General features: G+C 66.2%; 50 protein-coding genes and 1 pseudogene (1 of these 51 running past the window's edge). 18 read left to right on the plus strand and 33 right to left on the minus strand.

Annotated elements, in window-relative coordinates; all coding sequences use genetic code 11:
• Positions 1-255 (plus strand): annotated as a pseudogene (locus K9B35_RS18725) (mannose-1-phosphate guanyltransferase); the annotation flags it as partial.
• Here K9B35_RS18725 and K9B35_RS18730 read toward each other — a convergent pair.
• From K9B35_RS18730 to K9B35_RS18745, 4 genes are read right to left on the minus strand one after another with little or no spacing between them, the layout of a single operon-like run.
• A complete protein-coding gene (locus K9B35_RS18730) occupies positions 252-1,856 on the minus strand; it encodes a DUF6311 domain-containing protein (protein ID WP_224923525.1) in 1,605 nt (534 codons plus the stop codon). The pseudogene K9B35_RS18725 and the gene K9B35_RS18730 overlap by 4 nt on opposite strands.
• A 38-nt stretch (positions 1,857-1,894) precedes the next feature.
• A complete protein-coding gene (locus K9B35_RS18735) occupies positions 1,895-2,953 on the minus strand; it encodes a GNAT family N-acetyltransferase (protein WP_224923526.1) in 1,059 nt (352 codons plus the stop codon).
• Positions 2,950-3,807: a cupin-like domain-containing protein gene (locus tag K9B35_RS18740; protein ID WP_224923527.1), complete on the minus strand. Its 858-nt coding sequence runs from the start codon at positions 3,805-3,807 to the stop codon at positions 2,950-2,952. Before K9B35_RS18740 ends, K9B35_RS18735 begins: the two co-directional genes overlap by 4 nt.
• Positions 3,804-5,009, minus strand: a complete 1,206-nt coding sequence (locus K9B35_RS18745) for a GNAT family N-acetyltransferase (protein WP_224923528.1) — start codon at positions 5,007-5,009, stop codon at positions 3,804-3,806. Before K9B35_RS18745 ends, K9B35_RS18740 begins: the two co-directional genes overlap by 4 nt.
• Positions 5,010-5,571: 562 nt before the next feature.
• Here K9B35_RS18745 and K9B35_RS18750 point away from each other — a divergent pair.
• The gene (locus tag K9B35_RS18750) at positions 5,572-6,201 is read left to right on the plus strand and encodes a hypothetical protein (RefSeq protein WP_224923529.1); all 630 of its coding nucleotides are present in this window, start codon (positions 5,572-5,574) and stop codon (positions 6,199-6,201) included.
• A gap of 13 nt (positions 6,202-6,214) precedes the next feature.
• Positions 6,215-6,577, plus strand: a complete 363-nt coding sequence (locus tag K9B35_RS18755; RefSeq protein ID WP_224923530.1) for a hypothetical protein — start codon at positions 6,215-6,217, stop codon at positions 6,575-6,577.
• Between the two features lie 201 nt (positions 6,578-6,778).
• Here the strand turns inward: K9B35_RS18755 and groL are convergent, their stop codons facing one another.
• Positions 6,779-8,422 carry a chaperonin GroEL gene (gene groL, locus K9B35_RS18760; RefSeq protein WP_224923531.1) on the minus strand — a complete coding sequence of 548 codons (1,644 nt, stop codon included), beginning with the start codon at positions 8,420-8,422 and terminating at the stop codon, positions 6,779-6,781.
• A gap of 63 nt (positions 8,423-8,485) precedes the next feature.
• Entirely contained in the window at positions 8,486-8,773 is a 288-nt protein-coding gene (groES, locus tag K9B35_RS18765; RefSeq protein WP_066660780.1) for a co-chaperone GroES, read from the minus strand.
• A 248-nt stretch (positions 8,774-9,021) separates the two neighbouring features.
• Here groES and sppA point away from each other — a divergent pair, with 248 nt between their 5' ends.
• From sppA to K9B35_RS18780, 3 genes are all read left to right on the plus strand, one after another.
• Positions 9,022-10,920 (plus strand): signal peptide peptidase SppA, encoded by a 1,899-nt coding sequence (gene sppA, locus K9B35_RS18770; RefSeq protein WP_224923532.1) that lies wholly within the window; start codon positions 9,022-9,024, stop codon positions 10,918-10,920.
• A gap of 13 nt (positions 10,921-10,933) precedes the next feature.
• Positions 10,934-11,497 carry a GNAT family N-acetyltransferase gene (locus K9B35_RS18775; protein ID WP_224923533.1) on the plus strand — a complete coding sequence of 188 codons (564 nt, stop codon included), beginning with the start codon at positions 10,934-10,936 and terminating at the stop codon, positions 11,495-11,497.
• A gap of 64 nt (positions 11,498-11,561) precedes the next feature.
• The gene (locus tag K9B35_RS18780; protein WP_224923534.1) at positions 11,562-11,948 is read left to right on the plus strand and encodes a hypothetical protein; all 387 of its coding nucleotides are present in this window, start codon (positions 11,562-11,564) and stop codon (positions 11,946-11,948) included.
• A 1-nt stretch (position 11,949) separates the two neighbouring features.
• On the opposite strand, the gene K9B35_RS18785 is transcribed toward K9B35_RS18780, so the two are convergent.
• The 3 genes from K9B35_RS18785 to K9B35_RS18795 are packed head-to-tail and all read right to left on the minus strand — an operon-like array spanning position 11,950 to position 13,514.
• Positions 11,950-12,579, minus strand: coding sequence for a trimeric intracellular cation channel family protein (locus tag K9B35_RS18785; RefSeq protein WP_224923535.1), 630 nt, complete (start codon positions 12,577-12,579; stop codon positions 11,950-11,952).
• A gap of 31 nt (positions 12,580-12,610) precedes the next feature.
• Complete coding sequence (locus tag K9B35_RS18790) at positions 12,611-12,961, minus strand: DUF6768 family protein (RefSeq protein WP_224923536.1); 351 nt, start codon at positions 12,959-12,961, stop codon at positions 12,611-12,613.
• Positions 12,954-13,514: an RNA polymerase sigma factor gene (locus tag K9B35_RS18795; protein WP_224923537.1), complete on the minus strand. Its 561-nt coding sequence runs from the start codon at positions 13,512-13,514 to the stop codon at positions 12,954-12,956. Before K9B35_RS18795 ends, K9B35_RS18790 begins: the two co-directional genes overlap by 8 nt.
• Positions 13,515-13,605: 91 nt before the next feature.
• Between K9B35_RS18795 and K9B35_RS18800 the strand changes: the two genes are divergently transcribed.
• Together K9B35_RS18800 and mgrA are read left to right on the plus strand one after the other, a co-directional pair.
• Entirely contained in the window at positions 13,606-14,253 is a 648-nt protein-coding gene (locus K9B35_RS18800) for a YoaK family protein (RefSeq protein WP_224923538.1), read from the plus strand.
• On the plus strand, positions 14,250-15,257 hold the full coding sequence (gene mgrA / locus K9B35_RS18805; RefSeq protein WP_224923539.1) for an L-glyceraldehyde 3-phosphate reductase: 1,008 nt from the start codon (positions 14,250-14,252) through the stop codon (positions 15,255-15,257). The genes K9B35_RS18800 and mgrA overlap by 4 nt, the downstream gene beginning before the upstream one ends.
• 50 nt (positions 15,258-15,307) lie before the next feature.
• Here the strand turns inward: mgrA and K9B35_RS18810 are convergent, their stop codons facing one another.
• The 9 genes from K9B35_RS18810 to K9B35_RS18850 form a co-directional block, all read right to left on the minus strand.
• Entirely contained in the window at positions 15,308-16,645 is a 1,338-nt protein-coding gene (locus K9B35_RS18810) for a serine hydrolase (RefSeq protein WP_224923540.1), read from the minus strand.
• A gap of 70 nt (positions 16,646-16,715) precedes the next feature.
• Positions 16,716-18,623, minus strand: a complete 1,908-nt coding sequence (locus K9B35_RS18815) for a diguanylate cyclase domain-containing protein (RefSeq protein ID WP_224923541.1) — start codon at positions 18,621-18,623, stop codon at positions 16,716-16,718.
• 114 nt (positions 18,624-18,737) lie between these two features.
• The gene (gene lpdA, locus K9B35_RS18820) at positions 18,738-20,147 is read right to left on the minus strand and encodes a dihydrolipoyl dehydrogenase (protein ID WP_224923542.1); all 1,410 of its coding nucleotides are present in this window, start codon (positions 20,145-20,147) and stop codon (positions 18,738-18,740) included.
• Between the two features lie 211 nt (positions 20,148-20,358).
• Positions 20,359-21,597, minus strand: a complete 1,239-nt coding sequence (gene odhB / locus K9B35_RS18825) for a 2-oxoglutarate dehydrogenase complex dihydrolipoyllysine-residue succinyltransferase (RefSeq protein ID WP_224923543.1) — start codon at positions 21,595-21,597, stop codon at positions 20,359-20,361.
• Between the two features lie 26 nt (positions 21,598-21,623).
• A complete protein-coding gene (locus tag K9B35_RS18830; protein WP_224923544.1) occupies positions 21,624-24,593 on the minus strand; it encodes a 2-oxoglutarate dehydrogenase E1 component in 2,970 nt (989 codons plus the stop codon).
• Positions 24,594-24,663: 70 nt separating this feature from the next.
• The gene (gene sucD, locus K9B35_RS18835; protein WP_066659385.1) at positions 24,664-25,548 is read right to left on the minus strand and encodes a succinate--CoA ligase subunit alpha; all 885 of its coding nucleotides are present in this window, start codon (positions 25,546-25,548) and stop codon (positions 24,664-24,666) included.
• Positions 25,549-26,142 (minus strand): hypothetical protein, encoded by a 594-nt coding sequence (locus K9B35_RS18840; RefSeq protein ID WP_224923545.1) that lies wholly within the window; start codon positions 26,140-26,142, stop codon positions 25,549-25,551. It lies immediately after the preceding gene.
• Positions 26,142-27,104 carry a malate dehydrogenase gene (gene mdh, locus K9B35_RS18845; protein ID WP_224923546.1) on the minus strand — a complete coding sequence of 321 codons (963 nt, stop codon included), beginning with the start codon at positions 27,102-27,104 and terminating at the stop codon, positions 26,142-26,144. Before mdh ends, K9B35_RS18840 begins: the two co-directional genes overlap by 1 nt.
• Before the next feature lie 152 nt (positions 27,105-27,256).
• Positions 27,257-28,870 carry an NAD(P)/FAD-dependent oxidoreductase gene (locus K9B35_RS18850; protein WP_224923547.1) on the minus strand — a complete coding sequence of 538 codons (1,614 nt, stop codon included), beginning with the start codon at positions 28,868-28,870 and terminating at the stop codon, positions 27,257-27,259.
• A gap of 130 nt (positions 28,871-29,000) precedes the next feature.
• Between K9B35_RS18850 and K9B35_RS18855 the strand changes: the two genes are divergently transcribed.
• The 3 genes from K9B35_RS18855 (at position 29,001) to K9B35_RS18865 (ending at position 32,148) form a co-directional block, all read left to right on the plus strand.
• Positions 29,001-30,599, plus strand: coding sequence for an MFS transporter (locus tag K9B35_RS18855; protein WP_224923548.1), 1,599 nt, complete (start codon positions 29,001-29,003; stop codon positions 30,597-30,599).
• A gap of 35 nt (positions 30,600-30,634) precedes the next feature.
• Positions 30,635-31,669, plus strand: coding sequence for an alanine racemase (gene alr, locus K9B35_RS18860; RefSeq protein ID WP_224923549.1), 1,035 nt, complete (start codon positions 30,635-30,637; stop codon positions 31,667-31,669).
• Positions 31,670-31,740: 71 nt separating this feature from the next.
• Positions 31,741-32,148 carry a hypothetical protein gene (locus tag K9B35_RS18865; RefSeq protein ID WP_224923550.1) on the plus strand — a complete coding sequence of 136 codons (408 nt, stop codon included), beginning with the start codon at positions 31,741-31,743 and terminating at the stop codon, positions 32,146-32,148.
• 126 nt (positions 32,149-32,274) lie between these two features.
• Here K9B35_RS18865 and K9B35_RS18870 read toward each other — a convergent pair whose 3' ends face one another.
• The 3 genes from K9B35_RS18870 to K9B35_RS18880 form a co-directional block, all read right to left on the minus strand.
• Positions 32,275-35,478 carry a TonB-dependent receptor domain-containing protein gene (locus K9B35_RS18870; protein ID WP_224923551.1) on the minus strand — a complete coding sequence of 1,068 codons (3,204 nt, stop codon included), beginning with the start codon at positions 35,476-35,478 and terminating at the stop codon, positions 32,275-32,277.
• A gap of 204 nt (positions 35,479-35,682) precedes the next feature.
• On the minus strand, positions 35,683-36,861 hold the full coding sequence (locus K9B35_RS18875; RefSeq protein WP_224923552.1) for an acetyl-CoA C-acetyltransferase: 1,179 nt from the start codon (positions 36,859-36,861) through the stop codon (positions 35,683-35,685).
• A gap of 26 nt (positions 36,862-36,887) precedes the next feature.
• Positions 36,888-37,949, minus strand: a complete 1,062-nt coding sequence (locus tag K9B35_RS18880; RefSeq protein WP_224923553.1) for an alpha/beta fold hydrolase — start codon at positions 37,947-37,949, stop codon at positions 36,888-36,890.
• A gap of 23 nt (positions 37,950-37,972) precedes the next feature.
• Here K9B35_RS18880 and phaR point away from each other — a divergent pair, with 23 nt between their 5' ends.
• From phaR to K9B35_RS18895, 3 genes are all read left to right on the plus strand, one after another.
• Complete coding sequence (gene phaR, locus K9B35_RS18885) at positions 37,973-38,542, plus strand: polyhydroxyalkanoate synthesis repressor PhaR (protein WP_224923554.1); 570 nt, start codon at positions 37,973-37,975, stop codon at positions 38,540-38,542.
• 45 nt (positions 38,543-38,587) lie between these two features.
• Complete coding sequence (locus K9B35_RS18890) at positions 38,588-39,883, plus strand: metal-dependent hydrolase family protein (RefSeq protein ID WP_224923555.1); 1,296 nt, start codon at positions 38,588-38,590, stop codon at positions 39,881-39,883.
• Positions 39,884-39,953: 70 nt separating this feature from the next.
• A complete protein-coding gene (locus K9B35_RS18895; RefSeq protein WP_224923556.1) occupies positions 39,954-41,495 on the plus strand; it encodes a tetratricopeptide repeat protein in 1,542 nt (513 codons plus the stop codon).
• Between the two features lie 3 nt (positions 41,496-41,498).
• Here K9B35_RS18895 and K9B35_RS18900 read toward each other — a convergent pair whose 3' ends face one another.
• Positions 41,499-42,329 (minus strand): class I SAM-dependent methyltransferase, encoded by an 831-nt coding sequence (locus tag K9B35_RS18900; protein ID WP_224923557.1) that lies wholly within the window; start codon positions 42,327-42,329, stop codon positions 41,499-41,501.
• Between the two features lie 50 nt (positions 42,330-42,379).
• Between K9B35_RS18900 and K9B35_RS18905 the strand changes: the two genes are divergently transcribed.
• Positions 42,380-42,568, plus strand: coding sequence for a hypothetical protein (locus K9B35_RS18905; protein ID WP_224923558.1), 189 nt, complete (start codon positions 42,380-42,382; stop codon positions 42,566-42,568).
• Position 42,569: 1 nt separating this feature from the next.
• Here the strand turns inward: K9B35_RS18905 and K9B35_RS18910 are convergent, their stop codons facing one another.
• From K9B35_RS18910 to K9B35_RS18920, 3 genes are all read right to left on the minus strand, one after another.
• Positions 42,570-43,739, minus strand: a complete 1,170-nt coding sequence (locus K9B35_RS18910; protein WP_224923559.1) for an aspartyl protease family protein — start codon at positions 43,737-43,739, stop codon at positions 42,570-42,572.
• 88 nt (positions 43,740-43,827) lie between these two features.
• The gene (locus tag K9B35_RS18915) at positions 43,828-45,375 is read right to left on the minus strand and encodes a CpaF family protein (RefSeq protein ID WP_224923560.1); all 1,548 of its coding nucleotides are present in this window, start codon (positions 45,373-45,375) and stop codon (positions 43,828-43,830) included.
• Between the two features lie 58 nt (positions 45,376-45,433).
• Positions 45,434-46,180 (minus strand): AraC family transcriptional regulator, encoded by a 747-nt coding sequence (locus K9B35_RS18920; RefSeq protein WP_224923561.1) that lies wholly within the window; start codon positions 46,178-46,180, stop codon positions 45,434-45,436.
• 84 nt (positions 46,181-46,264) lie between these two features.
• On the opposite strand from K9B35_RS18920, the gene K9B35_RS18925 reads away from it, so the two are divergent.
• Together K9B35_RS18925 and K9B35_RS18930 are read left to right on the plus strand one after the other, a co-directional pair.
• The gene (locus tag K9B35_RS18925; protein WP_224923562.1) at positions 46,265-46,714 is read left to right on the plus strand and encodes a DUF6265 family protein; all 450 of its coding nucleotides are present in this window, start codon (positions 46,265-46,267) and stop codon (positions 46,712-46,714) included.
• A 73-nt stretch (positions 46,715-46,787) separates the two neighbouring features.
• Positions 46,788-47,243, plus strand: coding sequence for a hypothetical protein (locus tag K9B35_RS18930; RefSeq protein WP_224923563.1), 456 nt, complete (start codon positions 46,788-46,790; stop codon positions 47,241-47,243).
• A gap of 208 nt (positions 47,244-47,451) precedes the next feature.
• Here K9B35_RS18930 and K9B35_RS18935 read toward each other — a convergent pair whose 3' ends face one another.
• The 6 genes from K9B35_RS18935 to K9B35_RS18960 form a co-directional block, all read right to left on the minus strand.
• Complete coding sequence (locus K9B35_RS18935) at positions 47,452-47,706, minus strand: ATP synthase F1 subunit epsilon (protein ID WP_224923564.1); 255 nt, start codon at positions 47,704-47,706, stop codon at positions 47,452-47,454.
• A 124-nt stretch (positions 47,707-47,830) separates the two neighbouring features.
• Positions 47,831-49,357: a F0F1 ATP synthase subunit beta gene (gene atpD, locus K9B35_RS18940; protein WP_224923565.1), complete on the minus strand. Its 1,527-nt coding sequence runs from the start codon at positions 49,355-49,357 to the stop codon at positions 47,831-47,833.
• A gap of 30 nt (positions 49,358-49,387) precedes the next feature.
• Positions 49,388-49,996, minus strand: coding sequence for a hypothetical protein (locus K9B35_RS18945; RefSeq protein WP_224923566.1), 609 nt, complete (start codon positions 49,994-49,996; stop codon positions 49,388-49,390).
• Positions 49,997-50,001: 5 nt separating this feature from the next.
• Positions 50,002-50,880 carry a F0F1 ATP synthase subunit gamma gene (locus tag K9B35_RS18950; protein WP_224923567.1) on the minus strand — a complete coding sequence of 293 codons (879 nt, stop codon included), beginning with the start codon at positions 50,878-50,880 and terminating at the stop codon, positions 50,002-50,004.
• Between the two features lie 91 nt (positions 50,881-50,971).
• A complete protein-coding gene (gene atpA / locus K9B35_RS18955; protein ID WP_224923568.1) occupies positions 50,972-52,501 on the minus strand; it encodes a F0F1 ATP synthase subunit alpha in 1,530 nt (509 codons plus the stop codon).
• Positions 52,502-52,512: 11 nt separating this feature from the next.
• Positions 52,513-53,067: a F0F1 ATP synthase subunit delta gene (locus tag K9B35_RS18960; RefSeq protein ID WP_224923569.1), complete on the minus strand. Its 555-nt coding sequence runs from the start codon at positions 53,065-53,067 to the stop codon at positions 52,513-52,515.
• A gap of 259 nt (positions 53,068-53,326) precedes the next feature.
• On the opposite strand from K9B35_RS18960, the gene K9B35_RS18965 reads away from it, so the two are divergent.
• Positions 53,327-54,241 carry a hypothetical protein gene (locus K9B35_RS18965; RefSeq protein WP_224923570.1) on the plus strand — a complete coding sequence of 305 codons (915 nt, stop codon included), beginning with the start codon at positions 53,327-53,329 and terminating at the stop codon, positions 54,239-54,241.
• A gap of 43 nt (positions 54,242-54,284) precedes the next feature.
• On the opposite strand, the gene K9B35_RS18970 is transcribed toward K9B35_RS18965, so the two are convergent.
• Together K9B35_RS18970 and K9B35_RS18975 are read right to left on the minus strand one after the other, a co-directional pair.
• Positions 54,285-55,745, minus strand: coding sequence for a DEAD/DEAH box helicase (locus K9B35_RS18970; protein ID WP_224923571.1), 1,461 nt, complete (start codon positions 55,743-55,745; stop codon positions 54,285-54,287).
• Between the two features lie 267 nt (positions 55,746-56,012).
• Positions 56,013-56,693 carry the end of a S41 family peptidase gene (locus K9B35_RS18975; RefSeq protein WP_224923572.1) on the minus strand. Its footprint extends 1,299 nt past the window's final position, so only the last 681 of its 1,980 coding nucleotides appear in the window; the start codon falls outside the window, past its right edge; it ends in the stop codon at positions 56,013-56,015.

A 56,693-nucleotide genomic window follows, 5' to 3' on the forward strand; every position in this document is an offset into this window, starting at 1 on the left:
TCGGACGTCGGCAGCTGGGACGCGCTGCATGCGATCAGCGACAGCGATGCGAACAACAATGCCTGCCGTGGCGATGTGGTGGCGATCGACACGGCCAATTGTCTGGTACGTGCGGGGGCGGGCAAGAAGGTGGCACTGGTCGGCGTGTCGGACCTGATCGTCGTGGTCGATGGCGACGATGTGCTGATCCTGCCGCGCGGGCGCAGCCAGGAGGTCAAGCGCGTGCTGGCAGCGATGAAGGACGACGGCGCCTAGCGCTTGGGCACGAAGACGATCGCGACGCCGTCGAGCGGGCGGGCCTGAAAGATCAGCGGCGACGGTACGCGCTCGCCGCCGATCAGAATGTAGAGGCGGCCCGGAACGACCTCGCCGGCACGGAAGCGGTTGGTTTCGGCCTCCTGCCGCGTGGCGCTGCTGTGCGAGATACGGGCGACATAGACGCTGCGCACCGGCACCCCGGCCTTGGCGGCGCGCCAGGCGATCTCCTGAAAATGGCCGAGCCCCATGGTGACATCTCCGGGGACGAAGGCGATGTCGTCGGCCTGCGCGATCAGTTGGTCCCATTCGGGCGAGGTCGTGCGGACGTAAAGTGGGGCGTGGCGTGCTTCGACGGATTGCGCGCGGATCGCGACGGACATCGGCACCAAGTCGGCGGCCTGAACGACGACCGCAGCGATCAGCGCGAGCCGGGCGGCGCGCGCAGGCAGACGGTAGAGGATGCGCAGCGCGACGAACACCATCACATAGGCGACCGGCCAGAACAGCCGCCCTGATGCGCGCACGGCATCGAGCGCATTGGCGAGATCGGTCGGCAGGTGCAGGCGCGGGAGCATGTACCCGGCGATGTCGGGATAAGTGCTGACCGCGAGCAGGGTGAGGACGACCAAAGCCGGGACCAGCCAGCGATAGCGCGACAGGCTGTCGGGCGCGTCAGGGGTAGGGCGCGGCAGGCGGCGGGCAAGGATCGCGGCGGCGGGCAGCAGCAGGAGCAGGCCGAGGCCGAGATATTGAAACCCCTCGAACGCGCGGCCCGGACGTTGCTCGATTGCGGGCAAGAAGGTCGAATAGGTGTCGACCCCGGGGTTCCACAACGCGTCGAGCGACATGGCGAAGGCGCCGTAATTGCCCGAGGACTGGAAGTCGCCAAACACGCCGAGGCTCCAGGCGATGGTGAGGACCATCGCCACCATCGCCGCGCCTTCGGCAAGCAGGCGCGGCAGGGCGCTGCGGTCCTTGCCCAGCCGCTCCAGCATCGCGCTGGCCCAGATCGCGCCGACCATCACCAGCAAATAGCTGTGCACCAATGTCGTGAGCGCGATCAGCACTGCCCAGCCGCGGTTGGAGGCCGAGCGCTGCGGATCGTCGAACCGCCACAGCGCCCACAGGATCAGCCAGTGCGCCATCAGGTTCACATGGACGACGCGGTTGAACAGGGTCGGCAGCGCGGCGAGCAGCAGCACTCCGCACCACAAGGCGACCGGGCCGGGCGCGTAGCGGCGCAGCAGCAGCCATGCGAACAAGACTTGCAGGAACAGGCAGGCGAGCAGCCACCAGCCGATCAGCTGCGCATCGGCGGGCAGCGCCCATTGCAGCAGGAAGCCGATCGCGGAGAGCAGGGGGTTGCTGTCGGTGAACAGCAACGGCGTCCCCTCCGGCGCGCCGAGCAGGGTGGTGCGCAGGAAACCGGGGGCGGGATCGTGCAACCAGGCGTGCAGGCCCAGTGCATTCTCGCCATTGTCGGTGCCGCGCAGCAGCCAGCCGACATTGCCGATGTCGAGGATCTGCCAGTGGAAGAAGATGCCGAACAGCGCGAGCGGCAACAGGATCAGGGGCAGGCGGTGATCGGCGGCGCGCATGGGCAGGCTATAGGTCGCGCGGGTCCGCCGGGCCAGTGTCAGCGGGCGACGCGACGCAGCAGCGCCTGTGCGGCGGTCGCGGCCCCGGCGGTCAGCCCGCTCAGGCTATACGGGTTGAACAGCCGCAGCCGATGGCGGGCGCGGCGTTCGTCCATCCACTCGGCCTTATAGCCCTCATCACCATTGCCATAGTCGATCAGGTTGGGGCGATCCTGGTCGAGGACATGGCGGAACATCGCATAGGACAGCAATGTCCCCGGCGAGTTGGCGCGTTCGCTTTCGAGGTGCGCGAGCTTGTGGATCGTCGCGACTCGGTTCTCAACGGTCCAGAATTGCGCGGCGACCGGGCGGCCATCGCGCAGTGCGACGCCGAGCCGCAGCGTGCCGGCTGCGCCCTCCTGCTCGGCAAAGGCGCGGACAAAAGCGGGCGAGCCCTCGTTCGGCTTCCAGCTGCCGGCATAGACCGCTTCGTATGCCGACCAGGCGTCGGCATCGAAGCGGTCGAAGATCTGCGTTTCGACCGGACTGCTCTTGGCGCGGCGGCGCACGGTGTTGCGCAGTTTTGACCCGCGCTGTGCCCAATAGGCGTCGAAATCGAGCCCGGCGGTGTGCGCGACCCAATGCGCCGCCTCGACCCGCTCGATCGCGATCCAGCCCTTTGCGCGAAATGCAGCCTGTAACTCGGCGGAGACTTCGGGCTCCAGCGGCCACAGCGCCAGCGCGCCGAAGCGCCTGCCGACCTGTCCCGCGATGGCGGCGAGCAAAGTCGCGCGCACGTCGGCTGGACAACCCGGCGTCGCGATCGGCGCGAAGGCGAGCGTGTACCAGCTGGCAAAGCTGCGCGCCCGGCCCGCGCCCCCATCGCGCAACGGCAACCACAGCGCGTGCGGCCCGACCCGCGCCGATGCAATCGCGACCGGCGCGTCGGGCCACAAATGGCGGGCGGTCAGCGCGAGCCAGTCGATCCGGTCATATTGTCCGCGCTGAAACGGGCGGTCGAGCATGCCCGCCGCGTCGCGGGCGAGCGAGTCGATCGACTCGATCATCCGCGCGCCGGGCGTTGCCGCAGCCTGGATCAGCGGGAAATGCGCGGTCATTCGGCGTGGCCGGTCATGCGCCGCGCCTTTTGGATCCCGCGCCAGGCGAATGACTTGAGGTGGTTCTGGCTGGGGAAGCGCGCCGGCATGGCGGGGTCGAGCCCAGCCTTGCGCAGCAGCCGGTTGAGCGCATGCGCGTCCGCCTCGCGATAGCTCCATTCCGAGCGCCAGGTGACCGACAGCGAGATCGACATCGCATCGCCATTCTGCACCCAGTGCGGCGCCTTGACCGGGACATAGAGCGCGTCACCGGGCGTCAGACGCAGCGGCGTGCCCTTGGCTGCGAAATGGTCGTGGAAGGGCAGGTTGCGGTGGCTGCCATCGTGGAACGCCTCCTGCAATGCGCCGGGGACCAGTTCGGGATCGGCGGCGGGGAAGACGGTCATCACCTTCTCGCCGCGCAGCTGCATCAGGATGTTGTGTTCGGGGTCGATATGGAAGGGCGTGACCGCACCCGGCGAGGAGACGAAGATGAACGCCTCCCGCTTGAGCATCGCGCCGGTACTGCGCGCGACCAGCGGCTCGATCTCATCCAGCACGGTGTCGAGCAGGGCGCGGTAGAGCGGGTCCTGATCGACGAATTTGAGCACCATCCACGACCCGTTTTCCTCGATCGAGCGGATCGAGTCTTCGACTGACAGGCCATTGTGGCGGATCTCGCCCGGGTCGATCCCGACCGGGATGTTGGCGAGATTCTGTTCGACATCGACTGGGCGGATGCGCTGCGATAGCGCGACCAGTGCGTCGAGTTCGAACAGCGTGTGGCCGCACAGCTGGTGGCCAAACACGCCGGGGCGCTCAGGGTAGAGCGCGGAAAACGCGGTGCGCGCGTCGGCGGTGAAGATCTGGGTCATGCGTCGCTCTCCACAATCGGGGCGGGGCGGGTGCGCCGCGCGCGGATCGCGGCGGCGGCGCGTTCGAGGGCGCGGGCTGCCGCGAACTGCGTGCGGCGCAGCGTTCCGGCGAGCGGGACCGAGACGCGTATAATCGCGCGGCGTTCGCCCCACAGGCTGTTGATCATCGGGTGATTCTCGACCGCGCAACTGTCCATCCAGCCGATATCGCCGCGCGCGAGCAGCTGGAGATTGTCGATCTGCAGCAGCACGCCCGGCGAAAAGCGCGACAACCGTTCATCGAATGCGGTCTTGAACGAGAAGGCGCCGGGCTGGGCGAGCAGATTGACCAGCATCGCTACCGCGACGCCGTCGAGGTCGACGCGGATGATGTCGAGCTTGCCGACCGCGTGCGCGCTTAGGACGACGTCGCGGAAGAAGGCGGCGGTTTGCGGGGTGCAGGCGAGTGCGGAGCCCGCCGCGCCCTTCCACCCAGCGCGTTCGAGCGCGAGGAAGGCGTCGATCCAGTCCTCGACGGAATCTTCCGTGGTGAGGCGGCGGGTCTCGACGACACCCTGCTCAAGCAGGCGCGTGCGCAGGCGGCCGAGTTCCTTGCGCTTCTTCTTGCGCACGGTGGCGGCGTAATAATCGTCGGGCGCCAGGGTGGTCGCCAGCATCGCCCGCTCGATTCGGTGGACGGTATCGCACGGGCGACCGAGCGCGTGTGCCGCCTCGACCAGCGCGCGATGCACCGGGCCATGCTCGACCAGCCCGCTGACATGGAGCAGCGCCCCAGCGTCGCGATCGGCGTCGAGTGCGGTCAGGATTGCGGTCCACGCCGTGACCTCATGCCCACGACGGAGCAGCGGCGCGCCGAGAAAGCGATGGTAATGTGCCCAATTCTCGCTGTGGCGCAGCGGGATACGGCCGTAGCGGGCGGCACGGACGATCGGCATCAGGCCGATCAGGCGGCCATCGCGGCGGACGGCTAGCTGACACACGCCGGGCGGCGCGAGATGGCGACTCGCCTCGGCGAACCAGCGTTCGGCAAAGACATCGGGTTCGGCGGCGTCGGCGGCGAGTGCGTCCCACTCGCGCGCCAGCGCGGCGTCGGGCGCGGTTAGCGCTTCGACCTCGACCTGCGTCCCGGTCGCCGCAAGGCGCAGCGCATCGGGCGCAAGGGCATGTGCGCCGCTCGTGTCGATGGCCGTCACCGCGTTCATCGCTGCTCCTGATGAGTCTGGATCACGCGCTTGGCCTAGCCGCGAAGCGTTAAATTTCCCCAAGCCTGCGCAGGTCTTGCCCAGATTGAACAATGATGCGGTGCGGTCGGGGGAGCGGTGTCATTGAGCCGCGTTGATTACTTTGTGTTTTCGATATCGCTACCACACGGGGATTCCGTGCCGGTGACCCGTAGTTTTCCGGGGTCGATGCCCCGCGACTCGCGGAATCACGGCAATCGTCACACATGCTCCGGCACAAGTTGAGATTGATTCGCGAATACGCGCGCCGTGTTGCTAAGCTTGAAGATGTGCAGCGGTTTCGCATTTAAGATGTAATCGAAAAGAAACCGGAAATAATAATCTGTAGTAAATCGTGGCCTGGAACGCGAGATTATCGTAAAATGGCTGAGTATCCGATTATCAATACATAGCATCGTGCGAATAGGGCTGTGGTTTTGCGAGTTGTAGATTCTCGGATCGTAGAATCCCGATATCGCTGATTAACCACGAATCGAGAGAAAAGGTGCTTGTTGAGACGGCGAGTCGGGTTCGGAGAATGGTCATGCGTAGCGTAGCTTCGGAAAGCGTCCAGACGGCCTCAGTCGGGGGGCGTGCGGCACCCTGGCCCACCACAGGCGGCGCAAGTGCCCGCAGCCTGTTTGCGCCCAGCGATGGGCGGTTTGCACCCGCCCCGTCGGCGCGCCCGTCGCGGGCGCGGCCGGTCGGCGGGTTTGTCCCCTATGCCGGACATTGCATCGTGCCGGTCAAGACAAACGGGTTGGTGCGGCTGCCGTCCTTCGTCCGCCGCAACGTGAACAGCGAAGGGCCGAGCATTTTCCTGGGTCTGCACGGCGCGCAGAACTGCCTGGTCGGATCGAGCGTGCAGTGGTGGCAGCAACTGACCATGCGCTGTGACAACCACGCTTCGCAGGGTGCCGATGCTGCGCCGCGCCGTGACATTCCGCCGCCACCGGCGCCGTCGCGCCGCCTGTTCGGATTTTGCGAGGAATTCTGGCGCCCCAACGAGTTCGTGAAGCTGCCCAGCTGGGCGCGCGCGGTCGCGGGCATCGCCAATGCGGCGCTGTTTGTCGGGACCGGCGAGACGTTCGAGATCTGGTCGATCGAGGATGCGATGAAGTCGGACGATCCGCACCTCGTCGCGTTGGTCCACTCGGCGACCAAGCTCCAGTGAGCGGGGGCGGGACATGGGGCGTTGTCACCTGACCGGCCATCAGCCGGGCGACGAGATCTGGAACGAGGGGTATTTTTTCACCCGCTGCACCCGGTGCGGTCGCGACATGATGCGCGCCGACGGGCCGTGGCGGACGGTGCCGGCCAAGTACCGGGTGGTGTGGCGCAGCGGCTATCACCGCCACGCGCTGCCCAGCGATTTCGGGCGGCGGCTGCCGGTTGCGGCGAACATGCCGCGCGACAAACGGGCCAAGCTGCCGCGTGAAAGCGTCGGGAGCATCATGGTCAGCCAGACGCCGCGTGCCGACGAGATCCCGGGCGAGCGCGAGGCGATGGATCAGGCGATTGCCGCATTCCGGTTGATCGGGATGCGGTGAGTGTAGGTGTAAGCGTGGCGTATGGAAAAAGGGCCGGGGAGGTGACTCCCCGGCCCTTTTTTTGGTCCGGTTTGGTGGCCGGGTGGTTCGGATCCGGTCCCCGGCAAAGCCGGGGACTCGTCGGACGGGTTCGGCGATGCCGACCCGCCGTCCGGACCTGAGGAGTCCTGAGTTAGCGTGGCTAACTCAGGCACCTCTAGGTCAGAAATCCATGCCGCCCATGCCGCCCATGCCGCCGCCGCCCATGGGCATGGCGGGCTTGTCTTCCGGCATTTCGCTGATCGCCGCTTCGGTGGTGATCAGCAGGCCGGCGACCGAAGCCGCGTTCTGCAGCGCGGTGCGAACGACCTTGGTCGGGTCGATCACGCCGGCAGCGACGAGGTTCTCATAGACGTCGGTCGAAGCATTGAAGCCGAACGAGGTGTCGTCTTGGTCGAGCAGCTTGCCCGAGACAACCGCGCCGTCCTGACCTGCGTTGGTAGCGATCTGGCGAACCAGTGCCGTCAGCGACTTGCGGACGATGTCGATACCGCGGGTCTGGTCTTCGTTGACGCCCTTGAGGCCGTCGAGCGCCTTGGTCGCGTACAGCAGCGCCGTGCCGCCACCGGGGACGATGCCTTCTTCAACGGCTGCGCGGGTTGCGTGCAGCGCGTCGTCGACGCGGTCCTTGCGCTCCTTGACTTCGACTTCCGAAGCGCCGCCGACCTTGATCACCGCCACGCCGCCAGCGAGCTTCGCCAGACGCTCCTGGAGCTTCTCGCGGTCATAGTCGCTGGTCGTGATCTCGATCTGCTGACGGATCGCATCGGTGCGGCCCTTGATCGCATCGGCTTCACCAGCACCGTCGACGATGACGGTGTTGTCCTTGTCGATGGTCACGCGCTTGGCGGTGCCGAGCATGCCCAGCGTTACCGACTCGAGCTTGATGCCGAGGTCTTCGCTGATCACTTCGCCCTTGGTCAGGACGGCGATGTCTTCCAGCATCGCCTTGCGACGATCGCCGAAGCCCGGTGCCTTGACCGCTGCGACCTTGAGGCCGCCGCGCAGCTTGTTGACGACGAGCGTGGCCAGAGCCTCACCCTCGATGTCTTCCGCGATGATCAGCAGCGGACGGCCCGACTGAACGACGGCTTCCAGGATCGGGAGCATCGCCTGCAGGTTCGACAGCTTCTTCTCATGGATCAGGATGTACGGATCGTTCAGCTCGACCGCCATCTTCTCCGGGTTGGTGATGAAGTAGGGCGAGAGGTAGCCGCGGTCGAACTGCATGCCTTCGACGACATCGAGTTCGAACTCGAGGCCCTTGGCTTCCTCGACGGTAATCACGCCTTCCTTGCCGACCTTTTCCATGGCTTCGGCAATCTTTTCGCCGACTTCACGGTCGCCATTGGCCGAGATGATCCCGACCTGAGCGATTTCGGCCGAACCCGACACGGGCTTCGAGCGCGACTTCACGTCCTCGACGACCTTGATCACGGCGAGATCGATGCCGCGCTTGAGGTCCATCGGGTTCATGCCGGCCGCAACCGACTTCATGCCCTCACGCACGATCGCCTGAGCGAGAACGGTCGCGGTGGTGGTGCCGTCGCCGGCGATGTCGTTGGTCTTCGAGGCCACTTCGCGCACCATCTGTGCGCCCATGTTCTCGAACTTGTCCTTCAGCTCGATCTCCTTGGCGACGGTGACGCCGTCCTTGGTGATGCGCGGTGCGCCGAAGCTCTTGTCGATCACGACGTTACGGCCCTTCGGCCCCAGCGTGACCTTGACTGCATCGGCGAGGATGTCGACGCCGCGCAGGATGCGCTCACGCGCGTCGCGGCTGAATTTTACGTCCTTGGCTGCCATGATGGAAACCCTTTCAGAAAGTGTGGAAGTTGAGGAAGTTGACGGTTTCGTGGGTGGTGGCGGTTAGCCAACGATCCCGAGAATGTCCGATTCCTTCATGATCAGCAGGTCTTCGCCGTTCACCTTGACCTCGGTGCCCGACCACTTGCCGAACAGGATGCGGTCGCCGGCCTTGACGTCGAGCGGGGTGACTTCACCCTTTTCGTTCTTGGCGCCCGAACCGGCGGCGACGACTTCGCCTTCCTGCGGCTTTTCCTGGGCGGTGTCGGGAATGATGATGCCACCGGCGGTCTTGGCCTCGGCCTCAACGCGGCGGACCAGCACGCGGTCGTGCAGCGGACGAAAGTTCATGGAGCTCTCCTGAACGTGGTTGAATAGCATTGTTGGCACTCACCCCCGGTGAGTGCCAGCAGCGGTCATATGGGCGCGGTACCAGGGAGCGTCAACGGGTCCGCGACGGGTTAACCCAATTTGTCGGTCGAGCTGCAGCGCCCCCGAGCGGCTGGCCTGTATCACCTCGTTAACACAGCGGCTTTACTCGCTTGCGTGCACGCCGTACCTGTGCGTCAATTGCGTGGGGCATTTCGGAGAATACAGACGTGAAACTGGTACGCGGCGCATGGAAGCTGCTCGTCGGCATCAAGGACGCGCTCGTCCTGCTGTTCATGCTGTTCTTCTTCGGGGCGCTGTTCGCATTGCTGTCGGCGCGGCCCAATCCGGGTGCGGTCAAGGATGGCGCGCTACTGCTGGCGATCGACGGCACCATCGTCGAACAGCCGGCCGAGGCCGATCCGTTCGGTGGCCTTGGCGGCGGGCAGGCTCCGCGCGAGCATCGCATGCGCGATCTGGTCCGCGCGCTTGATGCGGCCAAGGATGATGCGCGGGTCAAGGTGGTCGTGCTCGACCTAGACCGGTTCGGCGGCGGCTATCCCGCTGCGGTCGCAGAAGTGGGCGAGGCGATCCGCCGCGTGCGCGAGGCGAAGAAGCCGGTGCTGGCTTATGCCACCGGCTATAGCGACGCGAGCTATCTGCTCGCCGCCAATGCCAGCGAAATCTGGGTCGACCCGATGGGTGGCACGATCTTCAGCGGTCCGGGCGGTTCGCGGCTCTATTACAAGGGCCTGATCGACAAGCTGGGCGTCACCACGCACGTCTATAAGGTCGGCAAGTTCAAGTCGGCGGTCGAACCCTATCTTTTGACCGCGCAGTCGCCCGAGGCGAAGCAGGCCAATGAGGCGCTGTACGGCGCGATTTTTGGCCAGTGGCGCGAAGCGGTGAAGAAGGCGCGGCCCAAGGCGCGGATCGAGCCGCTGCTGACCAATCCGGCCGACGCGGTCGCCGCTGCGAATGGCGACTTTGCCAAGATGAACCAGCAGCTCGGCATGGTCGACAAGCTGGGCGACCGGCTGGCGTTCGGCAAGCGTGTGGCGGAGATCGCCGGCGTCGATGCGAACAAGCCCGCGGGCAGCTACAAGACGATCAAGCTCGCCAACTGGCTGGAGGCCAATCCGGTCGAGAAGACCGGCGATGCGATCGGCGTGATCACGGTTGCGGGCGAGATCGTCGACGGCAAGGCCGGGCCGGGCGTTGCGGCGGGCGACACGATCGCCAATCTGCTGCTGAAGGGCCTGGCCGACAAGAAGCTGAAGGCGCTGGTCGTGCGCGTCGATTCGCCGGGCGGATCGGCGTTGGCGTCCGAGCGCATCCGGCAGGCGATCCTGGTCGCCAAGGAACAGAAACTCCCGGTCGTCGTCTCGATGGGCAGCCTCGCGGCGAGCGGCGGTTACTGGGTCGCGACGCCGGGCGACGTGATCTTTGCCGAACCCAACACGATCACCGGCTCGATCGGCATTTTCGGTATCCTGCCGACGTTTGAGAATACGCTCGCCAAGATCGGCGTGACGTCGGACGGGGTGAAGACCACGCCGCTGACCGGCCAGCCCGACGTCTATGCCGGCACCAATGCCGAAGTGGACCGGGTGCTGCAGTCGGGGATCGAACAGGGCTATCGCCGCTTCATCGGTCTCGTCGCCGGGTCGCGCAAGATGACCCCGGCGCGGGTGGACGAGATCGGTCAGGGCCGCGTGTGGGACGGCGGCACCGCGCGTCAGCTGGGGCTGGTCGACCGGTTCGGCAATCTCGACGCCGCGATTGCCGAGGCGGCAAAGCGCGCCAAGCTCGATCCGGCCAAGACCCATGCAGTGTTCCTTGAGAAGGAGCCCGACTGGTTCAGCGCGCTGATCGGCGGGCTGATGTCGGGCGGCGACAGCGATGAGGAAGAGGCTGCGCCCGAAAGCGGCGGCGACCTGTATGCCCGCATTGCCGGGGATCGTCGCGCGGTGCTGGCGCAGGCGCTGGGCGATGCGAAGCGGCTGGCGGGTGCGTCGTCGATGCAGGCACGCTGCCTGGAGTGCGCGTCTTATGGCCCGATGACGGGGCCACAGGCGCAGGCGGACGCGCGGCTGATCGATCTGGTGATGGCGAAGCTCGGCCTTTGAGAAAGTTGATCGCTTGATCCAGATCCAGTTGCGGGCGGCGGAGCCCGGCGATGCCGCAGCGATCGCCGCCATCTATGCGCCCTATGTGCTGACCGGTACGGTGAGCTTCGAGTTCGATCCGCCCGACGCGCGCGCGATGCGCGGGCGGATGGAGGCATCGGACGGGCTGTTCCCGTGGATCGTCGCGACCAATGGCGAGGGGCGAGGGGTGCTTGGCTACGCCTATGCCACCAAGTTCCGTGAGCGTGCGGCGTACCGCTATGTCGTCGAAACCTCGGTCTATGTCGCGGGCGCGGTGCAGGGGCAGGGCGTCGGGCGGCTGCTGTACGAGGCGTTGATCGACACGCTGCGCGCGCAGGGCTTCACTCAGGCAGTCGGGGTAATCTCATTGCCCAACGACCAGTCGATCAAGACGCATGAGCAGGTCGGCTTTCGCCGCGCCGGGCAGTTGCGCGAGATCGGGTTCAAGGAAGGCCGCTGGGTCGATATCGGCATCTGGCAATGCGTGCTGAACGACAGCGCGATCCCGCCGGTCGAGCCGAAGCCGTTCAGCGAGGTCGGCGTGGTCCGGGGCTGAACCACCGTATAATTTTTAGTCGGCGGCGAATGACTTGGCCGCCATTCTTTCCTAAAATGTGCTTATGCAAGTTGCGCCCACCCATCGCGTCGAGATCGACCGTGAGCGCAAGCTGGCGATCCTGACCATGCTCGCGATGCTCGGGCCGGAAGATGCGTCCTGGGCGGGCGAGGAGCTGCGCGCCGCGATTCAGACGTTCGGGCCGGACATCGGCCAGCATGTCACGCTGTATGATCTGAGCGCGGTGCCGAGCATGCCGACCGCGACGATCGATCAGACGCTGCAAACGCTGGACCATCCAGCGGTGCGGGAAATCTGGGCGCGCAAGATTGCCTTCGTCGTCACCACCGCGACCGCGCGGATGCAGGCGCGGCGTTTGCAGCAGGTGCGGAAGGACATCGGCGTGTTCGATTCGCGCGAGGCGGCGATTGCCTGGCTGATGGAGCCTTGAACTACCGCCCGCCGCGATAGGCGGGGAGGGCCAGTTTCCACCGGATCGCGGCGGCACGCAGCGCGAACCCGGCGCTCGCGGCGATGAGACTGGCGGCGTAGAGCGGCAGTCCCAGAAGCGTCAGGCCGACATGAAGCCCGGAGGCGAGCGCGGCGGCGGTGACGTAGAGTTCGGGGCGCATCAGAATCGACGGCTCCCCCGCGAGCACGTCGCGGATAATGCCGCCGGCGCAGGCCGTCAGCACGCCCATCAGCATTGCCGGGACCGGGGGGATGCCAAAGCTTAACGCCTTGGCCGCGCCGAACACGGCATAGGCGGCGAGGCCGGCGGCATCGAGCCAGTCGAATCCCTGTCCCTGCCACCAGCGTTGCGGCGTCACCCAGATCAGCCCGGCGACGCCGAGGCACAGGGCCGCGACGAACGGATGGTGGACCCACCACACCGGCGCGTCGATCAGCAGATCGCGGATCGTCCCGCCGCCGACGCCCGTCACCAGCGCGAAAAAGGCGGCGGTGACGAAGGTCTGGCTGCGGCCCGTCGCCGCCAGCGCGCCGGTTGCGGCGAACACGGCGATGCCGAACAGGTCGAGCCAGGGCAGCACGGTGCCGAGCGGGAGCGGGGTGGGGGACATGGCGCTGCTGTCTCACCCCGTGCGCGCGCGGTCAACGTGGCGAGCCGACCCCAAGCCGGGCGAGCGCGCGCAACACACGCTGGATATGCAGCACGGGCAGCATCGCCGCCTTGAAGATCGTTGCGACGATGATCAGCGTCATTGCGGGGAAGCCCCAGCGCAGTGCGTCGAGCACCTCGGTCGCGCCGAAGAAACGCCAGGCGGCATAGGCTCCGGCGAAAAAGATCAGCGTCTGGGCGACGAGCACCACTGCGCTGGTCCAGCCAAGGCTGCCGCCGAACAGCGATCCGACCTGGGTCAGATAGCCGGGTTCCTCGCCGATCTGGCGGAGCAATTCGCGTTCTTCCGCCGCGATGGCGGCGTCGATGTCCTGGTCACGCATGGGACTCTCCTTCCAATTGGGTCCTGAGCCTGGCGCGGGCGTGCATCAGGCGGGTCTTGACGGTTCCGGCGGGGATGCCGAGCGCCACCGCGGTTTCGGCAATGCTCAGCCCCTCGAAATAATGCAGCGCGACCGCGGCGCGATGGCCGGGCGGCAGTGCGGCGACGGCGCGGCGCAGGGTGATGCCATCGGCGGCATCCTCCGGGGTCGGCGGTGCGGGGACGGGGGCGTCCTCCAATGCGGTGGCAAGGGCGCGGCCCGCGACCCGGTCGCCGATCGCGGCGGCGGTCTTGCGGGTGACGATGCGATAGGCCCAGGCGGGGAAGGCGCGCTCGTCGCGCAAAGCGCCGATGCCGCGCATGATGTCGATCCACGCGGCCTGCACCGCTTCCTCCGCCAGCGCGCGGTCGCCGGTCAGCCGCCAGCCATGCGCAACCAGCCGGCGGTGCCAGCGTGCGACCAACCGCTCGATCGCGCGCCGGTCCCCCGTCTGCGCCGCAACGACCAGCCAGGCATCGGCGGCGCGTTCGGCTTGCTGTGCTTCCCCGTTCATGCGGACAAGGTGCGCCCGGAATGACGTTCGGTTCAATCGCCGATGCGATTTCCCGCTTGGCGTGACGGTGTCGCTGTGGAGAATGCGGGGCATGAAGGATTATGCCCCCCGCTTCATCGCGCTCGCCGTCGCGCTGGCCGCGCTCGCCGGGTTTGTCGATGCGATCGCCTTTACCCGGCTGGGGGGCTATTTCGTGTCGTTCATGAGTGGCAATTCGACGCGGCTGGGTGTCGGGATCGGGCTGGCGGACGGGACGGCGTTGCTGGCGGCGGCGCTGATCCTGGCGTTCGTGGCAGGCGTGATGGTCGCGACGATCGTCGCGCGGCATTTTGCGGCGCGGCGCAAGGTTGCGGTGCTGAGCGCGGTGACGGTCACGCTGGCGCTGGCGGCGGCGCTGTGGATGGTCCTGCCGGGGCCGCTCCCGCTTCTGCTGGTCGCGGCGGCGATGGGGATGGAGAATGGCGTGTTCGCGCGCGATGGCGAGGTGGCGATCGGCGTCTCCTACATGACCGGGTCGCTGGTGCGGATGGCGCAGCGGCTGGCCGGTGCGCTGATGGGCGATCCCGAGCGCTGGGCGTTCGTGCCGCATCTGATGCTCTGGCTGGGCTTTGCGGTCGGCGTGGTGCTGGGGGCGAAGGTGGGCTTGGCGGCGGCGGATGCGGCGCTATGGATCGCCGCACTGGCGGCAGGCGGGCTGACGCTGGTCGCGGCAGGACTGACCCGAGGAGCGACCCGATGACCTATGTTCCCGCCGCCGACCGTTATGCCGGTGGCATGCCCTATCGCCGGTGCGGGCGCAGCGGGATTGTGCTGCCTGCCATCTCGCTCGGCCTGTGGCAGAATTTCGGTGGGGTCGATGTCTATGAGACCGGCCGCGCGATGCTGTTGCGCGCGTTCGATCGCGGCGTCACCCATTTCGACCTCGCGAACAATTACGGGCCGCCCTACGGCTCGGCCGAGGAGACGTTCGGGCGGGTACTGGCAAGTGATCTGAAGCCGCATCGCGACGAGCTGATCATCTCGACCAAGGCGGGGTGGGACATGTGGCCCGGCCCCTATGGCGATGGCGGGAGCCGGAAGTATCTGATCGCCAGCCTTGACCAGTCGCTGCGCCGCATGGGGCTCGACTATGTCGACATCTTCTATTCGCACCGCATGGACCCCGACACGCCGATCGAGGAGACGATGGGCGCGCTGGTGCAGCTGCACCGGCAGGGCAAGGCGCTTTATGTCGGCATTTCGAGCTACACGCCCGAAGCGACGCGGCGCGCGGCTGAGATTTTGAAGGCGGAGGGCGTCCCGCTGCTGATCCACCAGCCCGATTATTCGATGCTGAGCCGCTGGATCGAGGATGGGCTGCTCGACGCGCTGGACGAAGCGGGAGCGGGGTGCATCGCCTTTTCGCCGCTGGCGCAGGGGCTGCTGGGCGGGCGCTATCTCAACGGCGTGCCGGAGGATGGGCGCGCGGCGAAGGACTTCTCGCTGCGGCGTGAGCGGGTGGATGAGGCGATGGTCGCGCGGCTGCGTGGGCTGAACGACATCGCCGCGGCGCGCGGGCAGAGCCTGGCGCAGATGGCGATCGCCTGGGTGCTGCGTGACCCGCGCATGACATCCGCACTGATCGGTGCGCGGACAGTGGAGCAGCTCGACAATTCGCTGGACGCGGTGAAGGCGCTGGAGTTCAGCACGGAGGAACTGGCGGCGATCGACCGGTTCGCGGCGAAGCCGGGGGAGCGGGTGTAGCGGCCTTGTCCTCCCCCAGAAGGGGGAGGATCGCCGCGGGGGTCCCGACGCTACTTCTTCGGGGCCGGAGTCGCGCGGCCGCCCTGGTGGAGGATGATGCCGGTCACCTTGCCGCTGGCGTCGCGGGTGAATTCGACCTGGGCGTCGACGACCTTGAGGAAGAAGCGGTCCTTGCTTTCGGCGAACAGCTCGAACTCCTGCTGCCCGGTCGCCTGGGTCATCAGCTTGTCGTCCTTGACCCGCATCGTGATCGCAAAGGTCGGGGCGAGTTCGTACACGCCCTCATATTGCGCGAGCTGATCGGGCGCGACGGTCGCGGTCTGGCGTTCGCCGGGCAGCACTACCGCGCCGCCGCGCGCGAGTGTCATCAGTGACGTGGACAATTTGCCCGGCGAGGGGCCGTTGAGGTTGCCGAGCACGACCACGGTGATCTTGCGGTCGGGGTCATAGGCGAGCGAGGTGTTGAACCCTTCGATCCCGCCGCCATGCTCGATCGTGGTGACGCCGCCCGCGCTCAGGACGCCGATGCCGAGCGCGTAACCGTCCTTGTACGGCGTGCGGAAGGCGGCGAGAGTGGCGGGCTTGAGCAGCTTGCCGCCGTACAGGCCGCGCTGCCATTTCAGCAGGTCGCGGGTAGTCGAATAGAGCGCGCCAGCGCCTTGCGGGATGGTCATGCTGACATAATCGGCATTGACCGGACCGTCCTTGGAGGGGGAATAGCCCGATGCGCGGCGCGGCAGGATCGTCGCGTGGGTGTCGTAGCCGGTGTCGGACATGCCGAGCGGCTTGAAGAGGTTTTCCGCGACAAACGTCGCGTAGCTCTGGCCGCTCAATTTCTCGACGATCGCGCTGAGCAGCACATAGCCCGAGTTGGAGTAGGAGAATTTCTCTCCCGGCGCGAAGTCGAGCGGCTTGTCGCGGAAGCGCGCGATCAGGCTCGCATGGGTGGCGGGCAGCGTCTTGGTTGCGCCATAATCCGGGAAGCCGGTGAAATTGGGGATGCCCGAGCTGTGGGTGAGCAGATGGCGCACAGTCACCTTGTCCCACGCCGCTGGCGCATCGGTCAGGTACGTCTTGACCGGCGCGTCGAGAGTGAGCTTGCCGCGGTCCTGCAGCAGCAGGATCGCGACGCCGGTGAACTGCTTGGTGACCGAGCCGAGGCGGAACTTGGTGTCGCCGTCATTGGCGATCTTCCATTCGAGGTTCGCCGATCCATAGCCCTTGTCGAACAGCACCACGTCATCGCGCGCGACGAGAACCGCGCCCATGAACGCGCCCTTGTCGGCATCGTCGCGGACCACGGCGTCCATGCGCGCGGGGTCCTGCGCCAGCGCGGGGAGGGGCGTAAGAGCGATCGCGGCAAGTGCGATAGCGGCGTAGCGGCGCATGAAATTGTCTCCCCCTGTGTGTTGCCTGACTATAACGGTTGGGTGGGGGAAGGCAAGCGGGCCCGGGCGATCAGGCGGAGTGCATTGTCGGGTTCTGCCGCCGCCCGGCGGGGCGGTGCCAGACGGCGCGGTCACGGCCGCCGCGCTTGGCCTGCTCCAGTGCCGCGTCGGCGCGGAGCAGCAGCGAGTCGAAGCGGTCACCGATTGATGCGCCTGTGACACCAGCGCTGACCGTGACCCGGATCATCTCGCCATAGCGGCCCGGGGTTTCGAGGCCGTAGAGGCCGGTGCGGACGCGCTCGGCGACGTTCATCGCCTCGGCCTGACTGTCCGCGCGGACGAATGCGGCAAACTCTGCGCCGCCGATCCGCCCGCAAAGATCGCCTTCGCGCAGCAATGCGGCGATGCCGTTGGCGATGTTGATCAGCGCGCGGTCGCCGGTTTCCTCGCCATGGACCTCATTGATCCGCTTCAGGTGATCGACGTCGAAGGCGAGCAGATAATGGCCCTCTCCGCCCAGCACCGCGAGCCGGGCATCGATCTCGCTCGCCAGATGGCGGCGGCTGGGGATGCCAGTCAGCGGGTCGCGCGTCGCGATCAGCTTGAGCTCGAGGTTGGCGCGCCGTAGCGCCTTGGTCCGATCGGAGACCTTGCGTTCGAGTTCGCTCTGCGCCGATCCCAGCCGTTCGGCCATGATGTCGAAATCATGCGTCAGCTGGGCCACTTCGTCGCGGGTCGCGACGCGGTCGACATCGACGAAACGCGCGCTGGGAACGCGGTTGGTGAGTGCTCGGGTGCGCTCGATCAGGCGGGCGAGCGGTGCGCCCACCCGGCGGCGGAGCAACAGGGCGATGGCCAGCGCCTGAAGGATGAGGCAAATCGCGGCGGTCAGCGCGATGCGCAGGATCAGGCGGTTCGATTCCGCCTGCATTACCGCGGCGTCCTGAACGACCAGCGCGTACCAGCCCGGCGTTTCGATCCGGCGCATCGCGACAAAGCTGCCCAGTGCCTCGGATTCCCCGAGGAAGTTGCCGTCGCGATGCTGCTGCACAAACGACCACAGCGCCGCCAGCTGCGGGTCGCGCGTGGCGGTAAGGTCGAGCATCGATTCGGGGCCGGATTTCTTCTGATGGGTATAGTCGGGATGGTGGATCAGCCGCCCCTCACGCGAGATCAGGATGACGCCGGTGCCGGGCACATCATCAAATTCGTTCGCCGGGATCAGGCTGTCGAGCAGCACGCTGGTGCCCCAGCTGCCGACATGCCGCCCGCCAAGGTCGATCGGGGTCATGCAGCCGGTGGTCCAGGTGCCGCCGGTGCGGTCATACATGATGTGACGCAGCGCGGTGCAGCGCATCGCGCGCGCGGGATTGGCCGCACGGGTCGTGACCGTCGCAAATTCCTGGCGCTGGAAATCCAGCGTGCTCGGCGCGTCCTTGCGGTAGAAGCGCAGCTGATCGGCACGATCGGCGGCAAACATCACCAGCGCATTGTCGGGGGTGAAGTAGTACAGGCTTTCCAGCTCCGGCCGGACGCCTTCGCCCAATTGGCTTACGACGCCGGTCGCGGCGAGCAGCCGACGCCGCGCTGCTGGATCGGGCTCGCGCGGGATGAAGGCGCCGACTCCGCGAACATAGCCAAACACCGTGTTTCCGCCGCTGAACAACGCATCGGCACTGCGTCGGCCACCGCGCGGATCGGCTGGAAACAGCGTGTCGAACACCGCCGCATTGTCGAGCGCGGGGTTTCCGGCAAGCTCGGCCCGCAGCAATTCGCTCGCCCGGGCATGGGTCGATCGGATGCGGGCGAACCTCGCTTCCTGTTGCTGCGCGAGCTGGCGCGCATAATGATCGAGCGTCGCCAGCCCGCTTTCACGCGACCGGCGGCTGCTGTCGTCGTAGGATACGACGCCCGATATGATGAAGATCAGCCCGATCAGGGCGGACAGCGTGATCGCCGTCCGCGTCGCAATCGACATATCCCGAAGGAGTGCAGGAAAGCGTGCGCGCATCGTCCCGTGCTAAGGGAGACGGGTTAAGCCGCAGCTAATGCGGGGCGCGCTGCACCCCGCATCATCGTCGAAATGATGGTCTCAGACGTGGATCGGCTTGCCGGTCACCGCCATCGCCGCTTCCTTGATCGCCTCGCTGTGCGTGGGATGGGCATGGCAGGTGTAGGCGATGTCCTCGCTGGTCGCGCCGAATTCCATCGCCTGCGTCGCTTGGGCGATCATCGTGCCGGCAAGGCTGGTGATGATCCACACGCCGAGCACGCGATCGGTCTTGGCGTCGGCGATGACCTTCACGAAACCGTCGGGCTCGTGGTTGGTCTTGGCGCGGCTGTTGCCGGCCATCGGGAACTTGCCGACCTTGATGTCACCGCCCGATTCTTTGGCCTTTTCCTTGGCCGCTTCTTCGGTCAGGCCGATGCCGGCGATTTCGGGCATGGTGTAGACGACCGACGGGATCAGGTCGTGATTCACGATGCCGGTCAGGCCAGCGATATTCTCCGCGACCGCGATCCCCTCATCCTCGGCCTTGTGCGCGAGCATCGGGCCGGGGACGACGTCGCCGATCGCCCAGATGCCGTCGACTGCGGTCTCGAACTCGTGGCCGATCTCGATCTGGCCGCGCGCGTTGACGGTCAGGCCGGCGGCTTCGAGGTTGAGGCCGCTCGTGTTCGGGCGGCGGCCGATCGCGACGAGGACATTGTCCGCCTCGATCGTTTCCGCCGCGCCACCCTTGGCGGGTTCGATGGTGATGGTGGCCTTGTCGCCATTGACGGCGACGCCAGTGACCTTGGTCCCGGTCTTGAACTCGATGCCCTGCTTCTTGAACAGCTTCTGCGCTTCCTTGCGCACGTCGCCGTCAAAGCCGGGGAGGATCTGGTCGAGATATTCGACCACGGTCACCTTTGCGCCGACGCGGCGCCACACGCTGCCCAGCTCCAGGCCGATCACGCCACCGCCGATGACGACGAGATGCTCGGGCACCTTGGGCAGTTCGAGCGCGCCGGTCGAGTCGATGACGATCTTCTGGTCGACCTCGACGCCGGGCAGCGGGGTGACGCTGGAGCCGGTGGCGATGACGATGTTCTTCGCGCGGACGGTGCGGTCGCCGACCTGGACTGAGTCCTTGCCGGTGAAGGACGCATAGCCCTTGAGCCATTCGACCTTGTTCTTCTTGAACAGATATTCGATGCCGCCGGTCAGGCCCTTGACCGCGTCGAGCCGCTGCGCGTGCATCGCGTCGAGATCGAGCTCGACGCTGCCGAGCTTGACGCCGAGCTTGGCGAGCGCGCCGCTGGCGGCTTCGTTGTACAGCTCGGACGCGTGCAGCAGCGCCTTGGACGGGATGCACCCGACATTGAGGCAGGTGCCGCCCAGCGTCTCACGCCCCTCGGCGCAGGCCACTTTCAGGCCCAGCTGTGCCGCGCGGATTGCCGCGACATAACCGCCGGGCCCGGCACCGATCACGAGGACGTCGAAGTCGTATTCAGCCATTTTCTACTCCGTTCGCCGTGTCTCGGCGTTTGTCCGGCCTCATGCACCGGAGCAATATGAGCCGCTGCGCTCCCATCGGCCGCCAGCATCAAGGCAAGCGTCGATGAGATTCTCCTTCTGTAGCAGCCATCCACCGGCCAACCCAACCAACAGGGTCGCGACAGTGATGGCCACGTACAGAACGCGCCGCACGGCTTAGTATCTCACCAACTTACAGGTCGATCAGCAGGCGGGTCGGGTCTTCGATCGCGTTCTTGAGCGCGGCGAGGAACGTCACGGCCTCACGCCCGTCGATCAGGCGGTGGTCATACGACAGCGCGAGATACATCATCGGGCGGATGACGATCTGGCCGTCGCGGACGACCGGGCGGTCCTCGATGCGGTGGAGGCCGAGCACGGCGCTCTGCGGCGGGTTGATGATCGGGGTCGACATCAGCGATCCGAACACGCCGCCGTTGGAGATGGTGAAGGTGCCGCCCTTCATCTCTTCCATCTTGAGCGTGCCGTCCTTGGCGCGCTTGCCGAAGTCGCCGATGGTCTTTTCGACCTGCGCGACGCTCATCTGGTCGGCGTCGCGGATGACGGGGACGACCAGGCCCTGCGGTGCGCTGACCGCGACCGAGATGTCGGCATAGTCGTGATAGACGATCTCATCGCCGTCGATCTGGCCGTTGACGGCGGGGATGTCCTTAAGCGCCATGCACGCGGCCTTCACGAAGAAGCCCATGAAGCCGAGGCGGACGCCGTGCTTCTTTTCGAACAGGTCCTTGTACTTGGTGCGCGCTTCGATGACGGCGGTCATGTCGACGTCGTTGAAGGTGGTCAGCAGCGCGGCGGTGTTCTGCGCGTCCTTGAGGCGGCGGGCGACGGTCTGACGCAGGCGGGTCATCCGCACGCGCTCTTCCTTGCGGCCGCCGGTCGATGCGGCCGGGGCAGTGGTCGGAGCCGGTGCAGGAGCCGCAGCGGGCGCGGTTGCTGGCTTGGACGACGCGGCGGCGACCACATCTTCCTTGGTGATGCGGCCATCGCGGCCGGTGCCGGTGATCGTCGCGGGATCGACGCCATGCTCCAGCACCGCGCGGCGCACGGCAGGCGACAACGCGGCTGCGGCTTCGCCAGCGGGCTCGGCGGCGGGGGCGGCAGGAGCCTGCTGCGCGGCAGCAGCGGGCGCTTCGGCCTTGGCGGCGGGGGCAGGGGCGGCGGCGGCGCCATCGCCAGCCTCGATCGTGCCGATCAGCGCGCCGACATTGACGGTATCGCCGACGGCGACCGCGTGTGCGCCCATCACGCCTGCGACGGGCGCGGGGACTTCGACCGAGACCTTGTCGGTCTCAAGGCTGGCGATCGGTTCGTCGGCGGAAACCGCCTCGCCCGGCTGCTTGAGCCATTCGCCCAGTGTCGCTTCAGTGATCGATTCGCCCAGCACGGGGACGAGGATTTCGGTGGCCATCTCGCTGTGTCCTTCCTGGGGAATTCTTACGCGCCGGGCTTGCCGGCGGTCTTGGAGTCTTCGGTCGTGCGTGCGCGGCGGATTTCCTCGCGCACATTATGGCCGAGCGCGTCGGCAACGAGCGCGCCCTGTTCGGCCTGGTGACGCTTCATCAGGCCGGTGGCGGGCGATGCCGCCGGGGCGCGACCGGCATAGCGCGGACGCTGCGGCTTGATCCCCGCTTCGACCATGCATGCCTCGATATAGGGCTCAACGAAGAACCAGTAGCCATTGTTGCGTGGTTCTTCCTGCGCCCACACCACTTCCTCGACATTCGGCATGCGCGCGAGGCGCGCAACCAACGGTTCGCCGGGGAAGGGGTAGAGCTGTTCGATGCGGATGATCGCGGTGTTCTTGTCCCCAGCCGCATCGCGTGCCTCGATCAGGTCATAGGCGACCTTGCCGGTGCACAGCACGACGCGCTTTACGTCGCGATCCGCCGGCGCCGAGGGATCCGAAAGGATGCGCATGAAGTGCGTATCGCCCTGGAACTGGTCGGCGGTCGATACTGCCATCTTGTGGCGCAGCAGCGACTTGGGGGTCATCACCACCAGCGGCTTGCGGAAGCTGCGGTGCATCTGCCGGCGCAGCAGGTGGAAATAGTTCGCCGGCGTGGTGACGTTCGCGACCTGCATATTGTCGCCCGCGCACAGCTGAAGGAAGCGCTCGGGACGCGCCGAGCTATGCTCGGGGCCCTGACCTTCATACCCGTGCGGGAGCAGCATGACGAGACCGTTGGCGCGCAGCCATTTGGACTCGCCCGACGCGATGAACTGGTCGATCATGATCTGCGCGCCGTTGACGAAGTCGCCGAACTGCGCCTCCCACAGCACCAGGCTCTTCGGGTCGGCGAGCGCATAGCCGTACTCGAAACCGAGCACGCCATATTCGGAGAGCGGGCTGTCCAGCACCTCGAACCGACCGTGCGGGATTTCGTTGAGCGGCACGTATTTGCGCTCGTCGGTCTGGTCGACCCAGACGGCATGACGCTGGCTGAACGTGCCGCGGCCCGAATCCTGACCCGAGAGGCGGACGCCATAGCCTTCCGACAGCAGCGAGCCGAAGGCCAAAGCCTCGCCGGTCGCCCAGTCGAAATTCTCGCCCGACTTGAACATGTTCGCCTTGGCATCGAGCACGCGCAGCAGCGTCTTGTGCGGGGTCAGCCCGTCGGGAACGCTGGTCAGCGTGCGACCGAGACTGTCGAACAGCTTCTTGTCGATGCCGGTTTCGACATTGCGACGCGCACTTTCGGTTTCCACCGGCGCGCTGAGCCCCGACCAGCGACCGCCGAACCAGTCGGCCTTGTTCGCCTTGTAGGTCGCGCCCGCGCTAAACTCGTCTTCGAGATGCGCGGTGAAGTCGGCGATGTGCTTGGCCGCAAAGCCGCCATCGATCACGCCCTCGCCCTCAAGCCGCTTGGCATAGAGGTCGGCGACGCCGGGATGGCCCTTGATCTTGGCGTACATCAGCGGCTGGGTGAACGAGGGCTCATCGCCTTCGTTGTGGCCGAAGCGGCGATAGCACCACATGTCGATGACGACGTCGCGCTTGAACTTCTGGCGATATTCGATCGCCATCTTGCACGCGAAGGTCACCGCTTCGGGATCGTCGCCGTTGACGTGGAAGATCGGCGCCATCACGCCCTTTGCCACGTCCGAGGGATAGGGCGAGGAGCGCGCGAATTGCGGGCTGGTGGTGAAGCCGATCTGGTTGTTGATGATGAAGTGGATGCAGCCACCGGTATTGTAGCCGCGGATGCCCGAGAAGCCGAGGCACTCCCACACGATCCCCTGACCCGCGAAGGCCGCGTCGCCGTGCAGCAGCACAGGCAGCACCTGCTCGTGGTTCTCAAGGTCGTTGCGGTTGGTCTGCTGCGCGCGGACCTTGCCGAGCACGACCGGGTCGACCGCCTCAAGGTGGCTGGGGTTGGCGACCAGCGACATATGCACGCTGATCCCGTCGAACTCGCGGTCGGTGCTGGTGCCGAGGTGGTACTTCACGTCGCCCGACCCGCCAATGTCGTCGGGGTTGGCCGAGCCGCCGGCAAATTCGTGGAAGATCACGCGATAGGGCTTGGCCATCACGTTGGCGAGCATGTTGAGGCGGCCGCGATGCGCCATGCCGTACACGATCTCGCGCACGCCATATTGGCCGCCATATTTGATGATCGCTTCCATCGCGGGGATCATCGATTCACCGCCATCGAGGCCGAAGCGCTTGGTCCCGACATACTTCTTGCCGAGGAATTTCTCCCACTGCTCGGCTTCGATCACCTTGGACAGGATCGCCTTCTTGCCATTGGGCGAGAATTCGATCGCCTTGTCCTGGCCCTCGAGCCGCTCCTGCAGGAAGCGGCGCTCCTCGACATCGGCGATGTGCATGTATTCGAGGCCGACATTGCCGCAATAATTGCGGCGCAGGATCGCGATCAGCTCGCGGATCGTCGCCTTTTCGAGGCCCAGCGTGCCGCCCAGGAAGATCGGACGGTCCATGTCGGCTTCGATAAAACCGTGATATTCCGGCGTCAGATCGGCCGGCAGCTCCTGCTTGGCGAGGCCGAGCGGGTCGAGATTGGCGGCGAGATGGCCGCGCACGCGATAGGTGCGGATCAGCAGCATCGCGCGGATCGAATCATTCGCCGCACGGGCGATGTCGGCGCTCGATGCGGCGGGGGCAGGAGCAGCTGCGGGGGCGGGCGCGCCGCCGCGCGCGGGCTTGGGCGCTGGCTCCATCTGGGTCGGGTCGAGCGCTGCGGTCAGCGCGTCGGTGTCCTTGAGCGGCCAGCGCGGATTGGCCCAGCTCGGGCCGCTCGCGGTGCTTTCCAGCCCTTCGAACCACACGCGCCAGCCGGCTTCCACCGCCGACGGATCGGCCTTGAACTTCGCGTACATCGTCTCGACGAAGGCGGGGCTCACGCCACCAGCGATCTCCGCGAAATCCAACCCATCAACGCCCATCATCAAATTCCTTCTACCCCCGGGGAATGGCCGGGCCGCGCGCCGCGCGCACCCGGCCGGGAGTGGTGTGTCAGCCCTTCAGCGCTTCAAGCAGCGTTTCGCCGAGCAGGCTGGGCGACTGCGACACGCGGATGCCCGCTGCCTCCATCGCCGCGATCTTGCTCTCGGCATCGCCCTTGCCGCCCGACACGATCGCGCCGGCATGGCCCATGCGACGGCCCGGAGGGGCGGTGCGGCCCGCGATGAAGCCGGCCATCGGCTTTTTGCGGCCGCGCTTGGCCTCGTCGATCAGGAACTGCGCGGCCTGCTCCTCGGCGTCGCCGCCGATTTCGCCGATCATGATGATGCTCTCGGTCGCGTCGTCGGCCAGGAACAGCTCGAGCACGTCGATGAAGTTGGTGCCGTTGACCGGATCGCCGCCGATGCCGACAGCGGTGGTCTGACCAAGACCCGCATTGGTCGTCTGGAACACCGCCTCATAGGTCAGCGTGCCCGAGCGCGAGACGACGCCGACGCTGCCCTTCGAGAAGATGTTGCCGGGCATGATGCCGATCTTGCACTCGCCCGGCGTCAGCAGGCCGGGGCAGTTCGGGCCGATCAGGCGCGACTTGCTGCCCGACAGCGAGCGCTTCACCTTGACCATGTCGAGCACCGGAATGCCTTCGGTGATGCACACGATCAGCGGGATTTCGGCGTCGATCGCCTCAAGGATCGAGTCCGCAGCGAAGGGCGGCGGAACGTAGATCACCGACGCGTCGGCGCCGGTCTTGCTCTTGGCTTCGGCAACCGTGTCGAACACCGGCAGGCCGATATGCGTGGTGCCGCCCTTGCCCGGGGTCACGCCGCCGACCATCTGGGTGCCGTATGCCAGCGCCTGCTGGGTGTGGAAGGTGCCGGTCTCACCGGTCATACCCTGCGTGATGACCTTGGTATTCCGGTCGATGAGAATGGACATTCAGAACCCTCCGATAGATTGCGAGACCAGGACCAGGCCCTGGATGCCGTAAGATGTGCCGAGCGGATGACCGCGCGGGACATAGGTAATTTCAAGTGCGACGCCAGTCTGCCACGGTTCCCACAGACGCTTGGTAGCGGTGCCGTTGGCCTGAACGCCGGTCGGTGCCTTGCCGACCCAGCCGTCGATCGCTTCGCGCGGCGGTGCAGCGGGCGCGTCGAGGTCATAGGCGCGGCAGCCATCGCCCCAATAGCCTTCCTTGGCGACGAAGCGACTGGTGACGAGCCAGACGGTGCGGCCGTCAAAGCTGTGGCGGAAGATCTGGCCGGCATAGGTGTCGTCGGGCTCCTCGGCCTGCACGGCCTTGCGCCCCATTGCCGTGATGCGGGCGATGCGCGGGTCGGCGTCGGCTTCCGCAACTTCGGTCCAGCCCGCAGCCTTGGCGGCGGGGGCGATCTTGTCGAACGCGGAGTTGCCGTCCGCGCCCTTCAGATCGAAGCACGCCGCCTTGAACGCCGCAAACAGCGGCGATGGCGCAGGGGCGGGTGCCGCCTGCGCCAAGCCGAATGCTGCGATGAGGGCGGCTGCCGACATCAGGCGAGCGAGCTGTCGATGCCCTTGCAGGCGACGAGCAGTTCCTTGACCGCATCGACCGAGACCTGAAGATTGGCCTTGGCCTCATCGTTCAGGTCGATCTCGATCACCTGCTCGACGCCATTCGCGCCGATGATCACGGGCACGCCGACATAGAGGTCATCGACGCCGTACTGGCCGGTCAGGTGCGCGGCGCAGGGGAGCAGGCGCTTCTGGTCGTACAGATAGGCTTCCGCCATCGCGATGCCGCTGGTGGCGGGGGCGTAGAAGGCCGAACCGGTCTTGAGCAGGCCGACGATCTCGCCGCCGCCCGAACGGGTGCGCTGAACGATTGCGTCGATCCGCTCCTTGGTCGAGCGGCCCATCTTGATCAGGTCGGGGATCGGGATGCCCGCGACGGTCGAATATTCGACCACCGGGACCATCGTGTCGCCATGGCCTCCGAGCACGAAGCTGGTGACTTCCTTGACCGACACCTTGAACTCGTCGGCGAGGAAGTGGCTGAAGCGTGCGCTGTCGAGCACGCCGGCCATGCCGACGACCTTGCTGTGCGGCAGGCCGGAGAATTCGCGCAGCGCCCACACCATCGCGTCGAGCGGGTTGGTGATGCAGATGACGAAGGCGTCAGGCGCGTTGGCGGCGATGCCTTCACCCACGGCCTTCATGACCTTGAGGTTGATGCCGAGCAGGTCGTCGCGGCTCATGCCCGGCTTGCGGGCGACGCCGGCGGTGACGATGATGACGTCCGCGCCTGCAATGTCGGCATAGTCGTTGGTGCCGGTGATCGTCGCGTCAAAGCCCTCGACCGGGCCGCACTGCGACAGATCCAGTGCCTTGCCCTGCGGAACGCCCTCGACCACGTCGAACAGGACGATGTCGCCGAGACCCTTCAGGGCGGCGAGGTGGGCAAGCGTGCCGCCGATATTGCCGGCGCCGATAAGGGCGATTTTCTTGCGGGCCAAATGAGCCTCCCTGAACATGCGTTGGGCGGCCGGTCCTACTATTGGCCGCAGGGACGGGGGCGCCTTAGGCGCATTATAGAGGCTGGGCAACCGACGAATTGCCCGCCGTCAAGAAATCTTTGCATCTGCGAATTAGTTGCAATAGACGGCGTTCAGGGTGTGCCAGTCAACCGCGCCGCCACTGCCTCCGCCACCTTGATGCCATCGATCGCGGCGGAGAGGATGCCGCCGGCATAGCCTGCGCCTTCGCCAGCGGGGAACAGGCCGGGGGTGTTCAGGCTCTGCAGGTCGCCGTTGCGGGTGATGCGGATCGGGCTGGAGGTGCGCGTTTCGACCCCGGTCATGATCGCGTCCGGGTGATCGTAATTGGCGATGCGGCGGCCGAAGATCGGCAGCGCCTCGCGAAACGCTTCGATCGCGAACGATGGCAGGCAGTCGGACAGGTCGGTCGGGGTCACGCCGGGCTTGTAGCTCGGCACCACTTCGCCGATCGCGGTCGAGGCGCGGCCGGCGACGAGGTCGCCGACGCGCTGGACCGGCGCGTTGTAGTTGGAGCCGCCAGCGATGTACGCCAGATCCTCGAAGTGGCGCTGGAGCGCGAGGCCGGCGAGCGGACCGTCGGGATAGTCGCGCGCGGGGTCGATCGCGACGACCAGGCCGGAATTGGCGTTGAATTCGGCGCGCGAATATTGGCTCATGCCGTTGGTGACGACGCGCCCCTCTTCGCTGGTCGCGGCGACGACCCGGCCGCCGGGACACATGCAGAAGCTGTAGACGCTGCGCCCGTTCGAGGCGTGATGCACCACCGAATAGGCGGCGGGGCCGAGATCGGGGTGCTTGGCGCAGTTGCCGAAGCGGGCGGTGTCGATCCACGCCTGGGGATGTTCGATCCGCACGCCGATCGCAAACGGCTTGGCCTCGACATGCACGCCGCGGCGGTGGAGCATCTCGAAGGTCGGACGCGCGCTGTGGCCGACCGCGAGCACGACCTGATCGGTTTCGATGAAGCCGCCGTCGTGCAAATGCAGGCCGCGAATGTTGCGGTTCGCGTCGAGTTCGATGTCGTCGACGCGCGTCTGCCAGCGATATTCGCCGCCCAGTTCCTCGATCGCCGCGCGCATGCTTTCGACCATGGTGACGAGGCGGAAGGTGCCGATATGCGGGTGCGCCTCCCAGAGAATGTCGTCGGGTGCGCCGGCCTTGACGAACTCCTCCAGCACCTTGCGGCCGAGGAAGCGGGGATCCTTGACCCGGCAATAGAGCTTGCCGTCGGAAAAGGTGCCCGCGCCGCCCTCTCCGAACTGGACATTGCTGTCGGGGTTGAGCTCGCTGCGCCGCCACAGACCCCAGGTGTCCTTGGTCCGCTGGCGCACCACCTTGCCGCGATCGAGGATGATCGGGCGGAATCCCATTTGTGCGAGGATCAGGCCCGCGAAGATGCCGCACGGACCCGCGCCGATGACGACCGGGCGCTTGCCGGACCAGCCGGGAGGGGCAGTGACCGGGGGGCGATAGCCCATGTCGGGGGTGGGGCGGACGTCCTTGTCGTCGGGGAAGCGGGCCAGCACCGCGGCCTCGTCGGCGAGGTCGAGGTCGAAAGTATAGACGAGCTGAATCGCGTTGCGGCGGCGCGCGTCGTTGCCGCGCTTGAACAGGGTCCAGCCGATCAGGTCGGCCCGTGCGATGCCGAGCCGGTCGCAGATCGCGGCGGGGATGGCTTCGGGTGCGTGGTTCAGCGGGAGGTTGAGGCCGGAGAGACGGAGCATGAGGGGGCTTTAGAGGGGAATGGTGCGGTTTCCAATTCCTCCCCTGCGGGGCAGGGGAGCAACGGCTTGCCCCTTGCCGACCCCTACCAACCCGTTAAACCTCTCATCCAAGGGAAGTGGGGGATTGCGAATGGCGAGCGTAGCGGACGAACCGGGGCAGGTGCGCGAGCCGAGCAAGGCCGAGATGCGGCAGGTGGTGACCGCGTCGTCGCTGGGCACCGTGTTCGAATGGTATGATTTCTTCATCTACGGCACGCTTGCCGCGTCGGGGATCATCGGGCGGACGTTCTTCGCGACCGGTAATCCGGTGCTGGAGGCGCTCTATGCCTGGGCGGGGTTTGCGGTCGGGTTCGGTTTCCGGCCGCTGGGTGCGGTGCTGTTCGGCTATCTGGGCGACAAGCTCGGGCGCAAATACACCTTCCTCGTCACCATCACGCTGATGGGCATCGCGACCGCGGGCGTGGGCCTCGTCCCGTCCTATGCCAGTATCGGCGTGGCCGCGCCGATGATCGTCATTGGCCTGCGCATCCTTCAGGGACTGGCGCTGGGCGGCGAATATGGTGGGGCGGCGATCTATGTTGCAGAGCATTCGCCGCCGGGCCGCGCCGGCTATCACACCAGTTTCATCCAGGCGAGCGTGTCGGCCGGGTTTATCCTGAGCCTGGCCGTCGTGCTGACGACGCGCTTTACGATGCCCGCTGGCAGTTTCGAGGAGTGGGGCTGGCGGCTGCCCTTCATCTTCTCGATCGCCTTGCTCGCAATCTCACTGTGGATGCGGGTCAAGCTCAACGAAAGCCCGGTGTTCAAGGCGATGAAGGCGTCGGGCGAGATTGCGCGCAATCCGCTCAAGGAGAGCTTTACCTATCCCGGCAACTGGCGGCGGTTGCTGGTCGCATTGTTCGGGATCGCGGCGGGGCTGACCGTGATCTGGTACACCGCGACCTTCTCGGTCCTGTCGTTCCTGCAGGGGCCGATGCGGGTCGAGCCGGTAGTGGCGCAGCTGCTCGCAGCTGGCGGCGCGGCGGCTGGGCTGTTCTGGTTCATCCTGTTCGGCAAGCTCTCCGACAAGATCGGCCGGAAAAAGCCGATCATCATCGGCTATGGCTTCACCCTGTTGCTGTTGTTCCCGCTGTTTTGGGCGATGGGGCATGCCGCCAATCCGGGGCTGGCCGAGGCGGCGAAGCGTTCGCCGGTGGTCGTGTCGGGACCCGACTGCGCCTATGATCCCTTTGCCGCGCAGCAATCGACGACGTGCGGCCAGCTGATGGATTATCTGTCGAAAAAGGGCATTCCCTATACCCAGGCAGTGACGCCATCGGCATCGGTGGCGATCGGCAGCATCCCGGTGGTGTCCAACACCTCGGTCGATATCGACAAGGCGCTGTCGGAGTCGGGCTATTCGCTCGAGCGGGTGACGCCGGGGACGGTCGATCTGGTCCTGATCCTGATCGCGATCGTCGCGCTGGCGGCATTGTCGGGGGCGACCTATGGCCCGGTCGCCGCGTTGCTGACCGAACTGTTCCCGCCGCGCATCCGCTACAGCTCGATGTCGATTCCCTATCATATCGGCACCGGCTATTTCGGCGGATTCCTGCCGCTGATCAGCCAATATATGGTGGCCAAGAGCGGCAATCCCTATTCGGGGCTGTGGTACACCTGGATTGTGGTTGCGATGGCGCTGGTGGTGACGTTGTTCTTCCTCAAGGAACGCGATCTGGTTCACGAGTGATTGCGGCGGCTTGCACTCCGGCTTAGTCGGGCGCGATGATCGCTTCTCCGCTCCGCCTGCGTCTCGACCGGGACGCGCTGGTCGCCAATTGGCGGACGCTCGCCGCGATGAGCGGGGCGGCGGCGTGTGGCGCGGCGGTGAAGGCCAATGGCTATGGGCTGGGTGCGCGCGAGGTGGTGCGGCATCTGGCGGGGGCGGGGTGCCGCGATTTCTTTGTCGCGACCTGGAGCGAGGCGCTGGCGCTGGCCGACGCCGGGGTTGCGGTGTCGGTGCTGCATGGCGTGCGCGACGCGGACATGGCCGTGGCGCTGGCGGCGTCCCATGCCCGTCCGGTGCTGAACAGCGTGCAGCAGGTGCGGCGCTGGCGTGAGGCCGGGGGCGGCGCGTGCGACGTGATGGTCGATACGGGGATGAACCGCCTGGGCATCGCGCCTGAGGATGTCGCGGCGGGGCTGCTCCATGGGCTGCAGGTCGAGACGCTGATGAGCCATCTGGCCAGCGCGGACGAAGATGTGCCGTTGAATGGTCGCCAGCGCGACGCCTTCGCGGCGTTGCGCGGTCGGACGGGGGCGCGGCGGATGAGCCTGGCCAATTCGGCGGGCATTGCGCTGGGCGCGGACTACGCGTTCGACCTGACCCGGCCGGGGATCGCGCTCTATGGCGCGGCACCGGCGCCTGTGTTCACGGGGCGTATGCGGCAGGTGGTGACGCCTGAGGCGCAGATTCTACAGCGGCGGCTGGTGCCGGCAGGCGAGGGCGTGGGTTATAACCTCACCTGGACCGCGCCTGCGGATACCGAGGTGGCGATCGTCAATCTGGGCTATGCGGACGGCTATTTGCGCTGTTTCTCGGGCAAGGGCACTGCGATGCTTGGCGACCGCGTGCTGCCGGTGATCGGGCGGGTGTCGATGGATCTGACCGCAGTAGATGTCAGTGCCGTGCCGGATCTGGGCGAGGGCGACTGGCTGGCACTGGCCTATGACCTGCCTGCGACTGCTGCGCTGTCGGGGCTGTCGCAATATGAGCTGCTGACCGGGCTAGGCGCGCGGTTCGACCGGCTTTGGGGATAAGCCCGATTTCGGTTCAGCGTTGCGAAAGGCGCTGGCGCGTACCATCTTGGGTAACAGAGGAGTGGAAAGCCATGCGTATTGCTTTTGCCGCCGCCGCCCTTGCCGCCCTGGCCCTGCCGGGCGCCGCAATGGCCGATGAGAAACCATACCCCAAGGGTGAGGCCGAACTCGCCAAGATGCTCGAGGGCCGGGTGGCCGGTAAGCCGGTGCGCTGTCTGTCGAGCTCGACGCTCGGCCAGAGCACGGTGATCAACAAGACCGCGATCGTCTATCGCAGTGGATCGAAGCTGTACGTCAACCGCCCCCGCGGCGGCGCGGACCAGTTGAGCGACGATGAGATTCTGGTCACCAAAATCTATGGCAGCCAGCTGTGTAACATCGACAAGATCGACCTGGTCGATCGCGGGTCGCGGATGTGGAGCGGGTTCGTCGTGCTGGGCGATTTCGTGCCATACACGAAGGTGAAGGACGCGCGCTGAACTCATCGAGCGCGGTTGAATAGCGGGTCGGCGGAGGGTTTCCGTCGGCCCTTTTTTTGATCTTTGGGCAAGAAAAAAGGGCCGCTCCGAAAGGAGCGGCCCTCATTCTTTCGACGTTCGTCAGGATTACATCCGGACGCGGAAACCGGCGTAGAGATACCGGCCAGTGACCGGCCAGATTCCGCTGCCAGCGCCAGTGCCGGTGGCACCCAGCGGCGGCAGTTCGTCCGTGACGTTGTCGACGCCAATGTAGAAGCGATACTTCTCGCCAACCTTATACCCGACCTGAAGGTCGTGGTAGAAGATCGCCGGGTACCACGGATCCGCAATCACGTCGCCGTTGGTCGGTGCACGGCCCTGGTGCGAGAACTGGGTCTCCCAGCCGAACACCGTCTGCTTGCCGACATAACGCAGGTCATAGCCGAAGTCCCACTTCGGGTAGTTCAGGTTTACGCTGAACTGGCCCTGCCATTCCGGATCGCCGAGCGTGCCGTTGATCCGGTCCGAACGTGCCGGATCCGTGATGTAGGTGAACTGCTCACGCTCCTTCAGCCAGCTGACGATCGCGCGGGTGCGGAGCGAGCCCTCACCGATGCGAGTCGTGTAGCTTGCGTCAACGTCGATGCCCGAGGTGGCGAGCTTTGCGAAGTTGAAGGGCGCCGCAGTGAAGCCTGCGGTGAGCGGCTGGTTGAACGGGTCGCCGGTCAGGTTGAAGTCGGGGAAACCGTCGAAACGGCGGCCGGCCTGTCCGGTGAACGTGCCGTTGACCAGCGGGTCGGTCGACGTACGACGGTTGACAACAGCGCAGAACGGGTTGTCGAGGCCGACGGGGTCGTCATAGCAGCGATTGATGATCGCCTGACCGGTCAAGCTGTTGATCGCCTGCTCAACCTCGATGTCGTAATAGTCGACCGTCAGCGTGAAGCCACGCAGGAAGGTCGGCTGGAACACGGCACCAACGGTGAAGCTGTAGCCGATTTCAGGCTTCAGGTTGATGTTGCCCGAGGTCGTACCCTGGATACCCGACGACGGTGCGTTCACCCACGGACGGGTCGAACCATCCGGCAGGGTGATCGTGGTCGGGATGCCGGCCGCAGCACAGTTGCGGGCGCGGTTCGGGTTCGAATTGATCGGGTTGCCCTGCGAGCAGGGGTCGACCAGATTGTTGGCGAACGTCGTGCCGGCAGTTGCGTAAACGTCGGTAAGGTCAGGTGCGCGCACCGACTTCGCGTAGCTTACCCGCAGGCGCAGATCACGCACAGGCGCCCAGACAGCGCCGACGTTATAGGCCCAAACCGGATCAGCCGAGTTGCTGTAATCCGAAACGCGGCCCGAACCCTCGATCGTCAGTTCATGGAAGAACGGCATGTCGCCAAGGATCGGGATCCGAAGCTCAGCGAAAGCTTCCTTCACGCTGATCGCAGGCGGATTGAACTCCGCGAAGCCGTTGAGGAAGGTCAGGCTGGCCTGCGTGACGTCATCATAGTCCGAAAAGGCGTCTTCACGACGATATTCGGCACCAAGCACCGCACCGATTGCGCCGCCGGGCAGTTCGAACAGACCGCTCGTGTCGCCGGAGATGTAGCCGACGAAATTGAGCTGCTCCGCCCACTGCTTGCGCCAAGACGTGTGCAGGACGTAGGCCAGACCGTCCGGCGTGGTCGACGGCGCGCCCTCACCGAACAGGTTCAGCGGACGGCACGCAGGGTCGTCATTGGTGGTGATCGAATCGGCATTGACGCGGCAGACGATCTGACCCGCCGAGTTGCGCACCGCATTTGCCGCACGGTTGAAGTTGGCGAGATTTACGTTGCCGCCAGTCTCATAATAGGTGTCGGTACGACCGAAGTTACCGGCGACTTCGTAGCGAAGGTTGCCAGTATCCGACAGGTCGCCACGGAAACCACCGACGATGCGGAACGTCTCGCGCTCATGATCCTCGGCGCGGGTGCCGATGTCGTTGTTGAAGCGGAACATCGTGAACGCGCCGGTGTCGAAGTTTGCCGTGCCCTGCGCATAGCCCTGGATCAGGCGGATCGAGTCACGTGCCTGAGCCGTCAGGAAGGGGTTGTCGAGGAAGAAGGTCGGCGACAGGTTCGAGTTGATGAAGGTCGGCTGCGTCGACGTCTGGTTATTGGTGATCTTGACGTACTTCGCCTCGATGAACGCGGTCAGCGCTGGCGAGAACTCGTAGCGCGCCAGGATGTTGGCCGAATAGCGCTCAAGGCCCGGAAGCAGCATCGCACCTTCAACGCCAGTGGCGCTCAGGCCGCCGAAGCGACCGCCGCCAATGCGACGCAGATCAAGCGTCGGATCGTCGCGGACGAGACGACCGTCGGTCGTGAACACATAGCCGTCAGACAGCAGGCCGCCGGTGCCGGGACCATTAACCGTTGCGCCGCGCTCACCCGTGCAGTTCATCGAAATGCGGCCGAGAACGGTCGGATCGGTCGAGGTCAGCGTCGGGCAGGTCGTCTGGACCATGCCGCCCAGCGAGATGATGCCGAAGCGGTTGCCCGGCGAATTGATGCCGAAGAAGGTCTGATCGGGAATGCCGTCGCCCATGCCGGTTTCGTCAGCGCTGAACTCCGACCCGAAATAGCCCGGAATGCCGCTGTACGCGCCGGTCAGATCGTCACGGTCGGTGAACAGCAAGGTTTCCGAACGCGCATATTCCGCAGCGACGGCGATGTTGCCGCGACCTTCTGCGAAGTTCTTGCCGAACACGACCGACAGGCGCTGCGATCCGCGATCGCCGCGATCGGAAACGCCGCCCTGGCCGGAGATGTCGAGGCCGTCAAAGTCCTGCTTCAGCACGAAGTTGACCACGCCGGCGACAGCGTCCGAACCGTAGATGGCCGAATTGCCGCCGGTCACCACGTCGACGCGCTCAAGCAGCGCGGTCGGGATGGTGTTGACGTCGACGGCATAGCTGCCCGGGGTCGAGGTGACGTGACGACGGCCATTGACGACGACGAGCGTACGCGCCGTGCCGAGACCGCGAAGGTCGAGCAGGTTGAGACCGGCGGTACCGATCGCGCGGGTCGAGTTCGCCTGGCTGAACGTCGAACGAAGCGTCGGCAGCTGGTTGAGCGCGTCACCCAGCGAGAGGTTGCCGGTGTCGAGCAGGTCCTCAACGTTCACGCTGGTCACGGGAACGACCGTGTCCACACCCGGACGTGCGATGCGCGAGCCCGTGACGACGACGACATCACTGCTGGCAGCAGTGGTGTCTTCGCTCTCGGGCGCGTCCTGCGCCATCGCGGTGTTCGGCAGGACGAGTGCGGCGCTCGCCAGCATCGTCGCCGACAAGAAGCGGCTGATTCTCATGTTTATCCCCTTCACCGGCTGAATGCCGGTTCGTTTCAGAGGAAACCGTGTTGTTCAGCTTAGGGCAAGCAAAAGCGACCGGGGAAAGGTGAATTCAGCGTCATGCTGTTGCAACATTGCCACAATTTTGCAGTGCAACAACGGCGTCGCGACATAAAATATCACGACGCCGCGCTGGCCTTGTTCGAATCAAACTCTGCGGAATCAGCCATTCCGCTCGATACACATCGCGATCCCCATCCCGCCGCCGATGCACAGCGTCGCGAGTCCCTTTTTTGCGTCGCGGCGTGCCATTTCGTAGATCAGGGTCGTGAGCACACGCGCGCCGCTTGCGCCGATCGGGTGGCCGATCGCGATCGCGCCGCCATTGACGTTGACCTTGGCCGGATCGAAGCCGAGTTCCTTGCCGACGCACAAAGCCTGCGCCGCGAACGCCTCATTCGCCTCGATCAGATCGAGGTCGGCGACGGTCCAACCGGCTTTTTCAAGTGCCTTTTTCGACGCCGGGACCGGGCCGATGCCCATCACCGACGGATCGACGCCGGCGGTGGCCCAGCTCTTGATCGTGGCGAGGATCGGTGCGCCGCGCTTTTCGGCCTCTTCGCGGCTCATCACCACCAGCGCGGCCGCGCCGTCGTTGAGGCCCGATGCGTTGGCGGCGGTGACGGTGCCGTCCTTCTTGAACGCCGGGCGCAGGCCCGAAATGCCGTCCAGCGTGGCGCCGGCGCGGATATATTCGTCCTGATCGACGATCGTGTCGCCCTTGCGGCCCTTGATCGTCACCGGCGCGATTTCGTCCTTGAAGCGGCCCTCGGCGCGCGCGGCTTCGGCGAGGTTCTGCGAGCGGACGGCGAATTCATCCTGCTCGGCGCGGCCGACCTGATATTGCTCGGCGAGATTTTCCGCGGTGATCCCCATGTGATAGCCGTTGAAGACGTCGGTCAGGCCGTCCTTGATCATCGTATCGACCAGCGCGACGTCACCCATCTTCGCACCCGCACGCAGCGTCTGGGCGTGCGCGGCGAGCGACATCGATTCCTGCCCGCCCGCGACGACGATGGTCGCATCGCCGGTCTGCACCGCCTGTGCCGCGAGCGCGACCGCGCGCAGGCCCGATCCGCAGACCTGGTTGAGGCCCCATGCCGGCACTTCCTTGGGGACGCCGGCGGCCATCGATGCCTGACGCGCGGGGTTCTGGCCCTGTGCGGCGGTGAGCACCTGACCCAGGATCACCTCCGACACCTCTTCGCCCTTGACGCCAGCCTGGGCCAGCGCCGCTTCGATCGCGATGCGGCCGAGTTCATGCGCGGGGGTGGCGGCGAACGCGCCGAGGAAGCTGCCGACGGGGGTGCGCTTGGCGGCGGTGATCACGACTTCGGTCATCGAGAGGCTCCTGAATTGGTTGCGCGCTATCTAGGGGTGGGGAGCGCGGTTAGCCAGTCTGCGAGTGGTTGCCACAGAAACTGTCGCGAGGATGAGCCGACGACCATGCCGACATGGCCAAGGCGCAGCTTGCGCTGATCGGCAAACCCGACGGCACTCGCGGCGGGGACGATGCGGTCGGTGAGTGACACGAACTCGACCGTCGGGCAGGGCAGGGTCAGAGGGTCTACGGCTTGCCCCGCTACGCGCCATTGCCCGCGCCCGGGCAGGTCGGCGGTGAAGAAATCGTCGAACATCTGGCGCCCGGCGGCGAAGGTCAGGGGCGCGCCGGCATTGGCCCAGTCCTCCAGCACCACGAAATTCTTCGCCGCCGTGCTGGTGGGGTCGAGGCGGGCGAACTTCTCGAACTTGGCGATCGTGCGCGCCGGGTCGAGCTGCCAGAAGCCGGCCTGAAGCACCTCCATGGGCACGAGGCCGAGCGTGTCGCAGGTTGGGTGCGCCGCCTGCCAGATCGAGTCGATCTGTCCCAGCGCGTCCGGCCCGAAGCGTTCGAACCGCCACGGCGCGGCGATCAGCGCGAGGCCGCGCACCGGCACCGCCTGCGCCGCCGCCGCCGCGATCGTGCCGCCGAGGCAATAGCCCGCCAGCGCCACCGGCTCACCGATGCTGCGCAGCAGCGGGATCAGCATCTCCTCGACATGCTGCGCCACGTCCTGACCGCACTCCTCAGGCGTCGGCGTGCCCCAGTCGACCAGCAGTGGACGGACCCCTTGCCGCGACAGCCAGCGCAGCAGCGAGCGGCGATAGCGCATGTCGAGAATCATCGGCGGATTGATCAGCGACGGCACGAACACCACCGGAATCCCCGTTCCGCCATAATCGCGTAGCGTCGCGCGGCCGGCCTGCGCGACCACCGGCATTGGGCGACGCGGGCGGGGCCTGCGCGCCGCCTGATAGGCCGCCAGCCCCGCCAGCGCCCCCGCGCGCCGGTCGGGCGATGCTGCGGTCTGTTCGCGCAGCAACTCGAGAAAGAGTGGCAGGGGGCGCGGCCCGTGTTGCGATGCGGCAATGAAAGATGTTAGGGCCATGTCAAATACCCTTGGGGGCGAGCATGAAAAAGACAGCGCAGACGGACGGCCCGGTCATCATCAAGAAATACGCGAACCGGCGACTCTACAATACCGAAAGCTCGTCCTACATCACGCTCGACCATCTCGCCGCGATGACGCGCGAAGGGCGTGATTTCAAGGTCGTCGATGCCAAGACCGACGAAGACATCACGCACAATGTGCTGACCCAGATCATCATGGAAGAGGAAGCGCGCGGCCAGACGCTGCTCCCCGTCAACTTCCTGCGCCAGCTGATCGCGCTGTACGGCGACTCGATGCAGGCGATGGTGCCGGGCTATCTCGAAGCGTCGATGGACAGCTTCCGCCGCAATCAGGAACAGTTCAAGTCGGCGGTCGAGGGCGCGTTCGCCAACTCGCCCTTTGCCGAGATTGCCAAGCGCAACCTGCAGATGTTTGAAGCGGCGGCCGAGGCGTTCAAGCCCGGCGCTGCGGGTGCCACAGGCACGGCCAAGCCCGCTGCGGCCACCCCGGAAAAGAGCAAGGACGAGGAAATTGCGGCGCTCAAGGCGCAGCTGTCCGCGCTCAAGGATCAGGTCGACAAGCTCGGCTGAGCGCAATAGCCTCACCCCCTTCGCGTATCTGAAGGGGGAAAAGCCGTGAAATCCTGGATCGTCATCACCGTTGCGGGGCTGCTCGCGGGGTCTGCGCTGGCGCAATCGCCGGAGCGGGTCGATCGCTATATCCACGCCGGGTCGCTGCTCGACCGGCCGGGACAGGCGCCGCGCGGGGCGAGCACGATTGCGGTGCGCGGCGGGGTGATCGTCGGCGTCTATGACGGCCATGTCATGCCGCTGGGCGATGCGCCGGTCATTGACCTCAAGGACAAGACGGTGCTGCCCGGGCTGATCGACAGCCATGTGCATCTCGGCTCCGACCGCGCCGGACAGGAAGGGCTGCTGGCGGGCTTTACCGAGAGCAAGGAACTGGGCGCGTTCGAGGCGCAGTGGAATGCGCGCAAGACGCTGATGGCCGGCTTCACCACCGTCCGCAATCTGGGCGACGATGGCGCGACGCTGGCGCTGCGTGAAGCGATTGCGCGCGGCTGGGCCGATGGGCCACGGATTGTCGATGCCGGGCGGTCGATCTCGACCACATCGGGGCATATGGACCGGCGATTGGGGGTGGTCGAAGACCTGCACCCGGCGATGAACATTGAAAATCTGTGCGACGGCGCGGACGAATGCCGCAAGGCGGTGCGCAACCAGGTCGCGCGCGGGGTGGATGTCATCAAGATCGCCACGACTGGCGGGGTCAACAGCCGCATCGGCGCTGGCCTTGGCAAGCAGATGTTCGATGATGAGGCCCGCGCGATCGTCGAGACCGCCCGCCTCTATGGCAAGAAGGTCGCGGTCCATGCGCATGGCGCGGATGGCATTACGCTGGCGCTGAAGATGGGTGCGGATTCGGTCGAGCACGGCACGCTGATGGATGACGAGGCGATCGCGCTGTTCCGCAAGAGCGGTGCCTATTACGTGCCGACGCTGTCGACCGTGAATGGCTATCTCGAGCGCATTGCCAAGGACCCGAACGCCTATCCGCCTGCGGTGCGCGCGAAGATCGACTGGCGCATCGGCATTACCGGAAAGGCGCTGGAAAAAGCGGTTCCGGCTGGCGTCAAGATCGCGTTCGGCACCGATGCCGGCGTGTCCAAGCACGGCCGCAATGCCGATGAGTTCGAGCTGTTGGTCAAGCACGGCATGACGCCGATGCAGGCGATCGTCGCGGCAACCACCAACGCCGCGGACCTGCTGGGGCTGGCTAAGGAAGTGGGCAGCATCGAGCCGGGCAAGAGCGCGGACATCATCGCGGTCACCGGCGATCCGCTGAAGGATGTGCGCGTGCTCAAATCGGTCGGCTTTGTGATGCGCGCCGGGGTGGTGCACAAGCAGTGAGGGTTCTGGGGGCGGCCGCTGTCCGATTTTGTCGGTTCGGGAGTGAGCGACGATAGGATTGGATGAAAGGATGCTTCGCACACCCCTTTCTCTGACCGCTTGCGCCGCCGCCCTGTTGGCCGCGCCATGCGCAGCGACTGAGCGCTGGCCGCTCGGCGAGGCGGCGAACGCGGCCTATGGCAAGGGCGACTATTCGAGTGCGTTTGATGCCCTGCGGACCGAACTGGCCAAGTGCGAAGCGTCAAAACCTTTGGCCGATGAATGCCTGGATGTCCTCACGGTCCTGGCGCGCATTGGAGCAAAGGCCGGGGAACTCGACGCCGCTGAAGCTTATGGCCGCAGGGCACTGAAGATCGCGGAAGGGCTTCCCTCCGCGAAGCATCTCGATCTTGCGGATGTATTACGCGATCTGGCCGGCGTGCTCGACCAGCGTGGGGCCTATGGCGAGGCTGAGCGACTCTATCGGCGGACGCTGTTTATCCTTCAACCGCCGCTGCCTGCCGAGCACGATTTCGTCATCAGCATCAATGTAGCACTCGCCACAAACCTGACCGAGCAGGCGCGCTATGCCGAGGCAGAACAGATTTTTCGCTCGGCGCTGAAGCTACGGGAGGTGGCGCCCAAGAGCTTCATCGATACCGCAACGATCCAGGCCAGCCTTGGCTTCAACCTGACGCATCAGGCCCGTTTCGCCGAGGCGGAGTCGTTGTTCCGCATGGCATTGGGGCTGCTCCAGCTCAGCCTGACGGCGGATCACCCTGTGATCGGTCGCGCCTACATCAATCTGGCGCAGGTCGTGAACGATCAGGGGCGATATGTCGAAGCGGAGCAGTATTTCCGCAAAACGCTGGAGCTGTGGACGGCGGCGCTGCCGCCACGGCACCCCGACCTTGCCACCGCTTACAACAATCTCGCGCAGAACCTGGCAAATCAGGGCCGCGTTGCCGAGGCAGAGCCATTGCTCCGCAGCGCGCTGGCCGTCCGTGAGGCCAGCCTGCCGGTCAATCACCCGGACATTTCCGTAAGCTGCTCGAACCTGGCGCTCAACCTGGATGCGCAACGCCGGTACACTGAGGCGCAGGCATTGCACGCGCGCGCGATCAGGTCTTTGTCTGCCGCGTTCCCGAAAGGGCACCCGCTGCTCGCGATTGCGATCAATAATTTTGCGGTTCACATGGCGACACGCGGCGCCCGCACCGAAGCCGACAGCCTCTATCGGCTTGTCCTCCAATATCGCGAAGCCACATTGCGACCGGATCATCCGGACGTTGCGACGGTCCTCTCAAGCCTCGCAACCAACGCGATGGAACAGCGGCGTCTCGAGGAAAGCGAAGCGCTGGCGCGCCGTGCGTTCAGAATCCGGCTAGCCAACCCGCGCACGCACCCCCGGCGGATCGGTGCGATGTGGGATCTCGCTTCGATCATTCAGCTGCGCGGCAACAAACCGCAAGAGGCGCGTGTCTTGTTTCGTCAGGCTGAAGGGGAAGTGCTCGACCGCATGGCCGGGTTCAGCGATTTCACGCCGGGTGCTCAGCGAGAAATCAGGCGCTATCGCCCGATATTCACCGGATCGGTACGTGCCGCCTGGACCGTAGCCCAGGCGGCACGCTGACCGTCAGCCGCCCCGCACGCTTGGGTTGGGCTTGCGGAATTTGAGCGTCATGCGGTCGCTCTCGCCGATCGCTTCGTACTTGGCGCGATCGACGTCCTTGAGGCGGTAGTTGGGCGCGAGCGTCCACACGCCCTGCGGCCAGTCGGCGGTGTCCTTGGGGTTGGCGTTCACTTCGGACGCGCCGACATATTTGAAGCCCGCTTCCTCGGCGAGCTTGCGGACGGTCGAGACCTTCACATAGCCGCTGGTCTTCTCACGCGCCGCATCCGCCGATTCGGGCAGGCGATGCTCGACGATACCGAGCGTGCCGCCGGGCTTCAGCATCGCGAAGATCTGTTTGAATGCTTCGGCACTGCGGTCGGTGGTGCCCATCTTCCAGTTGTGGATGTTGCGGAAGGTGAGGACGACGTCGGCGCTGCCGGCCGGGACGGTCGGCTGATCGTCAGTGGCGGGGAAGGCGGCGAGCTTGATCGCGCCATAGGTGGCGGCATCCTTTGCCTGCAGCGTCTGGGTGCCCTTGACGCCATTGGGCCAGGGTGCGGCGGCGTAGAGCGTGCCGCCGCCCTTCTTGACATAGGGCGCGAGGATTTCGGTGTACCAGCCGCCGCCCGGCCAGAGTTCGACCACCGTGTGCGACGGCTTCACCCCGAAAAAGGCGAGCGTCTGGGCGGGGTTGCGGTATTTGTCGCGGGCGACATTGGCAGGCGTGCGCGTGGACGCGGCGACTGCGGCCTTCAAATCGGCACTCGGCTTGCCCATCTGGGGCGCGCCGATGGCGGCGGCTGCGGTCAGGGCGACGGCGGATAGGGCGATGGCGGGCAGGGTGTAGCGCATGGAAGGCTCCTCTCTGTTCTGGGGCGTGGTTTGGAGTGGGGCGCGGGGCGATGCAAGGGCCGTTATGGATCGGAGTAGGCGCGATGGTCGCGCTGGTCGGCGTCAGCGGCGTGGCCGAATGGCGGCGCGGCAAGCGGGACGACCTCGACAAGGTTGGCTGGGTGCCGTGGACCTTCATTCAGATCATGGCGCTGCTGCTCGCCATCGTGGGGGCGGCGCTGGCGCTGAAGGGCGCGTGACTCAGTAGAAGCTGGCGAGCGTGAGGGTGCGTTCGGCGCCGTCGCACAGGGTTAGGCGGATGCGGCGGCCGGGGGTGCCGGTGGCCCAGTCGCGCGCGGCAGTGGCGACCGCTGCGCCATCTACGGCGCAGATCAGCGTGCCTGCGCGCCATCCGCTCGTGGCGGCGGGGCTGCCGCGCATGACGTGCAGGACGCGCAGCCGATTCGCTTCCTGCGCGACCATCAGCCCGCTGGTCGATCGCGTCACAGGCCAGTCGGCGCGCGTGCCGCTCGCCAGCACCATGCGGCCCGCGCGCGGGTCGAGCAGCACGCGGTGGCGGCGCAGCAATCCGCCGCCAATGCGTCCCGCCGCACCCTTGCGGGCCGAAAAGCCGGTATCCGGCTCGACGCGCAATTCGACCTCGGCCGCAACACCACCGATGCGCAGCGCGGGAAGGACCGCGACCTCACTCTCCACCACCCCGCCCAGGCCCCAGGCGATGGCAGTGGTCGTGCGAACGGCGCCGGGCGCGCTTGCCCGCCATACGCTGCGTGTCAGGCTGACCATGCCGCCATCGCCGGTATCGACGATCACCGGGCGCAGGTTGCGGCCGCCAAGATCGAGTTCGCTTACATACAGGCCCGAACGGTCGGCGAGGCGAAGCGGCAGGGTGACGCCGCGGAAGGGCAAGCGACCGCTGGGCAGCAGGCGAAAGCGCTGGGCGTCGTAATCGATCTCGAGCGCATGGCCGGCGAGCAGGTCTGAGCCGACAAACAGGTCGACCGGCGCGCTGCCGGTCACACGCGGATCGGCATCGATAATCGCGACCCGTCCGCCGGTGCGGACCAGCCCGCCGACCTCGACCCGGTCGATGCCGGTCCAGGACAGCGCGACGCTGCCCCCGATCGCATCGGCGCGACCCGCGACCAGCGGCTTGAGCCCGGCGGCGCGGGCGAAGCGGGTGGTGACTGCGGTGTCGGTGACGCCGGTATCGAGCAGGGCATCGACCCAGCGACCGTTGAGCTGGGTACGGAAGCGGATCTGGTTGCCCGCCGTCAGTTCGAAGCTGACCCAGCGCGCCTCGCTGTCGGCGGAAAGGTGCCTCACCGCTGGCGCCGCGACGACGCGCTCGGCCGGTGCGGCGAGGCCGATCAGGGCGGCGAGCAGGATCATCGGCGCGCGGAACTCCATGCACGCCATGCTAGGCGCGGCGCGCGTGCGCGCCAGCAGTTGCGGTCGTGGTTAATGTCCCGTTGAGGGAGTAAGCGGTGCGCCGTGCTTACAGGCACGCTTCCAGCAGCGCATGGTCGAAGCCGAACGAGCGCGCCTTTTCCAGCGTGTAGGGACGCAGGCCCATCGAGCGATATTCGCCGATGATCTTTCCGTCGGCGCTCTCGTCGAGATATTCGAACTTGAACAGCTCCTGCGTCACGATGACGGGGCCTTCCATGCCGATCACCTCGGTGATGTTAGTGACGCGGCGGCTACCGTCGCGCAGGCGCTTGACCTGTACGATCAGGTCGACCGAATCCGCGATCTGGCGGCTGATCGCCTCCTTCGGGATCTTGATGTCGCCCATCAGCACCATGTTCTCCATACGCCCCAGGCATTCGCGCGGGGAGTTGGAGTGGAGCGTACACATCGACCCGTCATGGCCGGTGTTCATCGCCGACAAGAGGTCGAAACATTCGGGTCCGCGAATTTCGCCCAAGATGATGCGATCCGGGCGCATACGCAGCGCGTTCTTGACCAGATCGCGAATCGTGATCTCGCCCTGACCCTCAAGGTTCGGCGGGCGGGTTTCGAGCGGGAGCCAGTGCGGCTGTTGCAGGCGCAGTTCCGCCGCGTCCTCGATCGTCAGCACGCGCTCGCCGGGGTCGATCATCTTGGACAATGCGTTGAGCATCGTCGTTTTACCCGAACCGGTGCCGCCCGAGATGACGATGTTGAAGCGGCAGGCTCCGGCGATCTTCAGCATCGTCGCCATCTTGGTCGACATCGAGCCGAAGCCCGCCATCATGTCGAGCGTGATCGGCTTGTCGGAGAATTTACGGATCGAGATCGCGGTGCCGCGCAACGACAGCGGCGGCACGATCACGTTGACGCGGCTGCCATCCTTGAGGCGGGCGTCGGCGAGCGGGGTGGTCTGATCGACGCGGCGGCCGACCGAGTTGCAGATGCGCTGTGCGATCTGGAACAGATGCTCTTCGTCGCGGAACTGGATATTGGCGAGTTCTAGCTTGCCCTTGCGCTCGACAAAGGTCTGCTCGGGGCCGTTGACCATGATGTCGCTGATCGAGCTGTCGCCCAGCAGCTCTTCGAGCGGGCCGAGGCCGAGCAACTCGTCGACCAGCACTTTTTCCAACGCGAACTGCTCGCGGCGGTTCAGGGTCAGCTTGAGCTCGGCAAGCACCTCACCGATGATCGGGCGGAATTCTTCCGCCAGCTCATCCTTGTTGAGCGTTGCCGCAGCCTCAGGATCGACCCGCTCAAGCAGGCGCGGAAGCACCTGTTCCTTGATGCGGTGGATCGACGCCTCGAACCCTTCGATTCGCGAACTGCTCGGCTCGCCGGTGGCGGCCTGGCGATCGGCCAGGCGCTGCATCGCTTCGCCAGTCGATTGTGCGCCCATCGTGCCGCCAGAGGCGGGCTCGGGCGGCATCTGCGACGCGCCGGGAAGGGGGACGTCGTGGAGGGACGGGAATTGCTCGCCGCCCAATGGCTCGGCCGGGCGCGTGGCGCCACCGCCCTGCATCGGGCGTGCAACGCCGAAGGCAGGGCGTCCCGGCCCTGCTCCCGGTCCGCTACGACGTCCAAATGCGCTCACCTCGGCTCCCCACTATCCGCTGTCTGCACCGGGATAGCCGCCAAGGTTTTACAAGTTCCTAACCATCCATCGTCGGTTCGTCGCGCGCGGGGACGAACGGCCCGGCGGCCCGGCGGCGGGCGGTGCCGGGGGAAAGGCCACCCAGCGCACGGAATTCGCGGGTCATGTGCGCCTGATCGGCATAGCCCGATGCGGCGGCCGTGTCGGCGAGCCCGGGCGCATCACCCTGAACTCCGGCCACTGCATCGCGGAAACGCAGCAGGCGCAGATAGCTGCGCGGTGGCATGCCGGCCTCGCGCGCAAAGATACGCTGGAGCTGGCGGGGTCCTAGGCCGCTTGCCCGCGCCAGTGCGCCGACGCTGTCGACGTGGCGGATCAGGTCGATCGGGCTTTGGGGCTGGTCATCAAAGGCGGCGATCAGGCCGGGAAGCTGCGCGCCGTCGTCCGTCAGCAGCGCGGCCAGCGGGCTGTCCTCGGCCACCGCGCGCCAGTCATCGGCGAAATCGGCGCAGCGATCTCCGTCCAGCGCATGCCAGCCCCATGGCCACAGGCGGATGCCGGTGAAGCGCGCATCGCCGCTGAAGCGCAGCGCGGCCGGGCGCAGCGCAAGCCCGGTGACGAACAGCGGCGGCTGTTCGCTGCGCCATATCGAGCGACCGGCATGGCGGCGGATCAGCTCGATACAGCCATCGGGGACCGCCTGATGCCCGACCCACTCGTCGGGCTTGCCGCGAATGTCCAGCGTCCAGATCGCGGCGACGAAGCCGTCGAGCTTGGGCGGGCGCGGGGTCTCGCGATAGTCCATCGGTGGAACCTCGCATGTCGCATCGGTTCAAGCCAGCCGGTCGCACAGCGGCTAATGCGGTGCCGGGACTATGGGGGGACTGGGATGATCCGGATTTCATTGGCGCTGGTGCTGCTGGCGACGCCGCTGACCGCGAGGGGATCGGGTGGCGGCGCTGGCCTGCCCGAATGGCTGGCCGGACGCTGGTGCAGCGCGGACGGGCCGCGCGGGCAGACCTGTGAGGAGTGGCAGAAGGCGGCGGGCGGGATGATGCTCGGCACGTCGCAGACGGTGAAGGGCGGCAAGACCGTTGCGCTCGAATTCCTGCGGATCACGCTCGACGGCGACGCCGCAGTCTATCTGCCCCAGCCTGGGGGCAAGCCGCCGGTGCCGTTCCGTGCCGTCGCGGGCGGGGAGGGGGTGACCTTCGTCAACGCCGCGCACGATTATCCGCAGCGCGTCCACTATCGCCGATCGGGCGACACGCTGACTGCCGAAATCTCGCTGGCGGATGGCAGCAAGGCGATGCGCTGGACCTTCAACCGGGTGCACTGACCGATCCTGACCGTGGCTGGTGGCGGATGGGGGTGCGACTGGGGCTGTGATGTTCGATCACAGGGATTTCTTGATGCTCACCTTCCTCGTCTCGCTGTTCACGATGCTCGCCGCGCCCACCGGGCTCGCCACGGCCCCCGCGCCGGTTGTCGCCGATTCGGCGGTGACCAACCGCCACCTCGACTGGCTGGGCGGAACCTGGCGCGGCAACGGGCTGGAGATGCGCTGTGACCCGACCAAGCAGGGCGTTTCGTGCAGCGAAGAGGGGACAAGCGAAGCGATGAAGGGCGCGAAGGCGGAGCTGGCGTTCGATGCAATGGGCGAGAAGGCGGTGCTGGACATCACCCTCCCTGGGATCCCGCCGAGCCGCTTCACCGAAGTCGCGCGCGATGCGCAGAGCGTGACCTTCGAAATGCCGACCAAAGCGGGCACCGCACGGCTGCGCTTCACCCGCACCGGCGACGCGCTGAAGGTCGAGCGTGGGACCGCCAAGGGCTGGGCGAGCGCGATGGAGTATCAGCGCGGGTGATGGCAGCGGAATAATCCTCCCCCGCAAGGAGGAGGTGGCGCCGAAGGCGACGGAGGGAGGGGACGGCTGCCCCTCTCGACCTTTGTGCTTCCGCCCCCTCCGTCATGCTTCGCATGCCACCTCCCCCCTGGCGGGGGAGGATTGAGTGCACGGAAAAGGCCGCAGGGTTGCCCCTGCGGCCTGTTCGATTCCGGCAAAGGATGACGGGTCAGTCGGCCTTTTCGGCGAGGACCGTAAGGCCCTTTTCATTGACCTCGGCAAAGCCGCCCTCGACGCGGATCAACTCCGGCGACTGGTTCGCGGCGGTCTTGTAAACCTCGATATTGCCGTCGCGGATCGTCGACATGAAGGGCGCATGGCCCTCCAGCACGCCGAAATCGCCCTCGGTGCCGGGAACGACGACCATATGGACGTCCTCCGAGCGGAGCAGCTTTTCGGGGGTCACGAGTTCGAAGTGCAGCATGTTCTTCTTCCTAGCCCCTCCCCTTCAGGGGAGGGGTTGGGGTGGGGCGTCGAAACGCGTCCAGCCCCTGTGATTACTGCCCCACCCCAAACCCCTCCCTTGAAGGGAAGGGGCTTAAGAGGGCTTACGCCTCGGCGGCCATCTTGGCGGCCTTGGCGACGACGTCGTCGATGCCACCGACCATGTAGAAGGCCGATTCGGGCAGGTGATCATACTCACCGTTGACCACGGCCTTGAACGACTTGATCGTGTCTTCGATCGCGACGAACTTGCCGGGGATGCCGGTGAAGACTTCGGCGACGTGGAACGGCTGGCTGAGGAAACGCTGGATCTTGCGGGCGCGCGTGACGGTCAGCTTATCCTCTTCCGACAGTTCGTCCATGCCGAGGATCGCGATGATGTCCTGCAGCGACTTGTACTTCTGCAGCGTCGACTGGACGGCGCGGGCGGTCTCGTAATGCTCCTGGCCGACCACGCGCGGCTCGAGCACGCGGCTGGTCGAATCGAGCGGATCCACCGCCGGATAGATGCCGAGTTCCGAGATCGCACGGTTGAGAACCGTGGTCGCGTCCAAGTGGGCGAACGAGGTTGCAGGCGCCGGATCGGTCAAATCGTCCGCGGGCACGTACACGGCCTGCACCGAGGTGATCGAGCCCTTGTTGGTCGAGGTGATGCGCTCCTGCAGCGCGCCCATGTCGGTCGACAGGGTCGGCTGATAGCCCACTGCCGACGGGATACGGCCGAGCAGAGCCGACACTTCTGCGCCCGCCTGGGTAAAGCGGAAGATGTTGTCGACGAAGAACAGCACGTCCTGACCTTCGACGTCGCGGAAATATTCGGCGATCGTCAGGCCCGACAGTGCGACGCGCGCGCGTGCGCCGGGAGGCTCGTTCATCTGGCCATAAACCAGCGCAACCTTAGAGCCTTCCGACTGGGCGTTGCCGTCGGCGTCCTTGGCGATCACGCCGGCGTCGAGGAACTCGTGGTAGAGATCGTTACCCTCACGCGTGCGCTCACCGACGCCCGCGAAGACCGAGGTGCCGCCATGGCCCTTGGCGATGTTGTTGATCAGTTCCTGGATAAGAACCGTCTTGCCGACGCCGGCGCCGCCGAACAGGCCGATCTTGCCGCCCTTTGCATAAGGCGCGAGCAGGTCGATGACCTTGATGCCGGTGACGAGGATCGAGCTTTCGGTCGACTGGTCGACGAACAGCGGCGCTTCGGCATGGATCGGCGCGCGCATGTCGGTGGCGACCGGGCCGCGCTCGTCGATCGGCTCACCGATGACGTTGAGGATGCGGCCGAGCGTTGCCGGGCCGACCGGAACCTGGATCTGCGCGCCGGTTGCGGTGACTTCCTGGCCGCGGGTCAGACCCTCGGTCGCGTCCATCGCGATGGTGCGGACGGTGCCTTCACCCAGATGCTGCGCGACTTCGAGCACGAGGCGCTGGCCGTTGTTGCTCGTTTCAAGCGCCGAGAGAATGGCGGGCAGTTCGCCGTCGAACGCAACGTCGACGACCGCGCCGATCACCTGCGCGATGCGGCCCGTGCCGGACGCGGCGACGGGTGCCGTCGCGGTGGTGCCGGTAGCGGCCTTGGGCGCGCGCGGCTTGCGCGCGGGCTTGTCTGCGGTGGGGGCTGCGGTTGCCATGTTCTTCAAGTCCTTGCTTGGCGAATGCGATCAGGGTTGCTGGGAATTGCCGACCATCGCCTCGGCCGTGGCCGTAGCGGAGGGGCGGCGGAAAGTCACGGTCAGGGTGCGGGCGGCATCGCCCTTGGCGAGTGCAATAGCGACCGGCGCATCGCCGATCTTGCCATCCGCATCGGCTTCCTTGGCGATGGCGTCGAGCGCGCCGTCGTCCTTGATGCCATATTGGAACAGGAAGGCGCGGACGATGTCGGTCAGCCGCTTCTTCGCGGTTTCGGCATTGGCGTCGTCGGTCAGCGACAGGGTGAAGGCGACGCTGTCGATCGCCTCGACCGTCGGACCGGTGACGGCGACGGTGCCGGTGTTCGGCGTCTTCGCGTCGGACTGGGACAGGGTAATGTCCACGCCCTTGGCCGCGAAGCCATCGCCAGCCGCAGCATAGCCGCCGATGCGATAGCCATATTGGTTGAGGCGACCGATCGTTTCGGTCGGGAAGCCGAACATGCGGTCCCAACCCTTGAGATCCGCCGCCGCTTCGCGCGCCGCCGCCTCATTCTGCGCAAGCGTCGGCTGCTCGGCAGGCTGCTGGTTGCAGCCCGCGAGCGCGGCGGTCGCGCAGAGGAGAAGGATTGCGGCGCGCATGACGATTAAAGTGCCTCGGCGCCCGAGATGATCTCGACCAGTTCGGTCGTGATCGCGGCCTGACGCGCGCGGTTATACTGGATCGACAGCCGCTTGATCAGGTCGCCCGCGTTGCGCGTGGCATTGTCCATCGCGGTCATCTTGCTGCCCTGCTCCGACGCGGCATTCTCACGCATCGCGCGATACAGCTGGATCGCGACGTTGCGCGGCAGCAGGTCGGCGAGGATCGATTCCTCGTCAGGCTCATACTCGGTCACGGCAGCGCCGCTTTCCTCAACGACGACGTCGGGAATTTTGACCGGGATCAGCTGCTGCTCGGTCGGCTCCTGCGTCAGGACCGACTTGAAGTTCGAATAGAACAGGTGCGCGACGTCATATTCGCCGGCTTCGAACCGCGCGATCAGGTCGTCGGCATAGCCGCGCGCATCGGCAAAGCCGAGCTTGCCGAGGTCGCCGGGCTCGATCGAGTGGACGAAGCTGTTCGGGTAGAGCCGGTTCAGCACCGCGCGGCCCTTGCGGCCGATGGTGTAGAATTTGACGGTCTTGCCCTGCGCGATCAACTCGCCGGCGCGCTTGCGGGCAAGGCGGGCGATGTTGGTGTTGAACGCACCGGCCAGACCCTTGTCGCTGGTCGCGACGACGAACAGATGCACCTGGTCCTTGCCGGTGCCGGCGAGCAGCGGCGACACGCCGGGGCCACCCGCGACCTTCGACGCGAGGCTGGCGACGACGCTTTCGAGCCGCTGCGCATAGGGACGCCCGGCCTCCGCCGCTTCCTGCGCGCGGCGCAGCTTGGCGGCGGCGACCATCTTCATCGCCTTGGTGATCTTCTGGGTCGACTTGACCGAGTTGATCCGGACTTTGAGTGCCTTGAGAGAGGCCATACTTCTTTCCTATCGGTCGCCCCGGCAATGACCGGGGCCGCTCTCGGTGAGAGCAACATGGCGGCCCCGGCCTTCGCCGGGGCGACGCATGTTACGCGAACGTCTTGCCGAATGCGGCGAGCGCATCCTTGAGCTTCGCCTTGGTGTCTTCGCTGAGATCCTTGCTGTCGCGGATCGCGGCGAGGATGTCGGCGTGCTTGCTGCGCATTTCGGCGAGCATCGCGGCCTCGTAGCGGACGACATCGTTCACTGCGACGCTGTCGATATAGCCATTGGTGCCAGCAAAGATCGACACGGTCTGCTCTTCGAACGGCAGCGGCGAGAACTGCGGCTGCTTGAGCAGCTCGGTCAGGCGCGCGCCGCGGTTGAGCAGCTTCTGGGTCGAGGCATCGAGGTCCGAACCGAACTGCGCGAACGCGGCCATTTCGCGATACTGGGCGAGCTCGAGCTTGATCGAGCCCGACACCTTCTTCATCGCCTTGGTCTGCGCCGACGAACCGACGCGCGACACCGACAGGCCGACGTTGATCGCCGGGCGGATGCCCGCGAAGAACAGGTCGGTTTCAAGGAAGATCTGGCCGTCGGTGATCGAGATCACGTTGGTCGGGATGTAGGCCGACACGTCGCCTGCCTGCGTTTCGATGATCGGGAGCGCGGTCAGCGAGCCCGAACCATTGTCCTCGTTCAGCTTCGCCGCGCGCTCGAGCAGGCGGCTGTGCAGATAGAAGACGTCGCCCGGATAGGCTTCGCGGCCCGGCGGGCGGCGCAGCAGCAGCGACATCTGGCGATAGGCGACGGCCTGCTTCGACAGATCGTCATAGACGATCACGGCGTGCATGCCGTTGTCGCGGAAATATTCGCCCATCGCGCAGCCGGTGTACGGTGCGAGGAACTGGAGCGGGGCGGGGTCCGACGCGGTCGCGGCGACCACGATCGAATATTCCATCGCGCCATTCTCTTCGAGCGTGCGAACGAGCTGTGCGACGGTCGAGCGCTTCTGGCCGACGGCGACGTACACGCAATAGAGCTTCTTGCCCTCGTCCGTGCCGGCGTTGACGGTCTTCTGGTTGATGAAGGTGTCGATCGCGACGGCCGACTTGCCGGTCTGACGGTCGCCGATGATCAGCTCGCGCTGGCCACGGCCAACGGGGACGAGTGCGTCGATCGCTTTGAGGCCGGTCTGAACCGGCTCATGCACCGACTTGCGCGGGATGATGCCGGGAGCCTTCACTTCGACGCGCGAACGCTGGTCGGAGACGATCGGGCCCTTGCCGTCGATCGGGTTGCCAAGGCCATCGACCACGCGGCCGAGCAGACCCTTGCCGACCGGAACGTCGACGATCGTGCCGGTGCGCTTGACGACGTCGCCTTCCTTGATCTCGGAGTCCGAGCCGAAGATCACGATACCGACGTTATCGGCCTCAAGGTTCAGCGCCATGCCCTGAACGCCATTGGCGAATTCGACCATTTCGCCGGCCTGGACATTGTCGAGGCCGTGGACGCGCGCGATGCCGTCACCCACGCTCAACACCTGGCCGGTCTCGCTGACCTCTGCCTCGGTGCCGAAATTGGCGATCTGGTCCTTGATGACCTTCGAGATTTCTGCGGCGCGGATATCCATTGCGTTTGCCTTCAGCCTTTCATCGCGTGCGCGAGGGAATTGAGACGGGTCTTGATCGAGCTGTCGATCATCTGGGAGCCGATCTTTACGACCAGCCCGCCAAGGAGCGAGGGATCGACCGACAGGTCGACCGTGACGTCGCGGCCAACGCGGGCGCGCAGCTGCGTCTTGAGTTCGGCCACCTGTGCGGCGTCGAGCGGATGGGCCGAGGTGACCGCTGCGGTCACTTCACCGCGATGGCGCGCAGCCAGCGTGCTGAAGTCGCGAATCATGCCCGGCAGCGCCGACAGGCGGCGGTTATGCGCCAGCACGCCAAGGAACCGGGTGGTGAGCGGATCGAGCTTCATCGCACCGGCCGCGGCGGTGACGCCACGGGCCGCCTGATCGCGACCGAGCAGCGGGCTCTTGGTCAGCGCCGCAAAGTCGGCCGAATCGGTCAGCGCCTGCTTGACCGTCGCGAGACTCGATTCGACCGTTGCGATCGAACCGCCTTCGCGCGCCAGATCGAACAGCGCGGTCGCATAGCGACCGCTTAAGCTGGCTTGGATACCGCCGGAATTATCCACGGACGCGTGTTTCCTCTTGGACTAGCAGAAATGGCCCCATGGGGATTCGGGGGCATGCCGTCCGGCACCCCCGATGGGTTGGCGCGCGCCTAGCAAAGGGGGGCAAAGGATGCAACCTGTGTGACCATGTGATGACGGCGGCGGTGGCGCAACGGGGTTGCCCAAAGTGGGAACGGGTGCGAAACCGTCGGCCGCAAATGCATTTAGGGGGAATGCCATGCCGTGGACGCCGACCCGTGCCGCTGTGTTGCTTGCAGCCATGACCATGACCGCGCCGACCGCTCTGGCGGAGAGCGCGCGGATGACCGGCCGCTTCGCCGCGCCCTATCGCGACGCCGCGATGCTCGATTCGCTGCGCGTTGGCCGGATCGCGGGTGAGGACGGGATGCAACTGGGCCTGGCGATCGAACGCGCGCTGGCGCGCCCGGATATCGAGGGGCGGACGCATTTCGATCTGGTCGGCGGGCGCGGCGGCGATGCCGACGGCCTGCTCAACGGCAATGTTGTCACCGGGGTCCAGGAAACGCGTTTCAAGCGTAAGGAGAAGGAGTGCGTCGAGCGCGAGGGCGGCAAACGTGACGGCAAATGCCTGCGCGAGGAAGAGGTCGAGAAGGACTGTACCCGCCGCGTGATCAACGTGAACGCCGACCTGCGCCTCGCCGGGCCGGACGGGCGCGTCCTTTATAGTGTGTCACGCCCGCGCCGCGACGAGACCAGCTGGTGCCGCGGACAGAACCCGTCGCGCACCACCGAAGAGGCGATTCGCGGGATGATCATCGACATCGCCGAAAATGTGCGGCGGGACATCGTGCCCTCGGTGGAGGATTATTCGATCCGCTTCCGCGAGAGCACGCGCGGCCTGCCCAAGCCGCTGGAGCGGCCGTTCAAGGATATCGTCAAGCAGACCCAGCGCGACCTGCGCGGTGCGTGTGCAGCATGGGCGGCGATGGACGTGCAGGCGCCGAACCACCCGTCGATCACCTTCGACCTAGGCCTGTGCGCCGAATCGGCGGGGGAGTATGACAAGGCGCTGTCATTCTATCGGCGCGCGGCGCCGCTGATCGGGCGGGGCGGGAATGAGGCGACGGCGGGAGCCGAGCGTGCGCAGCGGCTGATCGACGGGCGCGACGATGAGGCCGCACGGCGGCGTGGGCGCGGGCCGGGTCGGCGGTAATTGACTTATCCCCCTCCCTGCACGCAGGGAGGGGGAGAGTTAATTAGCCCCGGCGCTGGCCCTGGCCGCCATTGCCGCCGCTGCGCTGGCCACCACCGGCGCCAGCAGGACGCGGGGTGAACTTCTTTTTGCGTGGGCCGTAGAAGCGTGGCTTGTCGCCTGCACCTGCACCTTCAGCAGCGCGCGGGGCGGCGGTGCCGAGCGTTTCGCGACGCTCACCGGCAGGATTGCCGCGCGGGCCGCGATCGGCGCGCTGGCCAGCGCGGTGATGGGCGTTGCGGTCGGCCATCGTCCGGCCGTTGCGACCGTTCATCTCGTCACGGCTAACCGGGATCGGACCGCGGCTCGACTTGATGCGGGCCGATTCGGCGAGGAAATCCTCGGGCAGCGGCTGGATCGCGACCTTCTGGCGGATCAGCTTTTCGATGTCGCGCAGGTACGGCCGCTCATCATCGGCGCAATAGCTGATGGCGATGCCGGTCGCGCCGGCGCGCGCGGTGCGGCCGATGCGGTGAACATACTGATCCGGGACATTGGGGAGTTCAAAGTTGAACACGTGGCTGACACCCGACACGTCGATGCCACGTGCCGCGATGTCGGTGGCGATCAGAACCTTGACCTTGCCCGACTTGAACTCGCCCAGCGCACGCTCGCGCTGCGGCTGGCTCTTGTTGCCGTGGATCGCGTTCGACGCGACGCCGCTGGCCGCCAGCAGCTTCACGACGCGGTCGGCGCCGTGCTTGGTGCGGGTGAAGATCAGCGCGCGGTCGATGCTTTCGTCGCGCAGCGCGATGGTCAGCAGCGACTGCTTCTCCGCTTGATTAACGAAGGTCACGAACTGTTCGACGCGCTCGGCGGTGGTGGCGACCGGGGTCACCTTCACTTCGACCGGGTCCTTGATGAACTGGGTCGCGAGGTCGCGGATCGACTTGGGCATGGTGGCCGAGAAGAACAGGGTCTGGCGCTTGCTGGGCAGCTCGCGGACGATGCGCTTCAGCGCGTGGATGAAGCCCAAATCCATCATCTGGTCGGCCTCGTCCAGCACCAGGATTTCGATGCCGAGCAGGATCGCATAGCTCTGTTCGATCAGGTCGACGAGGCGGCCCGGGGTTGCGACGATGATGTCGACGCCGCGCGCCAGATCGGTCTTGTTCTTGTGGATCGACGTGCCGCCGAACACGGTTGCGACCGACAGCTTGGTGCCCTTGCTATAGTCGCGCGCGCTCTGGGCGATCTGGCTGGCCAGTTCGCGGGTGGGGGCGAGGACGAGCATGCGGCAACCGCGCGGCTGCGCCCGCTTGTTCGACGCGACGAGGCGCTCGATCGAGGGGAGCATGAACGCGGCGGTCTTGCCGGTGCCGGTCTGGGCGATGCCGAGCAGGTCGCGCCCTTCGAGCAAAGCCGGGATCGACTGCGCCTGAATCGGCGTCGCGTCGGTATAGCCCTTTGCCGCGAGCGCAGCGAGGGTGATCTCGGACAGGCCGAGGGTATTGAACTTGGTCATGAATTCTCTTTGCAGAACGGCCAGCGCGCATGCGGAATGCGCGCGCGCAGGCGGGGTCAATAAATGACGACCCGCGTGATATGGGAAGCCGAGCAATCAACCGAGGCGGAGCCGGAGCCGCAGGATGAACCCCGGCCCGATCACGCTGCATAACGCCTCGCTACGCCGCGATATGGCAGCAGAGTTGCCATAAGTCAAGATGGGGCGGGTCAGGGGCGAACCAGATCGATCCCCTCGCCCCCGGTGCGCAGCGGCATTCCGCTCCGTTTAACGGTGTAGTTCGTAGCTCTGGCGCATCAGAAATGGCTCCCCCGCCGCCTGCGTCTGCTTGGTGATGCGCAGCCGGTTGCCATCACGGGTCAGGATCTTGCGCGCGCTCACCCGCCGCCCATTCTCTTCGCTCGCGCCATCGAGCACTAGCGTGAACGAGGTGCCATCGGCCGATGCGCGGGATTCGACCACGCGCCACGGCTCGGGCTGGTTGCTGCCGCTGGTAATGGTGAGCGAGCGACCCGCTGCATCGAACACCCAGCGCTCGGTCGAGCGCACGGTCTTGCCGGGGCCGTCGTCGAACGTCCAGGCGAGCGCCTGCCCATCGCTGCGCATCAGCGTCGGCAGGGTGGTGCGGGTATCCTTGCGATAATCGCGATAGTCGAGCGTGCCGGTCCAATCGCCGGTCAGCGCCGTGGCGACCAGCGCCGCGCTGTCGCTGCGGGCGGGCAGGGCGCCTTGGGCGACCGCGATCGCGCGGTCGCGACCGACCTGAAAATCCGCCAGCGTCGGGACCACCAGCTGATCTGCGCCCACGCCCTTGCCCGGCGTAAAGCGGGTGATCGCCGTGCGGTTCCACGCTTCGGGCACGCGCAGCTTGATCCCGCTGGCGGGCAGGTTGAGCAGGAAGATGCGGCCTGCGGTCGGCCCTTCGGCGCTGCCGCCGCTGTCTTCGCC

The organism is Sphingomonas sp. R647, assembly GCF_020177055.1.
Classification (GTDB): domain Bacteria; phylum Pseudomonadota; class Alphaproteobacteria; order Sphingomonadales; family Sphingomonadaceae; genus Sphingomonas.

What these genes read in the sequence shown, in the direction of transcription:
- K9B35_RS18795 (WP_224923537.1), bottom strand. Translation starts at nt 13,514, where the DNA reads ATGAACGGGGAAGCACAGCAAGCCGAACGCGCCGCCGATGCCTGGCTG.
- K9B35_RS18895 (WP_224923556.1), top strand. Translation starts at nt 39,954, where the DNA reads ATGCTTCGCACACCCCTTTCTCTGACCGCTTGCGCCGCCGCCCTGTTG.
- K9B35_RS18905 (WP_224923558.1), top strand. Translation starts at nt 42,380, where the DNA reads ATGCAAGGGCCGTTATGGATCGGAGTAGGCGCGATGGTCGCGCTGGTC.
- alr (WP_224923549.1), top strand. Translation starts at nt 30,635, where the DNA reads ATGATCGCTTCTCCGCTCCGCCTGCGTCTCGACCGGGACGCGCTGGTC.
- K9B35_RS18810 (WP_224923540.1), bottom strand. Translation starts at nt 16,645, where the DNA reads ATGCGCCGCTACGCCGCTATCGCACTTGCCGCGATCGCTCTTACGCCC.
- K9B35_RS18900 (WP_224923557.1), bottom strand. Translation starts at nt 42,329, where the DNA reads ATGCGCTACACCCTGCCCGCCATCGCCCTATCCGCCGTCGCCCTGACC.
- K9B35_RS18910 (WP_224923559.1), bottom strand. Translation starts at nt 43,739, where the DNA reads ATGGAGTTCCGCGCGCCGATGATCCTGCTCGCCGCCCTGATCGGCCTC.
- K9B35_RS18930 (WP_224923563.1), top strand. Translation starts at nt 46,788, where the DNA reads ATGCTCACCTTCCTCGTCTCGCTGTTCACGATGCTCGCCGCGCCCACC.
- K9B35_RS18875 (WP_224923552.1), bottom strand. Translation starts at nt 36,861, where the DNA reads ATGACCGAAGTCGTGATCACCGCCGCCAAGCGCACCCCCGTCGGCAGC.
- K9B35_RS18925 (WP_224923562.1), top strand. Translation starts at nt 46,265, where the DNA reads ATGATCCGGATTTCATTGGCGCTGGTGCTGCTGGCGACGCCGCTGACC.
- K9B35_RS18870 (WP_224923551.1), bottom strand. Translation starts at nt 35,478, where the DNA reads ATGAGAATCAGCCGCTTCTTGTCGGCGACGATGCTGGCGAGCGCCGCA.
- K9B35_RS18730 (WP_224923525.1), bottom strand. Translation starts at nt 1,856, where the DNA reads ATGCGCGCCGCCGATCACCGCCTGCCCCTGATCCTGTTGCCGCTCGCG.
- lpdA (WP_224923542.1), bottom strand. Translation starts at nt 20,147, where the DNA reads ATGGCTGAATACGACTTCGACGTCCTCGTGATCGGTGCCGGGCCCGGC.
- K9B35_RS18840 (WP_224923545.1), bottom strand. Translation starts at nt 26,142, where the DNA reads ATGTCGGCAGCCGCCCTCATCGCAGCATTCGGCTTGGCGCAGGCGGCA.
- K9B35_RS18880 (WP_224923553.1), bottom strand. Translation starts at nt 37,949, where the DNA reads ATGGCCCTAACATCTTTCATTGCCGCATCGCAACACGGGCCGCGCCCC.
- K9B35_RS18800 (WP_224923538.1), top strand. Translation starts at nt 13,606, where the DNA reads ATGAAGGATTATGCCCCCCGCTTCATCGCGCTCGCCGTCGCGCTGGCC.
- K9B35_RS18850 (WP_224923547.1), bottom strand. Translation starts at nt 28,870, where the DNA reads ATGCTCCGTCTCTCCGGCCTCAACCTCCCGCTGAACCACGCACCCGAA.
- K9B35_RS18815 (WP_224923541.1), bottom strand. Translation starts at nt 18,623, where the DNA reads ATGTCGATTGCGACGCGGACGGCGATCACGCTGTCCGCCCTGATCGGG.
- K9B35_RS18790 (WP_224923536.1), bottom strand. Translation starts at nt 12,961, where the DNA reads ATGCGTGACCAGGACATCGACGCCGCCATCGCGGCGGAAGAACGCGAA.
- atpA (WP_224923568.1), bottom strand. Translation starts at nt 52,501, where the DNA reads ATGGATATCCGCGCCGCAGAAATCTCGAAGGTCATCAAGGACCAGATC.
- atpD (WP_224923565.1), bottom strand. Translation starts at nt 49,357, where the DNA reads ATGGCAACCGCAGCCCCCACCGCAGACAAGCCCGCGCGCAAGCCGCGC.
- K9B35_RS18785 (WP_224923535.1), bottom strand. Translation starts at nt 12,579, where the DNA reads ATGTCCCCCACCCCGCTCCCGCTCGGCACCGTGCTGCCCTGGCTCGAC.
- groES (WP_066660780.1), bottom strand. Translation starts at nt 8,773, where the DNA reads ATGAACTTTCGTCCGCTGCACGACCGCGTGCTGGTCCGCCGCGTTGAG.
- K9B35_RS18970 (WP_224923571.1), bottom strand. Translation starts at nt 55,745, where the DNA reads ATGACCAAGTTCAATACCCTCGGCCTGTCCGAGATCACCCTCGCTGCG.
- K9B35_RS18945 (WP_224923566.1), bottom strand. Translation starts at nt 49,996, where the DNA reads ATGCGCGCCGCAATCCTTCTCCTCTGCGCGACCGCCGCGCTCGCGGGC.
- K9B35_RS18830 (WP_224923544.1), bottom strand. Translation starts at nt 24,593, where the DNA reads ATGGGCGTTGATGGGTTGGATTTCGCGGAGATCGCTGGTGGCGTGAGC.
- K9B35_RS18855 (WP_224923548.1), top strand. Translation starts at nt 29,001, where the DNA reads ATGGCGAGCGTAGCGGACGAACCGGGGCAGGTGCGCGAGCCGAGCAAG.
- K9B35_RS18745 (WP_224923528.1), bottom strand. Translation starts at nt 5,009, where the DNA reads ATGAACGCGGTGACGGCCATCGACACGAGCGGCGCACATGCCCTTGCG.
- K9B35_RS18935 (WP_224923564.1), bottom strand. Translation starts at nt 47,706, where the DNA reads ATGCTGCACTTCGAACTCGTGACCCCCGAAAAGCTGCTCCGCTCGGAG.
- K9B35_RS18740 (WP_224923527.1), bottom strand. Translation starts at nt 3,807, where the DNA reads ATGACCCAGATCTTCACCGCCGACGCGCGCACCGCGTTTTCCGCGCTC.
- odhB (WP_224923543.1), bottom strand. Translation starts at nt 21,597, where the DNA reads ATGGCCACCGAAATCCTCGTCCCCGTGCTGGGCGAATCGATCACTGAA.
- K9B35_RS18755 (WP_224923530.1), top strand. Translation starts at nt 6,215, where the DNA reads ATGGGGCGTTGTCACCTGACCGGCCATCAGCCGGGCGACGAGATCTGG.
- K9B35_RS18920 (WP_224923561.1), bottom strand. Translation starts at nt 46,180, where the DNA reads ATGGACTATCGCGAGACCCCGCGCCCGCCCAAGCTCGACGGCTTCGTC.
- K9B35_RS18780 (WP_224923534.1), top strand. Translation starts at nt 11,562, where the DNA reads ATGCAAGTTGCGCCCACCCATCGCGTCGAGATCGACCGTGAGCGCAAG.
- K9B35_RS18750 (WP_224923529.1), top strand. Translation starts at nt 5,572, where the DNA reads ATGCGTAGCGTAGCTTCGGAAAGCGTCCAGACGGCCTCAGTCGGGGGG.
- K9B35_RS18950 (WP_224923567.1), bottom strand. Translation starts at nt 50,880, where the DNA reads ATGGCCTCTCTCAAGGCACTCAAAGTCCGGATCAACTCGGTCAAGTCG.
- K9B35_RS18965 (WP_224923570.1), top strand. Translation starts at nt 53,327, where the DNA reads ATGACCATGACCGCGCCGACCGCTCTGGCGGAGAGCGCGCGGATGACC.
- sucD (WP_066659385.1), bottom strand. Translation starts at nt 25,548, where the DNA reads ATGTCCATTCTCATCGACCGGAATACCAAGGTCATCACGCAGGGTATG.
- phaR (WP_224923554.1), top strand. Translation starts at nt 37,973, where the DNA reads ATGAAAAAGACAGCGCAGACGGACGGCCCGGTCATCATCAAGAAATAC.
- K9B35_RS18735 (WP_224923526.1), bottom strand. Translation starts at nt 2,953, where the DNA reads ATGACCGCGCATTTCCCGCTGATCCAGGCTGCGGCAACGCCCGGCGCG.
- K9B35_RS18865 (WP_224923550.1), top strand. Translation starts at nt 31,741, where the DNA reads ATGCGTATTGCTTTTGCCGCCGCCGCCCTTGCCGCCCTGGCCCTGCCG.
- mgrA (WP_224923539.1), top strand. Translation starts at nt 14,250, where the DNA reads ATGACCTATGTTCCCGCCGCCGACCGTTATGCCGGTGGCATGCCCTAT.
- groL (WP_224923531.1), bottom strand. Translation starts at nt 8,422, where the DNA reads ATGGCAGCCAAGGACGTAAAATTCAGCCGCGACGCGCGTGAGCGCATC.